32 protein-coding genes (2 of these 32 only partly in view) are annotated in these 47,272 nt (G+C 72.1%); 14 read left to right on the top strand and 18 right to left on the bottom strand.

The annotated features are described in order from the left end of the window. Positions 1-1,902, bottom strand: partial view of a glycoside hydrolase family 9 protein gene (locus tag WMF24_RS10920; RefSeq protein ID WP_437736325.1) — the 5' portion only. Its footprint begins 483 nt before the window's first position; 1,902 of the gene's 2,385 nt are visible here — the first part of the coding sequence; the start codon lies at positions 1,900-1,902; the stop codon falls past the left edge of the window. Between the two features lie 432 nt (positions 1,903-2,334). On the opposite strand from WMF24_RS10920, the gene WMF24_RS10915 reads away from it, so the two are divergent. The 4 genes from WMF24_RS10915 to WMF24_RS10900 all read left to right on the top strand — a co-directional run bounded on the left by WMF24_RS10915 (position 2,335) and on the right by WMF24_RS10900 (position 7,034). Further along, positions 2,335-2,601, top strand: a complete 267-nt coding sequence (locus WMF24_RS10915) for a hypothetical protein (RefSeq protein ID WP_437736324.1) — start codon at positions 2,335-2,337, stop codon at positions 2,599-2,601. 158 nt (positions 2,602-2,759) lie between these two features. After that, positions 2,760-2,936: a hypothetical protein gene (locus tag WMF24_RS10910; RefSeq protein WP_437736323.1), complete on the top strand. Its 177-nt coding sequence runs from the start codon at positions 2,760-2,762 to the stop codon at positions 2,934-2,936. 780 nt (positions 2,937-3,716) lie between these two features. After that, the gene (locus WMF24_RS10905; RefSeq protein ID WP_437736322.1) at positions 3,717-5,258 is read left to right on the top strand and encodes an RICIN domain-containing protein; all 1,542 of its coding nucleotides are present in this window, start codon (positions 3,717-3,719) and stop codon (positions 5,256-5,258) included. A 327-nt stretch (positions 5,259-5,585) separates the two neighbouring features. After that, positions 5,586-7,034 (top strand): RICIN domain-containing protein, encoded by a 1,449-nt coding sequence (locus WMF24_RS10900; RefSeq protein WP_437736321.1) that lies wholly within the window; start codon positions 5,586-5,588, stop codon positions 7,032-7,034. A 105-nt stretch (positions 7,035-7,139) separates the two neighbouring features. Here WMF24_RS10900 and WMF24_RS10895 read toward each other — a convergent pair whose 3' ends face one another. Then, positions 7,140-8,087 (bottom strand): hypothetical protein, encoded by a 948-nt coding sequence (locus tag WMF24_RS10895; RefSeq protein ID WP_437736320.1) that lies wholly within the window; start codon positions 8,085-8,087, stop codon positions 7,140-7,142. A gap of 508 nt (positions 8,088-8,595) precedes the next feature. Then, a complete protein-coding gene (locus WMF24_RS10890) occupies positions 8,596-9,810 on the bottom strand; it encodes a metallophosphoesterase (protein ID WP_437736319.1) in 1,215 nt (404 codons plus the stop codon). A gap of 327 nt (positions 9,811-10,137) precedes the next feature. On the opposite strand from WMF24_RS10890, the gene WMF24_RS10885 reads away from it, so the two are divergent. Together WMF24_RS10885 and WMF24_RS10880 are read left to right on the top strand one after the other, a co-directional pair. Beyond that, positions 10,138-11,040 carry a bestrophin family protein gene (locus WMF24_RS10885; RefSeq protein WP_437736318.1) on the top strand — a complete coding sequence of 301 codons (903 nt, stop codon included), beginning with the start codon at positions 10,138-10,140 and terminating at the stop codon, positions 11,038-11,040. A gap of 201 nt (positions 11,041-11,241) precedes the next feature. Then, a complete protein-coding gene (locus WMF24_RS10880) occupies positions 11,242-12,243 on the top strand; it encodes a glycoside hydrolase family 11 protein (RefSeq protein WP_437736317.1) in 1,002 nt (333 codons plus the stop codon). Positions 12,244-12,282: 39 nt separating this feature from the next. Here the strand turns inward: WMF24_RS10880 and WMF24_RS10875 are convergent, their stop codons facing one another. The 3 genes from WMF24_RS10875 to WMF24_RS10865 form a co-directional block, all read right to left on the bottom strand. Beyond that, positions 12,283-13,311 carry a cyclase family protein gene (locus WMF24_RS10875; protein ID WP_437738790.1) on the bottom strand — a complete coding sequence of 343 codons (1,029 nt, stop codon included), beginning with the start codon at positions 13,309-13,311 and terminating at the stop codon, positions 12,283-12,285. A gap of 284 nt (positions 13,312-13,595) precedes the next feature. Further along, the gene (locus WMF24_RS10870; RefSeq protein ID WP_437736316.1) at positions 13,596-14,879 is read right to left on the bottom strand and encodes a PAS domain-containing protein; all 1,284 of its coding nucleotides are present in this window, start codon (positions 14,877-14,879) and stop codon (positions 13,596-13,598) included. Positions 14,880-14,991: 112 nt separating this feature from the next. Next, the gene (locus tag WMF24_RS10865) at positions 14,992-15,567 is read right to left on the bottom strand and encodes a hypothetical protein (protein WP_437736315.1); all 576 of its coding nucleotides are present in this window, start codon (positions 15,565-15,567) and stop codon (positions 14,992-14,994) included. Between WMF24_RS10865 and WMF24_RS10860 the strand changes: the two genes are divergently transcribed. Then, positions 15,541-16,839 carry a trypsin-like serine protease gene (locus tag WMF24_RS10860; protein WP_437736314.1) on the top strand — a complete coding sequence of 433 codons (1,299 nt, stop codon included), beginning with the start codon at positions 15,541-15,543 and terminating at the stop codon, positions 16,837-16,839. The two genes, WMF24_RS10865 and WMF24_RS10860, sit on opposite strands and share 27 nt — an antisense overlap. 90 nt (positions 16,840-16,929) lie before the next feature. Here WMF24_RS10860 and WMF24_RS10855 read toward each other — a convergent pair whose 3' ends face one another. Next, the gene (locus WMF24_RS10855) at positions 16,930-20,364 is read right to left on the bottom strand and encodes a hypothetical protein (protein ID WP_437736313.1); all 3,435 of its coding nucleotides are present in this window, start codon (positions 20,362-20,364) and stop codon (positions 16,930-16,932) included. 151 nt (positions 20,365-20,515) lie between these two features. After that, positions 20,516-23,032, bottom strand: a complete 2,517-nt coding sequence (locus tag WMF24_RS10850; RefSeq protein ID WP_437736312.1) for a DUF3656 domain-containing U32 family peptidase — start codon at positions 23,030-23,032, stop codon at positions 20,516-20,518. A gap of 325 nt (positions 23,033-23,357) precedes the next feature. Between WMF24_RS10850 and WMF24_RS10845 the strand changes: the two genes are divergently transcribed. Together WMF24_RS10845 and WMF24_RS10840 are read left to right on the top strand one after the other, a co-directional pair. Further along, positions 23,358-26,123: an MXAN_6577-like cysteine-rich protein gene (locus tag WMF24_RS10845; RefSeq protein ID WP_437736311.1), complete on the top strand. Its 2,766-nt coding sequence runs from the start codon at positions 23,358-23,360 to the stop codon at positions 26,121-26,123. A 101-nt stretch (positions 26,124-26,224) separates the two neighbouring features. Then, complete coding sequence (locus tag WMF24_RS10840; protein WP_437736310.1) at positions 26,225-29,527, top strand: DNA methyltransferase; 3,303 nt, start codon at positions 26,225-26,227, stop codon at positions 29,525-29,527. A gap of 122 nt (positions 29,528-29,649) precedes the next feature. Here WMF24_RS10840 and WMF24_RS10835 read toward each other — a convergent pair whose 3' ends face one another. From WMF24_RS10835 to WMF24_RS10800, 8 genes are all read right to left on the bottom strand, one after another. Continuing rightward, a complete protein-coding gene (locus WMF24_RS10835) occupies positions 29,650-30,384 on the bottom strand; it encodes a class I SAM-dependent methyltransferase (RefSeq protein WP_437736309.1) in 735 nt (244 codons plus the stop codon). 143 nt (positions 30,385-30,527) lie between these two features. After that, positions 30,528-31,844, bottom strand: coding sequence for an L-fuconate dehydratase (locus WMF24_RS10830; protein ID WP_437736308.1), 1,317 nt, complete (start codon positions 31,842-31,844; stop codon positions 30,528-30,530). 185 nt (positions 31,845-32,029) lie between these two features. After that, positions 32,030-33,508 carry a family 43 glycosylhydrolase gene (locus WMF24_RS10825; RefSeq protein ID WP_437736307.1) on the bottom strand — a complete coding sequence of 493 codons (1,479 nt, stop codon included), beginning with the start codon at positions 33,506-33,508 and terminating at the stop codon, positions 32,030-32,032. 43 nt (positions 33,509-33,551) lie between these two features. Further along, positions 33,552-34,826 carry a hypothetical protein gene (locus WMF24_RS10820; protein WP_437736306.1) on the bottom strand — a complete coding sequence of 425 codons (1,275 nt, stop codon included), beginning with the start codon at positions 34,824-34,826 and terminating at the stop codon, positions 33,552-33,554. Positions 34,827-35,173: 347 nt separating this feature from the next. Then, a complete protein-coding gene (locus WMF24_RS10815; protein ID WP_437736305.1) occupies positions 35,174-35,818 on the bottom strand; it encodes an SCO family protein in 645 nt (214 codons plus the stop codon). 292 nt (positions 35,819-36,110) lie between these two features. After that, complete coding sequence (locus WMF24_RS10810) at positions 36,111-36,551, bottom strand: DUF3574 domain-containing protein (protein WP_437736304.1); 441 nt, start codon at positions 36,549-36,551, stop codon at positions 36,111-36,113. 48 nt (positions 36,552-36,599) lie between these two features. Continuing rightward, positions 36,600-37,232 (bottom strand): DUF6151 family protein, encoded by a 633-nt coding sequence (locus WMF24_RS10805; protein WP_437736303.1) that lies wholly within the window; start codon positions 37,230-37,232, stop codon positions 36,600-36,602. Between the two features lie 106 nt (positions 37,233-37,338). After that, positions 37,339-37,710, bottom strand: coding sequence for a DMT family transporter (locus tag WMF24_RS10800; protein WP_437736302.1), 372 nt, complete (start codon positions 37,708-37,710; stop codon positions 37,339-37,341). A gap of 189 nt (positions 37,711-37,899) precedes the next feature. On the opposite strand from WMF24_RS10800, the gene WMF24_RS10795 reads away from it, so the two are divergent. From WMF24_RS10795 to WMF24_RS10785, 3 genes are read left to right on the top strand one after another with little or no spacing between them, the layout of a single operon-like run. Then, the gene (locus WMF24_RS10795) at positions 37,900-38,997 is read left to right on the top strand and encodes a type III polyketide synthase (protein WP_437736301.1); all 1,098 of its coding nucleotides are present in this window, start codon (positions 37,900-37,902) and stop codon (positions 38,995-38,997) included. Continuing rightward, complete coding sequence (locus WMF24_RS10790; protein WP_437736300.1) at positions 38,991-39,584, top strand: isoprenylcysteine carboxyl methyltransferase family protein; 594 nt, start codon at positions 38,991-38,993, stop codon at positions 39,582-39,584. The genes WMF24_RS10795 and WMF24_RS10790 overlap by 7 nt, the downstream gene beginning before the upstream one ends. Next, positions 39,581-40,684 carry an NAD(P)/FAD-dependent oxidoreductase gene (locus tag WMF24_RS10785; protein ID WP_437736299.1) on the top strand — a complete coding sequence of 368 codons (1,104 nt, stop codon included), beginning with the start codon at positions 39,581-39,583 and terminating at the stop codon, positions 40,682-40,684. The genes WMF24_RS10790 and WMF24_RS10785 overlap by 4 nt, the downstream gene beginning before the upstream one ends. Positions 40,685-40,768: 84 nt before the next feature. Here the strand turns inward: WMF24_RS10785 and WMF24_RS10780 are convergent, their stop codons facing one another. After that, positions 40,769-42,223 (bottom strand): hydroxysqualene dehydroxylase, encoded by a 1,455-nt coding sequence (locus WMF24_RS10780; RefSeq protein WP_437736298.1) that lies wholly within the window; start codon positions 42,221-42,223, stop codon positions 40,769-40,771. 300 nt (positions 42,224-42,523) lie between these two features. Between WMF24_RS10780 and WMF24_RS10775 the strand changes: the two genes are divergently transcribed. Next, a complete protein-coding gene (locus tag WMF24_RS10775) occupies positions 42,524-44,671 on the top strand; it encodes a carotenoid oxygenase family protein (protein WP_437736297.1) in 2,148 nt (715 codons plus the stop codon). A 292-nt stretch (positions 44,672-44,963) separates the two neighbouring features. After that, on the top strand, positions 44,964-45,947 hold the full coding sequence (locus WMF24_RS10770) for an OmpA/MotB family protein (RefSeq protein ID WP_437736296.1): 984 nt from the start codon (positions 44,964-44,966) through the stop codon (positions 45,945-45,947). Between the two features lie 45 nt (positions 45,948-45,992). On the opposite strand, the gene WMF24_RS10765 is transcribed toward WMF24_RS10770, so the two are convergent. Then, positions 45,993-47,272: the 3' end of a VIT domain-containing protein gene (locus WMF24_RS10765; protein ID WP_437736295.1), read on the bottom strand. It continues 1,351 nt past the right edge of the window; 1,280 of the gene's 2,631 nt are visible here — the last part of the coding sequence; the start codon falls outside the window, past its right edge; the stop codon is at positions 45,993-45,995.

The following is a 47,272-nucleotide window of genomic DNA, read 5'->3' as shown; positions in this document are numbered from 1 at the left end:
GACGGCGAGGTACTTGTCGGCGGCCTTCACGATACGACCGCGGAGCTGCTGCTGCCACGCGGCGTCGACGTTGCCGGGCACGATCGCCATCGAGATCTGGCCGAGCGCGTCCGTGACCTTCCAGTTCATCGACGCGGGCACCCCGTCGATCTCCGCCGGGAAGCGCGCGTTGAGCGGGGAAGACTGGAGATACTGCTTGTACTCCGGCTTGCCCGTCGTGACGAAGAGCTCCGCCGCGGCCCAGTAGAGCTCGTCCTTGACGTCCGTGTCGTCGTAGGGCCCGCCGCCCTTGTCGCCCCCGGGCGGCGCGTAGAGGGCCGGGTGCTGCTTCGCCGCGGCCCAGGCGCGCTCGGCGGACTTCAGGCACCGCGCCGAGAACGCCGCGTCCACCGTCTTCCAGATGCGCGCGCACTGCGCGCCCACCGCGGCGACGTTGAGCGTGGCCGCCGTGCTCGGCTTGTGCAGCGAGCGGCTCATCTTGTCCTCGTGCGGGGCGAGCCCGAGGCCCGTCCACGCGTCGTCGTGCATCTTGTGGTGGACCATGCCGGCGAGCGGCTTGCCTTCCGGCACCTGCATGCCCATCAGGAACTCGAGCTCCCAGCGCGCCTCGTCGAGGATGTCGGGCACGCCGTTCTTGTTCTCGGGGATGCTCAGCTTGCCATCGGCGAAATCGGCGCTCGAGGTGCCGAGGTGCTTCGTGCGCTCGTACCAGTTGAGCAGCGTCCACACCGAGATGCCGCCGTTGACGACGTACTTGCCGTGATCGCCGGCGTCGTACCAGCCGCGGGACGCGTCGAGCGTATAGTCGCAGCCGCTTCCCTTCAGGCAAGGCGTGCTCTTGTCCTGGAGGTGGCCGGCCGGGCGCCCGAGCTCGGGCTTCCCCGCATACGGCATCTTGATCTCGATGCCGCTCCGGTTGTGGTAGAAATACGCGAGCGCGTCGTACTTGAGCTTCTGGTAGATGCCGGCGCCGATGTCGAACGGGAAGCTCTTCTCGTCTCCCACCTGGAGCACGTAGCCCTGGCCGGGCACGTTGATGGCGGTGAAATCGATCAGGTGGACGTGATCGCCGGACGCGCCGTCGTTGCCGAACACCCGGGTCTGGCCGCGCGCGACCGCCTTGCCGGAGCCGTCGAGCAGCTGCCACGCGAGCGGCGCGGTCGCGGCGTTGCTGACGGTGGCGACCTTGATCGCGCCCGGCAGATACCCGACCTGGTTGACGGCGATCTTCGGCGCCGCCGCGGCGGCCGCGGGCGCGCTGGCGCGGAACTCGGGGTCGTCCAGGCGGATGTCGTCGATGCAGACCTCGAACGGCTCCTTGGCGGACGCCATCTCGCCGCCGACGTGGAACGCGAGCTCCGCCGTCGGATCGTCGGCCTTCGCCATCGAGAACTTGCCGGTATAGGTCTTCGGCTCGGTCCCGAGCACCACGGTGTCCGACCAGTATTCCTCGTAAGGCGGCCCGGCCATTCCCACCTTCGGGCGCGCCTTCGTGGGCGCGGACGCCCAGGCCTTGTACGTGATCGTGTAGCTGTGACCCTTCTGGATCACCATCTCCCGGTGGCGGAACTGGGCGTCCCAGTTGTTGGCCCCCTTGTTCGTCACCGTCACGCAATAGGCGCCGTTCTTCACCTCCGCGCTGCCGGCGCCCGGCGCCGTGAACGAGGTGGTCCAGGGCAGGCTCTTGTTGTCGTCGAAGTCGGAGGCCTTGAGCAGGTTGGTCTGCGCGGGCTCGGGGCTCGCGCCCGGGGCGGCGCCGGGGCTCGCGCCGGAGGGGGCGGCTTCCGCCCCGGGGCCCTGGGACGTCGCACATCCGGCGGTCAACGCGAGCGCGCCGAGCACGAGCGCGGACGCGCGGCCCGTCCGGCGGAGGATCGACTGCTTGAGAAGGGAGTTGTCCATGAGTCCTCGGTTCACGACTGGGGGCAATCGACGCATAAAAGCGGGACGTCCACCCAGATTGTCAAGCGCAATCCTCGCCGGCGCGTCGAATCGAGACGACGCCCGCGATCGCGGGCCGGCGGCGCCGCGCGGGAGCCACGGGGAGCGCGGGGAACCTCGAGCGGCGACGGGGGGCGCTGCGCCGGTCGCCGGGGCCGCCGTGCCGGCGCACGGCGCCGGGGCCGCCGTGCCGGCCGGGAGAGCGCACGCCGCGGCGGCGTCGCGCGCCTTCGGGCGCGCCGCGGACCGTCATGATGTCTTCACCGGGAACCACGGGAGGGAGCAGCGAGCCTGCGCGTCGGTTCGCGCTGGTGCCGCTCGCAGAGTCGCATTAAGCTCCGCTCAGCCTCGCGTCGCACAAGGATGTGCGGCCGAGCACCCAAAGGAGTCGACATGGCCAAGCACAGCTTCTCAGTCCCCTTCAGCGGTCCCTCTCAAGATATCGTGTCAAAGGCCAAGGCCGCGATCGAGAAGGCCGGCGGCCAGTTCAGCGGCAACGAAGGCAAGGGCGATTTCTCGGTGCCCACGCCGGCCGGAACCGTGAAGGGAACCTATGCCATCTCCGCGCAGAGCTTCTCCGTGGACATCACGGACAAGCCGTTCCTCGTGCCCGGCAGCGCGATCGAGTCCCAGGTGCGCAAGTTCCTCGAGAAGGCCTGAGCCCTCCCGAGGCGCACGCCGGCCTCAGCGCAGCACCCGCCCCGGAATCCCTCCTTCGCGCTCCGCGCGACGGGCTCGACGAGCCCTCCTCGACAGACGAGCATCGCCACGACGAGGAGTCCCCAGCGTGGCGCGGCCACGCCTCGGACCAGCTCGCCGTGGAGGCTCGAGACCGCCACACGCACGCGGGCCAGGTCACCGTCGCGCGCCTGAACCAGCTCTCGCTCGGCGAGCTCGCCGGGCACCGGCGCCTCACGGGCTCCACGGCACGCGCAAGCGGGCAGAGCCCGGCCAGGGTGCGGTCCACGTGGACGCTGGGATCGGCGCAGCGGTGATGCCGCTGCGGCGCGGCGAGCGCGGCGAGCGCGAGCTCGCGATCGCGCCGAGTGGCGCGGGCCCACGCTGAGCGCGGAGTCAGGGGCAAGCTGGCCGCGCGCCCCGGTTCAGCTCGCCAGCGCGCTGGCTGGGTGAATTTATGAACGATCACATCATCACACATATCGATCGCCGAGCGGCGGTCTGGTCGATCGAAGTTGACATCGAACATGTGAACGCTCACAATGGCGACCGGTAGCCACGCTCTTGCTTCTCTCCGGATGGGCCGTCGTGCCCCTCCAGGAGACGGTCATGAAGTAGCGATGGGTCATGTTGTTCGCGGCTGGGATCGCGGTCCTGGCCAGCGGCGCCCCTGGTTACAGCAACGATCCAGGCGGCGGTGGGACCCCGGAAGCGACCCGGTGTATCCCGCCAGCTGAGGCATCTCCGGGGGCTGCACCATGAACATCTGGTCGTGCTGTACGGCACCGCCAGCTGCTCGACGATGGCGTGGCTACTGCTTATCGCGCCTTCATGAGGATCAGGCCCGCTCGCGATGCACAATCGGCTCGCCGGACATGCAACCCGGAACAACAAATACCGTTATCGTGCTGCCTGGCGCACGCAGAACGAACTTGTTCACTCTGCTCGCATCTCGGCATTCATCCGCAGCGGCGATGGCCAGCCGGCCAGCCGGCTCGGGCCTTGAGCGCGCGGCGAGCGACCCCGACCCGCGCGAGGGCGGCGTCGAGCAGCGAGAAGATTCCAGTTTCACTTACTTAGCAGGACGAGGAGAAGAGATGAGATCCGGAACCAAGCAGGGCCTGCTCGCGGCGGCGACGGGCGTCCTCGCCGTCTCGTGCGTCATCGGCCCCGACGGGGCGTACGACGCCGAGCTCGAGGAGAAAGGCTCGCTCGAGGGCGCCATCACGATCGATACGAGCGCGGTCTACACGATCGTCGGCGTCCAGAGTGGAAAGTGCGTGCAGGTGGCTGGAGGCAGCACCGCGGATGCGGCGGCCATGCAGATCGCCAGCTGCAACGGCTCGACGCGGCAGCAGTTCCGCATGGAATCGGCGGGCGGCGGCTACTATCGCATCCGCAACGTCAACAGCAACCGTTGCATGGACGTCACGGGCGCCTCCACCGGCGACGGCGCCGCCATCCAGCAGTACTCCTGCTGGACCGGGCAAAACCAGCAGTGGTCGTTCACGGACGTCGCCAGCGGCGTCGTGCGCATCACCGCGCGCCACAGCGGCAAGTCCCTGGACGTCTACGGCCGCGGCACCGCGGATGGCACCGCCGTGATTCAATGGGCGTCGAACGGCGGCACCAATCAGCAATTCCGACTCACACCCGTGGGCTCGGGAACCGGCGGCACCGGCGGCTCCGGCGGCACCGGCGGCTCCGGTGGCTCGGGCGGCTCCGGTGGCTCGGGCGGCTCCGGCGGCACCGGCGGCACCGGAGGCACCGGTGGCTCGGGCGGCGCCGGTGGCTCCGGCGGCGCCGGGGGCGGCACCGGCGGCACGTGCACCGCGTCGCGACCGGCTGGTCGAAACGTGTCGGGGAGCGGCCCTCATCAGGTGGTCGTCGAGACGAATTCAGACCCGGGCATCAACCAGGGCACCATCTTCCGTCCGGCGGATCTCGGTGGAGACACCAGATATCCGATCTTCGTCTGGGGGCAGGGCGGATGCTCGCGAGACGGGCTCGCGAATCAAGCGGCCATGGCCGAAATTGCCTCGCATGGCTACTTCGTGGTGGCGGACGGGACACCGGGCAACACCCAGCCCAACCGCGACCTCGGGAGCGGAGGCGACGTGCTGCGCGCCTACGTCGACTGGGTGATCGCCCAGAACGACAAGCCTTGCAGCGCCTACTACCAGAAGATCGAGACCACGAAGGTCGCCGCGAACGGCTTCTCCTGCGGCGGCTTGATGGCGGCGGGGACCGCTGCAGATCCCAGGATGACGACCTGGGGACACACGAGCAGCGGCTCCTTCTCGGCGAATCAGTCGTTCTACAACTCGATTCATACACCCGTATTGATCGTCACCGGCACCGCGGACAGCCTGGGCGCGAACGTGAACGGCGCGAGGGACTTCGCGAACATCGCCGCCCTGGGTGATATTCCGGTCATGATGTTCGCCAAGGTCGGCGCGGACCACGGGGGCGATCTGTGGGCCCGGAACGGCGGCGAGTTCACCCAGGTCAACCTGGCGTGGCTCAACTGGTGGCTCAAGGGCGACGAATCGGCCACCGGCAAGGGCATGCTCGTCGGCCCGAGCTGCCGCTTTTGCACCGACAGAACCTGGCAGGTCTCTTCCGCCAATCTGCCCTAGAACAGCGATCACGTTGAGCGAGCGAGAAATGAACCGCCAAGACGCCGAGGACGCCAAGAAGGAGACAATATCTCGGCGCCCTTGGCGCCTTGGCGGTTCGAAATTCTGCTCGTTTCAGGCGGGTTCAACCCGTTTGTCGCTCTAGCGTGGCTCGCTCTCAAGCCGCCTTGCTCCGAGGAGCAGGGCGGCTCGACCGCGGCAAGGGCCAGCGCGGCGGCCCGCTCGGGAGCCTCGAGCGCGCGGCGAGCGACCCCGACCTGCGCAAGGGCGGCGTCGAGCAGTGAGAAGATGGCAGTTTCACTCAGTTGACAGGACGAGGAGGACAAGATGAGATTCGGAACCAAGCAGGGCTTGCTCGCGGCGGCGACGGGCGTCCTCGCCGTGTCGTGCGTCATCGGCCCCGACGGGGCGTACGACGCCGAGCTCGAGGAGCAAGGCTCGCTCGAGGACGCCATCACGATCGATACGGGCGCGGTCTACACGATCGTCGGCGTCCAGAGTGGAAAGTGCGTGCAGGCGGCTGGAGGCAGCACCGCGGATGCCGCGGCCATGCAGATCGCCGGCTGCAACGGCTCGACGCGGCAGCAGTTCCGCATGGAATCGGCGGGCGGCGGCTACTATCGCATCCGCAACGTCAACAGCAACCGTTGCATGGACGTCGCGGGCGCCTCCACCAGCGACGGCGCCGTCATCCAGCAATACTCCTGCTGGACCGGGCAAAACCAGCAGTTTTCGTTCACGGACGTCGCCAGCGGCGTCGTGCGCATCACCGCGCGCAACAGCGGCAAGTCCCTGGACGTCTACGGCCACGGCACCGCGGACGGCACCGCCGTGGTTCAATGGGCGTCGCACGGCGGCACCAATCAGCAATTCCGACTCACGCCCGTGGGCTCGGGCACCGGCGGCTCGAGCAGCTCCAGCAGCTCGAGCAGCTCCAGCAGCTCCGGCGGCTCGGGCGGCTCGGGCGGCTCCGGTGGCTCCGGCGGCTCCGGCGGCTCCGGTGGCTCCGGTGGCTCCGGCGGCTCCGGTGGCGGCGGCAGCTCCGGCGGCGTGCGCAGCGCCGGCTGCGGCATTCCCACCTCCTTCACCAGCGGGAACCGCACCATCAACGTCAACGGCACCACGCGCCAGTACGTGCTCGACATTCCGGCGAACTACGACCCGAACAAGGCGTATCGGCTCATATTCGGCTGGCACTGGCGCGGCGGGTCGGCCAACGACGTCGTGAACAACGGGTACTATGGGCTCAAGGCGCTGGCGAACGGCAGCGCCATCTTCGTCTCGCCGAACGGCATCGACAACGGCTGGGCCAACACGGGCGGGCGCGACATCGCCTTCGCCCGCGCCATGGTCGACGCCCTCAAGGCCAACCTGTGCGTCGACACGAGCCGCGTCTTCTCGACCGGGTGGAGCTACGGGGGGATGATGTCGAACGCGCTCGGCTGCGATATGCCCGAGGTCTTCCGGGCCATCGCGCCGATGTCCGGCGCCCTCTACAGCGGCTGCAACCAGTCCAACACCCAGCCCGTCGCCGTCTGGATGTCGCACGGCCTGTCCGACAGCGTCGTCCCCATCTCGGCCGGGAGGTCGGCGCTCGACGTCTTCGTGCGCAAGAACGGCTGCAGCACCCAGACGAGCCCCGTGGCCCCCAACTCGTGCGTCGCCTACCAAGGGTGCCGGGAGGGCTACCCGGTGCACCGCTGCGAGTTCGCCGGTGACCACCAGACGCCGAGCTTCGCGAGCTCGGCCATCTGGAACTTCTTCACGCAGTTCTGACCTCGCGCCCCGCCGGCGCGGCGGCTCGGGCAGCGGCAGACACGCCCGCCCGAGCCGCCGCGTTGCCCCGCGTGTTCGCTCCATGTCCACCGATGGAGCGTGCTTTCATGGGGCGCCGGTCGCCGCCGAGGGAGGCACGCAGACGTTCCTGGTCATCCCGCACGCGCCACAGCCCCCCACGTCGGAAGACGACGAGGCGCCGCAGGGGTCGACGACGACCTCCTGGCAGCGCGTCCCGTCCGGACACGCCGCGTCGTCCTCGCACGTCACCCTCGGGTAGCAGCCCGCCGCGGGCAGCGCCGGGGGCCCTGGGTCGTCGGCGCAACCTGGCACAAGCCACGCACATGCCGGTGACAGGCCCGCGCAATCGCCCGAGGTGGCGGCCGCGAGGCACTCTTCCGGCTGCGGCGGCGGCGGGTTGCAGTACTCATCGCGCGTCATGACCCACGTGCCGTCGTCGCCGCAGGTCATGATGGGCGGCTCGAGGCAATCGCCGGGATCGCCATAGACGCAGTCCATTCCGATCTGCGAGCACGCGGTGCCGGTGTCCGGCATCCAGGAAGGGCAGTCCTCCTCCGGCGGCGGCGGGTTGCAGGACACCTCCGACTCCACCTGCCACGCCCCGTCCACGCACCTGGTGCCGATGGGGTTGTCGCAGCCGTCGACATAGGCGCAGGCCAGGTCGACCGCGTTGCAGCGCGATCCCCTCTTCGGCATCTCGTCGGGGCACGCCGGCGGAGGCGGCGGCGGGTTGCAGACGGGCCCGGGGCACTCCTCCTCCGGCGGCGGCGGGTTGCAGGAGACCTCCGACTCCACCTGCCACGCGCCGTCCACGCACGTGTAGCCGATGGGATTGTCGCAGCCGTCGACATAGGCGCAGGAGAGATCGACCGCGTCGCAGCTCGATTCCCGTTCCGGCATCTGCTCGGGACAGCCTCCGCCTTGCACGACGGTGATGTCGCACCCCGGCAGGGCCACGGCGCCGGCGACCGAGGCCGCGGCGGCGACGGTCACGATGAACGGAGCCCTGAGCGCCCTTCGCTTCTTCTGCATGGCCATGACTCGCTATGTCCTCTCTCTGGCACAACACGGCGCAAGCTCCGGGCTTGCGCGCTCTGCGGCTGGACCAAGCAAGCGAGGCGCCAGGCCGATCGGCTGGCGGCGCTGTCTCTGGCCGCCGCCGGGGCCCCGCGGCGGTCGAACCGCCCCGGGGAGCCGATCTCGGCCGTGGAGGGGCGGTCGAACCGGCCCCGGAGCGTCGATCTCGGGCGTGGGAGGGCGCTCGAACCGCCCCCGGAGCGTCGATCTCGGTCGTGGGAGGGCGCTCGAACCGGCCCCGGAGCATCGATCTCGGTCGTGGGAGGGCGCTCGAACCGCCCCCGGAGCGTCGATCTCGGTCGTGGAGGGCGCTCGAACCGCCCCCGGAGCGTTGATCTCGGTCGTCGAGGGCGCTCGAACCGCCCCGGGGAGCCGAGCTCGGTCGTGGAGGGCGCTCAAACCGCCCCGGGGCGCCGAGCTCGGGATGGCCCAGGCGGCGACGCTCCGTCTTCACGCCCTGTCCTCACGCGCCGTCGGCGGCGAGGTGGACCTTGAGGACGCTCTCCTCCGCGGGCACGCCGAGCCGGAGCGGAAAGCCGTAGTGGCCCGTCCCGCGGTGCACGTAGAGCCGGTCCGGGCCGCGCGCCCACAGGCCGTGATCGGGCATCGTCACGAAGAGCCGCATCGCGGTCCAGGTGCCGCCGAGGCTGACGATGCCGACCTGCCCGCCGTGGGTGTGGCCCGACAGCACGAGATCGCCCTCCCCCTCGGGGAGGTGGCGGAACGCGCCCGGATCGTGGAGCAGCACGAGCCGGAGCGCCCCCGCCACGCGCGGGTGCCGGGCGCAGACCTCGGCCATGATCCGCGCGCGGTCGCGGTAGTGGAAGTCCATCCCGAGGATCTGCACCGGCCCCGCGGCGGTCTCGACGAGCGCCGCGTCGTCCACGAGCAGGCGCGCGCCCGCCCGGGCGAGCGCCGTCGCGACGTGGCGGGGCGACTCGTGATCATGGTTGCCGTGGCACGCGAAGACGCGGCCCTCGAGGGCGCGCAGCGGGGAGAGCGCCTCGGCGAGGTGCTCCGCGGTGTCCTGCGACTCCATGGTCAGGTAATCGCCGGTGAGCACCACGAGATCGGGGTCGCGCGCGACAGCGCGCTCGCAGATGCCGCGGAGCCGCGCGACCGACATGAACGGGCCGAGGTGAGGGTCGGTGATCTGGACGATGCGGAGCGGGCGGCGCGCGCCGGGCGCCTCCTCGCGCGGGAGGGGGTGGCGGCGCAGCCCCTCGACGCGGGCGCGGTCGACGACGAGCTCGACCTCCTCGCGGCGCGCGGTGAGCGACTGGAGGATGCCGATCGCCGCGAGGGCGAAGGGCACCCAGAGGCCGTACGGCGTCGCCCCGAGCCCGGCCGCGATCGCCCACGGGAACGACAGGAAGGTCGCCGCGACGAAGTAGGAAGCGGGGATGCTCACCAGGGCGCGGTAGGCGACCGGGCGCATGCGCGGGCGCGAGAGCAGGAGGAAGTGCAGGTACACCGCGCCGTGGAGGTACGCGAACGCCGGCGCGAGCGGGCCGACGTGGCGGAAGAGCGCGCACGCGATCAGCGTGTGGATGCCGAGCAGCACGCCGACGAACCGCGCGTAGAACCGGCCGCGGCGGCGCCTCGCCGCCGCCACGACGACGAGCCAGGCGAGGATCGAGGCCACCCAGAAGAGGACGATGGGGGATGGGAGACGCAAGCGACAGCTCCAGGCGACGCAGGCGTACAGAGCCACCGCGGTCCGCGCCGCCTGGTCGGACGCCGAGTCTCCCGCGTCCCGCGCGTCCGCGCCAGGCGGCCGGGGGTGCCGGGCGGCTGCTCGCGGGCAGGCCGATCGATCGATGAGCCGGAGATGAGCCGGCTCGGGCGGGCCGGCCGCGCCGCCCGGCGCGCGTTGCGGCACACGCACCTCGCTGGTACCGAGGTCTTCGCGGCGGTCGCCGCGATCGCCGCGCGCGGACGGGTACCTCCCACGAGGTGCTGAGGCCTCTCTCCACCATGGCTCCCGCAACGAGGGTCGCGCCCGATGATCCCCTACCCGAGAAGCGATTGGCTTCACCTGCTGGTCTCCCCGCGCGGCTCCTTCTCGCCGGGCGTGATGCGGCGCGTGCTGGGCTTCGGGGCCATCGCCGCGGCGCTGTGGCTCGCGAACAGGTACATCCCGCGCGTGGGCCTCTCGATCGGCCTGTACGAGGTCGCCGGCGCGGTGATCGCGCTCATCCTCGCGTTCCGAACGAACACGGCCTACAACCGCTTCTGGGAAGGCCGGACGCTCTGGGGCTCGATCGTGAACGCGAGCCGCAACATCACGCGCATCGTGAACGCGCACGCGGCGGTGGCCCCGGCGGCGGCGCGCGAGCTCGCCGTGTGGGTGGTGGTCTTCGTCCACGCCTCACGGCGCTCGCTCCGCGGGCAGGCCGAGCGCCCGGAGATCGAGCGGCTCCTGTCCGCGGAGCAGGCCGCGGCGATGGCGGCGCACGCCCACCCGCCGCTCCACGCAGCGCAGCAGGTCTCCGAGCGGCTCGCGGCCTTCGTGCGGGCCGGGAGCCTCGAGCGCAACATGGCCGTGTGCGCCGAGGAGGAGCTGAACACCCTCGTCAACTGCCTCGGCGGCTGCGAGCGCATCCTCAAGACGCCGACGCCGCTCGGCTACGTGCTGCTCTTGCAGCGCGGCGTGGTGCTTTATCTCGCCACGCTGCCCCTCGCCCTCATCGACGCGATCGGCGCCATGACGCCCCTCGTGACGATGATGGTCGCCTACCCCGTCCTCATGATCGAGGCGCTCGGCGGGGAGCTCGACGACCCGTTCGGCCACGAGCCGAACGATCTGCCGCTCACGCGCATCTGCGACACCATCGAGCGCAACCTCCTCGGCTCGTCGTCGCTCGCCCTCGTGATGGCCTCGAAGGCCGAGAGCTACGTGGACTGAGCGCCGCACGCTGCAAAATTCGCCGCTGGTTGCGCTGCCGGCTCGTTGTCGGCACGGGCATGCAGGCGAATACGATGAAGCGAGTCGGACGTTCGCGCGCGTCTGGAAACTTCTGACCGACGCGGCAAGCCGGCGACCCGCCATTCTTCAAACGGTTCGCCTCGCTTGACCACAATGTGCGGACCCGGGCATGCTCCATCCATGAACGTCCTCGCTTCGTCCCATTGGTCGCTGGGGCCCCTCGTCGCTTGCCTGGCTGCCGCGGCATTCATGGGATGTACCGGCTCCGGGGAGGTGAAGGACGACGAAGGGAGCGGCGGATCGATCGCCGGATCCACCGGTGCGAGCGGGAGCGGTGGTCGACCGGGCGCCGGGGGCGCGAGCGCCACCTCCTCGACCGGAAGCGACACGGGGAGCGGCGGCGCGAGCAGCAGCAGCGGTGGGCTCCCCGGTGCGGGCGGAGCGACGGGTGAAGGTGGCTCCACCGGCGACGGCGGCGGCGGGTCCACGGGCGGCGACCCGATCACCTGCCCGCCGGCGACACCCCTGACCGGGGGCATGAAGTACTGCTCGAACAGCCGAGGCAATGCGGGCAGAGGGTACGGTTATGAGCTCTGGGCGGAAGGGGGCGGAACGGGCTGCATGACCGTGCACGGCGTCGACGCCACGTTCAGCGCCGAATGGAACAACGTCGAGGATTTCCTGGCGCGCGTCGGGCTCGACTTCAACCAGACCCAGAAGCACACCCAGATCGGCGTCATCTCGGCGGAGTTCGCGCACACGAAGACGGAGGAGGACGGCGGCTTGACGTACATCGGCATTTACGGCTGGACCGTCAACCCGCTGCGCGAGTTCTACATCCTCGACGACTGGGGGAGCGAGAAGCCGGGTGGCTTCTCTTCCGACGGGACGCCGCGTGACGAGGTGGGCACGCTGACCGCCGATGGCGAGACCTATGACGTGTGGAAGAAGACCCGCGTGAACAAGCCGGCCATCACGGGCCCGAGCGAGACGTTCGATCAGTATTTCAGCATCCGGCGGACGCCGCGCACGTGCGGCACCATCTCCGTCTCCGAGCACTTCACCGCGTGGGAAGGGTTCGGCCTTCGCCTGGGGAACCTGCACGAGATCAAGCTCCTGGTCGAGGCCCAGTTCAACAGCGGGACGGTCAAGTTCACGACGGCGAACTTCGTCGTGAGATGAGGCGATGAGCCCGGGGCCGCTGCCCCGGGCCCCCTCCGCTCACCGGATCGCGAGCGGGATCCCGGGCGATCCGGACGCGCCCCGGAGGGGCAGCGGGCTGTAGACGTAGAAGAACTCGTACGGGCTCCTGTGGCCGCGCGGCCGCTCCTCGAGCTCTGCGGCCAGATCCGCGGCGAGCTCCGAGAGCACCATCGCCTCCTGCATGAAGATCCCGCTCTTCACAAGGAGGTGATGGTGCACCGGGAAGACCACCCCCGGCGCGACAGGGGGCTTCGGCGGGGTGACCTCGATGCCGAAGTTGTCCGACCCGACGCAGGCGATGCCCTTCGACGAGAGCCACTGTGCGACCTCGAGCCCGATCCCCGGCTGCGCCATCCCCACGCCCGGCTGCGTGTAAAACCCCTCGGTGCCGAGCTCCCAGTTCTCCTCCCAGCCCGTGAAGATCAGCACGACGTCGCCGGCGCCGATGTCGCGCGCGTCCATCTTCTGCGCGCGCAGCGTCTTCATCACCATGGACAGCGTGATCTCCTGGCCCCACGCGAGCGTCTCCCCGCCGTTCGCGTGGCGCTTGACGTCGAGGAGCACGCCGCGCGTGACGAGGGGCTTCACGTGCTCGACGCCGAGGTGCGCGAGCCCGTCTTCGGTGATGACCTCGGCGCCCGTGAACTGGTTGTAGAACAGCGCGTCGGCGGGGTCCGAGCTCCCTGGCGGGATGTAGCCGAAATGCCCCAGCGCGTCGAACTGCGTCCCCATCTGGCCGAACTCCCCGTGCATCACCTCGGAGTTCGTGACCTGCTGCGCTATCAGCGAGACCGGCCCGGCCTCCACGGAGAGCCCCTGATTGCCGGGGAACGTCGCCATACCCGGCTCGTAGACGTGGCCGAGGCGATAGACCTTTCCCTCCTTGATCAGGCGCTTGCCGTCGAGGACCTTGTCGGGCGTCTGCGTGTTGGAGGCGCCCGCCTCGTCGTCAGGGCCCCACGGCGAGGGACCAGGCACCGGATCGTACGCCTCCAGCATCGGCACGCCGCGGGCCAGCGCCGCGCCAGCAATCAGGCTGACGGCCATTGTCACGATCGCGCCACGTAACGGCATCACTCCAGGTTTCATCGACAACCTCCTGGGCTACATCGCACGTTGTACCGACAGCGCCCCGCGCGCCCGTCACGGGCGCGGACGCATGTCATCACCATTGTACACCGAAACGGGCGCCAGAGCACCGCTATCCAGCGGCGCGCGCGTCTCCGCCGATCCCGTGGAGCCCTTGTGCACACGCGCGTACATCCGCGTCGCGCGGTGGGGGCGCGCGCGGTTCGCAGCGGCTATCGGGGGCTATCGGGGGCTATCGGGGGCTACCAGCGGCGCCGGTCTCCGAGCGCATAGGCAATGCCGCTCTGCAGGGTCCCTTTGGTCACGATGCCGCTCAGATCGGCGCCCACCGTCGTGAGCGTCTGCGCGATCTGCGGCTTGATCCCGGTGAGCACGACCCGGGTGCCGAGCAGCCCCGCGGCCCGGGCGGCGTCGACGAGCGACCGCGCCACCCGCGCGTCCACGTCCTTCACCCCGGTGATGTCGAGGATCGCGATCCTGGCTTTCTGGGAGGCGATCCCTTCGAGGAGCGTCGTCAGGATCTGCTCGGCGCGCGCGGGGTCGACGCTCCCGACGATCGGCATCGCGACGACGCCGCGCGCCAGGGGCAAGAGCGGCGTGATGAGCTCCTGGATCGTCGCCTGCTGCATCTCGATGAGCTGCCGCTGCATCTCCGCGCGCTCGGCCTCGGCCTGCTTGGTCCGGCTGATGTCCACCGAGACCGTCCCGACCGCGTAGAGCTTCCCCTCGGCGTCGCGGATGGGGAACTTCGTCGACAGGTACGTCCGCGGACCGTCGGGATAGACGAGCACGTGCTCGGAAGCGCCTGGCCGCCCGGCGGCCGCGACCTCCTCGTTGGCCTTCTTTATCGAGGCGGACGCCGGCGGCGGGAGGAGCTCGTAGACGACCTTCCCGAGCAACTCCTCGCGGCTCATCCCGTAATAGGACTCGATCTCGCGGTTCACGAGCAGGAGCCGGCCCTCGGCGTCCACAGCGACCATCATGGCCGGCGTGTATTCGAGGAATGCGTGCAGCAGGCTCTCGCTCCTCTCGAGCATCTGCTCCGTATGCTTTCGCGCCGTGATGTCGTGCGCCGATCCCAGCATCCGGCGCCCCGGTCCCTCCGGTCCGCGACCGAGCGCGACGCCTCGCTCGAGGAGCCAGCGCCAGCCGCCGTCGCGGCCGCGCGCGCGGTACTCCACCGTCGCCTGCTCCCCGCGCTCCCCGGCGGCCACGCGAGCCCGGTACGCCTCGATGCGGTCGATATCGTCCGGATGGACCATCGAGGGTGCGCCGTCGCCGCGGAGCGGGCCCGCCGCCCCGCCGCCGCCCCCTGCGGCGAGCTCGCCGAACTCCCGGTTCCAGTAGATGTACCGCCGCTCGTCGAGATCGAGGACGTAAACGAGGCTGGGCAGCGCGTCGAGCAAGCGCTCCGGGAGGCTGCGGTCGGCCTCCAGCTCGGCGTTGCGGGAGCGCAGGCGCTGCACTTCCTTGCGCAACGCATGCACCTCCGCCTCGAGCGCCACGGTCTTCTGCTGCTCGTCCATCGCTTGCTGGGGGATTTTTATCCCAGATTCGGGGCAGGGGGATCACAATTCTCCCTGTGCTACAGGCTTTCGCGGACGGCCCTGGCCCGCTTGGCGCACAGTCTGGGGAAATTCATTCGCTTTGGAGACGTCGGTCCCCAGCTGCGTGACCGTGCCCCGGGTCGGAAGAGCCTTGTTTCGGATCGAGGGAGTCGCGCGCGGTGAGATTGCGCCCGTGGGTCCAGCGCGAATAGCCCCGGATCGTGCCGCCGCGCTTGCCGTCGCTGGCCAGATCAGCGCGCCCATCATAAAGATGCAGCGCGATGCGAACAGCGGGACGCCGCTTGTTCCACGCCTCGAACGCGGCCGTTCCAGATCGCCGCCTGGCGCCGCTCCGGGTAACGCGACACACTCCGGACGTGATTCTTGAGCGGTCGCGGGCGGGCTTCGTACGCCCGCCTCCGGGCATCCCGCTCCGGCGGTCCATGCACCGCAGTCGGCCCGGTGGGCCCATGGGTCTGCTCGAAGGCGCGGTGGCCTGGCCGGACATGCCGAGATCACGGGCCCCGTCGATCGGCTCGCTGACGAGCGCCGGCGCGACCTCGACGGCGCCGGCAGCCGCCTGGCGGGGGCCGACCCGCTCGGCGCGGACGATCGTTTGAACAGAAGGATATGTGGAGGAATGATGAAGAAGAGAGAGCTTGGCCATCAGCTTCGTCTCGTCGTGTGCGCGGGCGCCGCGCTCGGCCTGTCCGCGGGCTGCTCGATCGAAGGCGCGTCGGACGAGCCGCTCGAGGCGCTCGGGTCGCACGCGTCCGAGATCGTCGGCGGCGAGATCGCCGAGGCGAGCCCCTGGGCCGTGCAGGTCTTCGACGTGCGCGGGAGCTCGGGCGACTTCTACCAGTGCACGGGCACCCTCGTCGCGCCGCGCTGGGTGCTCACCGCGCAGCACTGCATCGCGGACGAGGGCGAGACGTCGGCCGTGCGCGTCGGCAGCAACACGTACCTCCAAGGCCAGCGCATCGCGGTCGACGCCGTCGAGGTGCCCTCGGCCGTGGCCGACATCGCGCTGCTCCACCTGGCCGAGGACGCCGATGGACCGTTCGTCCAGCTCGCCGAGGCGACGTCGACCTGGATCGGCAGGGACGCGACGGCCTACGGCTGGGGGAGCGAGGGCACGCCGCTGGTCATGGCGCCGTCGCTGAAGAAGGCGACCATCCACATCAATGGCTGGCACTCCGACGAGGAGCTCAAGGCGAACGGCGTGACGGGCGCGGGCTGGAGCGGCGACTCCGGCGGCCCGTGGTTCGTCGACGGGCGTCAGGTCGCCGTGTTCTCGGCCTCGAACGGACAGAACGGTACGAACCTGCACGCGACGGTCACCGGCGTCGACGTGGCGCGCCACCGCGCCTGGATCGACGCCACGATCGCCGGCGGCCCCACCGTCCACCCCAGCAACAAGGTCGTTCTCCACGATCTGTCGAACTTCTCCGGCATCTCGCAGGGCTTCGGGCTCGGCCACCACAACCTCTCGAACTTGACGATCATCGGCGACAACCGCGCGAGCGCCATCAGGGTCCCCGCCGGGCTCCGGGTCACGGCCTTCATCCACCACAACTTCGGGGGCGAGGTGCGCATCTTCACCTCGGACACGGATCTCGTGGCCGCGGGCTTCAACGACGCGCTCTCGAGCATCGTCGTCTCGAACGCCTCGGACCCGCAGCTGGACGTCGTCACCTTCTACAAGCACGCCAACTTCTCGGGTGAATCGTTGATGTACGGCGTCGGCTCCAGCTACTTTTTCAGCAGCCCATGGGACCAGACGGTCAGCTCCGTCCGCGTCCCCCCCGGCTTCAAGGTGACGCTCTACGACGGGCTCTGGCAATACTCGGCCCAGTCGCGCGTCATCACGAGCGACGCGAACCTCACCGCCCACAGCTTCGACGAAAAGGCCCGAAGCTTCCTCATCGAGCGCTTGTAGGAGCGCAGGCCGCACAGGGCCGCTCGATCTGCCGTCGCCGCCCGTCCCCGGGGGGTGCCCGAGCAGGCGTGAGGCCCGCAAGCGTGGGCCTCACGGCGAGAGCTTCGCCACGAAGCCGTCGCTCTTGCCCGCCGGCGACAGGGCGCCGCCGCCGAGATCGAGCGCCCCGGAGAAGCTGCCGGCGCAGATCGCGTTCCCCGAGCCGTCGACCGCGAGCGCGTGCACCGCCTGATCCTCGGTGTCGCCGAACCGCTTGCTCCAGAGGTGAGCGCCGCCTGGATCGACCTTCACCACGAAGATGTCGTAGTCCGTCGAGGGAGCAGGGCGCGGGCCGACCAGGGGACCGCCGCCGAAGTCGACCGTACCGTCGACATCGCCCGCGAACAGGATGTTGCCCGCGGCGTCGAGCACAGGCCCGGCCCGCAACGCCGCGCCGCGCGAGCCGTCGAACCGCTTGCTCCAGAGGTGATTCCCCTCCCCGTCGAGCTTCGCCGTGAAGACGCCTCCTCCAGGGATCACACCGCCACCGAGATCGATGGCGCCGCCCGCGTTGCCCACGAGGACCAGATCGTCGGCGCCGTCGATCGCCAGGGCGATCGACACGCCGCCGAATCGCTTGCGCCAGAGGTGATCGCCGGCGGGGCTGAACTTCGCGAGGAAAGCATTGCTGTCGCCCGCGGCGACGAGAGGGACGCCGCCGAGGTCGAGGGTCGCGGTGAATGTGCCGGTCACGACGATGTTGCCGGCTCCATCGATCGCGACCTGGCGGGGGGTCTCGCTGCCGATCTTCGTCGTGGCCTCGCTGAGGCGCCGGCTGAAGAGGTGATTGCCGGCTCCGTCGAGCCGGACGAGGTACCCGTTGTGGCTCTCGCCCGACGGGTCTCCGGGCGTCTCGGCCAGCCAACCCCCTCCGAAATCGATCGTCCGATTGTACGTACCGACGAGGATCACGTCGCCCGGGGGGGTGAAGACGGCGTCCTCCACCGAGTTCACCACATAGTCCGCGTCGTTTCCGCCGAGCAGCTTGCTCCACAGGTAGTTCCCGGCGGCGTCGAGCTTCAGGAGGAAGATGTGACCGCCGTTGGCTACCGTGATGGGCCCGCCGCCGAGGTCGATGGTGCCGTAGAACGTGCCGGCGACAAGGACATCGCCCGACGCGCTCACAGCGACCTTGCGGATCCTCTGGCCCAGGTGGGGGCTGAGCGTCGGGGTCGCGAGGCGATGCTGCCAGAGGGGATCGCCGGACGGGTCGAGCTTGACGACGAGCGAGGGGCCGTCGACCGGGCCGAGCCCGAACTCTGCCGAGGTCGCGTCGAGACCGACGACGACGTTGCCCGACGCGTCGACCGCGACGGAGCGCGCCGCTGCGGACACGAAATCATCGCCGAAGCGCTTGCCCCACACCGGGGCGGACGAGGCGTCGAGCTTCAGCGCGAACGCGTCGACACCGGCGCTGGCGAGCACGTCCCCCCCGACGAGCATGTCGCCTTCGAGCTCGCCGACCACGAGCACGGCGCCGGCGGGGTCCCGCGCCAGGGACGCCGCGCGCTCGGCGCCCCCTCCCCCGACGCTCCGGCTCCAGGCAGGGTTGCCCAGCGGGTCGAGCCGCGCGGCAAACACGTCGGTCGAGCCCGCGCTCGCGAGGACCTCGTCCCCGAACATCACGGTGTCAGCGAAGGATCCGGTGATGATCGACGTGCCGCCGCCGTCGACGGTGATCGCCTCCACCTGCTGATCGTGCGCGCTGTCCCTCGCGTCGCCGAACCGCCTGCTCCAGACGTGGCCTCCCGAGGCGTCGAGCTGCGCCACGAAGATGTCCTTCCCGCCCGCGCTCGAGAGCGGCCCGCCGCCGAGGTCGATCGCCTCGTCGAAATCGCCGGTCACGACGACGGATCCCGCGGCGCCGAAGGCGCCGATCGCCTTGCCCCGCTCTTCTCCCGTGCCGCCGAAGCGCTGGCTCCACAGGTGGTCTCCTCCCGCGCTCAGCCTGGCGATGAAGACGTCTGTCCCGCCCGCGCTCGTGCGCAGGCCGCCGCCGAAATCGGCGCTCCCCTTCAGATCGCCGGTCAACACGACGTTGCCCGCGGCGTCCACGGCCACGCCTCCGGCGCGCTGATCCTCCGCGTCGCCGAAGCGCCGGGTCCAGAGGACGTTCCCGGCAGCGTCGAGCTTCGCCACGAAGACGTCGGCGCCGCCCGCGCTCGCCAGCGGGGCGGCCTCCACGTCGAGGGTGCCGTCGAAGTCGCCGGCGACGATGACGCTTAGGTCGGCGTCCACGGCGACGCTCGCGGCGCGCTGATCGCCGGCGCCGCCGAGGCGCCTGCTCCACACGGGCGACCCCGACGCGTCGAGCTTGACGACGAAGACGTCCGTCCCCCCCGCGCTCGTCAGCGGGGCGAGGAAGGGGAGCTCCAGCGTGCCCTCGAACGTCCCGACGATCAGCACGTCGCCGAGGCTGTCGACCGCCACGGCGGACGCGCGCTGATCGCCGGCGCCGCCGAAGGTCTTGCTCCACCGGCGCGCCCCTGAACGTTCGAACCCCGCCACGAAGAGATCGTCGCCGCCAGCGCTCGTGAACAAGTCGGGTGGGAACGAGGGGTGTTCGATACCGATGCTCCCCGCGTAATGGCCGACGACGACGGCCTGCCCGGCCGCGTCGACGGCGACGCCGGTCGCGCGCTGGGGGACATCGGCGCCGAAGCGCTTGCTCCAGCGGTGCTCCCCGTTCCCGCAGGCGGCGATCACGCCGTTGCAGTCCTCGTCCGCCGCCGTGCGGCAGTCATCCGGGGTCGGGAGCACTTCACCGCTGCAGAGCCCGTAGCCGGTCCCACGGGCGTCGCAGATCTTCGCGCCCGTCCTGCAGACGCCGACGCCCTCCGTCCCGGCGGGCCCCAGGTAGCACGGGGCAGCGTCGCCGGGGACACAGATGCAGCCTGGGCCCTCCTCGTTGGCCTGGCCATCACAGTCTTCGTCCGCCGGATCGAGGCATGTCTCGGGCGCTGGCGTGACCTCACCGACGCAGGCGCCGAGCTCCGAGCCATCGTCGCTGCAGGTCGCGACGCCGCGCCGGCAAAGCCCGCGATCGGCGGTGATCGGCGGCCCCGTGTAACACGGGACGTGAGCCCCGGGCTCGCACACGGGTCCTCCGGCGCTCCCGCCCCCGCCGTCTCCGGCGCCCCCGCCCCCGCCGTCTCCGGCGCCCCCGCCCCCGCCGTCTCCGGCGCCCCCGCCCCCGCCATCTCCAGCGCTCCCGCCTCCGCCGTCTCCGGCGCTGCCGCCTCCGCCGTCTCCGGCGCCCCCGCCCCCGCCGTCTCCGGCGCCCCCGCCCCCACCTCCGCCGGGTCCCGCTGTGGCGCCCCCCTCGCCGGCTCCGCCGGCGGCTCCGGCCGTCCCCGCGCCCCCGCTGGGCTCACCGCCTGCCGCGCCCTGACCGCCGCCGCCCTCGCCGTCGTCGCAGGCGGCAAGCAGGCAGACAACGAGCCAGGGCAACGCGAGCCAGGGCCATCGACGAGACGTCGGCATCATCCGTGTACCTCCCCAAACGAGGCGCGAGATGGCCTCCAGGCGGCCGACGCTCGTTCGATGGCCGCTTGGATGCGGCCAGCAGCGACCGCATTCACCGCGCCACGCAGGGCCCACCGCGACCGGGACCGCCGCCGCCGTCAGCGTCCCCCGCTCACGCCTGCAGCACGCGCAGCGACCCCCTCACGACTCCATAGCTCCCCTCGGCCCGCAGCCCGCGCGCGACCTCCGCCGGCGGCACCTCCCCGGCGAGCAGCCGCCGGTAGGCCTCCACCACCCGCCGCGCCCCCTCGGCGTCCTCGCGCACGAGCTCGATCCGGAACCGCCGCACGCCGCCCTTCGCCAGCCTCGGCACGAGGTGCGCCGCGCTCTGCGGCGCCGCGTGAAACACCGTGTTGCGACACCCGACGTCCGCCTCGAGCGGGTGATCCATCCCCGCCCGGTCCCGCAGCGACAGCGCGTGCTCCTCGCACGGCCGGCCGCAGGTGCGGTGATCCTTGCCCTCCGAGAGCGTCGCCGCGATCACGCAGTGCTCCATGTGGAAGAGCGGCATCGGGTTGTGAACGACCACCTCGGCGAACGGCGCGAACGGCGAGTCGAGGAGCGACACGAGCTGCGCGGCGTCGAGATCGAACGACGGCGTGAAGGCGGCGAGCCCCCGCGAGAGGACCTCGCGCGCGGACAGCTTGTTCGTGACGTTCAGCGAGAAATCGCCGATCCGGGGCACGCCCGACGACGCGTCGAGCAGCGCGCCGAGGCTGCGGACGAGGATCGCCGCCGGCTCGAGCGACAGCAGGTACCTGTCGATCTTCTCCTCGCCCGGCTTGCGGATCCGCGGCGGCGCGACCGCCACCCACGCCCCGGCCGCGATGAGCTCGCGCGCCGCGGCGCCGAGGCCGACCATCTCCAGGAAGTCGAGGTAGACGCCGCTCGCGCCCGCGTCGAGCGCCGCGCGCGCCTGGGCCACGTTGCGGCACAGCACGAAGAGGCCCGGCGGCGGCGGCTCAAGCGCCGGGGCGACGGCCGCGGCGACGAGGTCCTCCGCCGACACGGGAGCGCACGCGTGCGCCCCGTGCGACGCCTCGAGCAGCGCCGCCACGAGCGCCCGGCGGGCGCGGTTCAGCGCCGACGGCGGCACGACGGCCGGCCCGTCGAGCGAGAGCGCCACGCCGCGCAGCGCGAACGGCGTGTCTCCGAGCCGGTCGAGCTGCCGCCGCAGCGTGGCCTCGTCGAGCGGCGACCTGTCGGCGCGGCCGAGCGGGGCGTCGACCTCGACAGCGGCCGCCGCGCCGCCCTCGGCCACCGCCGAGAGCCGCGGGCGCTCGCCGAGGCGGCCCTCGAGGCGGACGTCGATCGCCACGCGGCGCGGGGCGCGCTCGAGCGCGTCGCGGACCTCGCGCGCCGCCGCGGGGTCGCTCGTGCGGAAGACGCGGCGCCCGCGCAGCGACCGCGCCCCGCGCAGCACGTCGTCCGGCAGGCGCCGGTCGGGGCCGAGCCAGACCTCGACGTCGCCGCCCGCCGGCGCGCGCTCGACCTCGCGGCCGTCCACCCACAGGCCCCAGATGCGGCCGCCGATCTCGCCCTCGCCGGCGAAGCCGCCCTCGACGAGGATGCCCTCGCCGCGCGCGAGCGGCCGGGCGGCGCGCACGACGACGACCTCGTGGCCGCGCCGGCGCCCGGCGCCGCGCGCCTCGCCCACCTCGAGGCCGCGGTGGTCGCAGGTGCGGCCGTCGACGAGGCGCTGGTGGTCGACGCCGCGCAGGAAGCCGGGGCCCGAGCCGCGCGAGAACGCCTGGAGCGCCGCCTCGCGATCCGCGGGCCCCGGGCCGGCCCCCTCGCCGAGCGCCGCGTCGATCGCGGCCCGGTAGAGCCGCGCCGTCGCGCCGACGTACTCGGGGCCCTTCAGGCGACCCTCGATCTTCACCGAGGCGACGCCGAGGGCGATGAGGTCGGGGATGACGTCCGTCGCGTCGAGGTCCTCCGGCGACAGCAGGTAGGCGGCGTCGCCGAGGTCGCGGAGCGCGCCGTCCACGACGAGGCGGTACGGCAGGCGGCAGGCCTGGGCGCACGCGCCGCGGTTGGCGCTGCGGCCGCCGATGGCCTCGCTCGTCAGGCACTGCCCCGAGTAGGCGATGCAGAGCGCGCCGTGCACGAAGACCTCGAGCTCGACGTCGGTCGCCCGGCGGATGGCCGCGATGTCGTCGAGCGAGAGCTCCCGGGCGAGGATGACGCGCGCGGCGCCGAGCGACCGGGCGAGCTCGACGCTGGCCGCGTCGGTGCACGTCATCTGCGTCGAGGCGTGGATCGGGAGCCCGGGCGCGATCGCCCGCGCGAGGCGCATCACCCCGAGGTCCTGGACGATGATCGCGTCGGCGCCGGCCGCGGCGCACGCCTCGACCGCGGCGCGGACGGACGGGAGCTCGTCGTCGAACACGAGCGTGTTCAGCGTGACGTAGCCCTTCACGCCGTGGGCGTGGAGGAAGCGCATCGTCTCCGCGAGCTCTGCCGCGTCGAAGTTCGCGGCCCGGGCGCGGGCGTTGAAGGGCGAGGGCGCCGGGCCGCCGCCCCGGAGCCCGAAGTAGACGGCGTCGGCGCCGCCGCGCACGGCCGCTTCGAGGGCGGCGCGGTCGCCGGCCGGGGCGAGGACTTCAGGGCGCGCAGGGCGCAGCATGCGCGCGGTTCTAGCAAGCCGCGGCGCGGTTGTCCGCGCGCGGCGAGCAAGAAAGCGCCTCGCCCGGCCGCGCTCCGCCGCGCCGGTGCGCCTTGACCTCGCTTCCCGAGGTGGGGCACGATCCCGCAATAGCCCACCCGACCGAAGCGCCGTCCGGCGCTCCGCGGCCGGCGCGGCGAGGCCTCGATGGCCGGGTCGGGTGCGCGGCCGTGACGACCTTCCCCACCAACAACCAGCGCGGAGCCCGGGAGCTGAACGTCGGAGAGGCGCTCGCAGGTCCCGCCCGCCCATGCGCCTCGACGGCGCATGCCGCAGAGGGATGCCGATGATGAGAGACGGATTTCGCTTCAGGTACGCGCTCTCACCGTCCCTGCCCTGGCTGCCCGCCGCGCTCCTGGCGGCGACGTCCGCGTGCTCCAGCGAGGTGTCGTCCCAGGAGCCGCTGTGCAACGCCCCCTACTCGGACTGCGGCGGCGTCTGCGTGGCGCTGCGCGCCGATCGCGACAACTGCGGCGCCTGCGGCAACGCGTGCGCGTCCGACGAGGAGTGCACCGCCGGCAGCTGCGAGGCGCGCGAGCCGGACGGCGGCGAGGGCGGCGGGGACGGCGAGGGCGGCGAGGGCGGCGGCGATCCGATGAGCTGCGGCCAGGACCGCTACATGCAGCGGTGCGACGGCGTCTGCGTCGACACGCGCGTCGACCCGAACCATTGCGGCAAGTGCGGCCAGCAGTGCGAGCCGGGCCGCGCGTGCGCCGGCGCGCTGTGCCTGCGGGCCTGCGTGGAGGGCCTCACCGAGTGCGGCGACGCCTGCGTCGACCTCGACGCGGATCCGCAGCACTGCGGTCGCTGCGGGAACGCCTGCGATCCCGGGCAGCCCTGCGAGGCCGGATCCTGCGCGTGCAGCACGGAGCCCTCCGAGGCCCTCGAGTCCGCGGTCCCCCTGCGCGTGAACGGCACGACGCGCGGCGCCGAGGACAGCCGCTTGCCGAGCTGCTCGTGGTCGGGCGCGCCCGACCAGACGTTCCTGTTCACCGCCCCCGGCACGGGGACGTACTTCTTCGACACCTTCGAGTCCGACTACGACACGACGCTCGCCGCGCTGTCCGCGGACACCTGCGCCGAGCTGGCCTGCAACGACGACGACACGGGCATCCAGTCGCTGATCACCCTCGATCTCAACGAGGGCGAGTCGATCCTCCTCGTGGTGAGCGGCGCGAGCGGCGCCGAGGGCGACTTCATCCTCCGCGTGACCCAGCCCGCGCCGCCGCTGTGCGCGCCGACCGTCCTCGAGCCCGTCCTCTCGCAGACGCTGACGGGCACGACCGAGGGGCGCGTGGACGCGGTGGGCTCCGACTGCGACGGTGGATCGAGCCCGAGCCCCGACGACCTTTACTCGTTCACAGCGCCCGAGGCAGGCGCCTACATCTTCAGCGCGAGCGCCTCGGACGATGTCATCGTCGCCGTCATCGAGGGCGGCGCCTGCCACGGCGACGTGCTCGGCTGCGAGGACGGCGAGAAACAGGCGACCCTGACGAAGGCTCTCGAGGCCGGGCAAACGGTGCTCGTCGCCGTGTCGAGCCCGGGCACCACGCTGCCCAGCTTCACGCTGGACGTCTTCCGCACCCCTCCGTGCCCGGCCGAGGATCTCGGCTCGACGGTCCCGCAGACGGTGACCGGGAGCAACGAGGGGCTCCGCAACGTGCTGACGGCCTGCTACTCCACCGCGATCGGCGGCGAGGCGACCTACAGCTTCACCGCGCCGCACGACGGCGTGTACATGTTCGACACCGAGGGCTCGGGCGTCCCCGTCGTGATGGCGGTGCGCCGCGGCACCTGCTCCGGCGAGCTCGTCGCGTGCGAGGACAGCGCGGACTCCCCTGCCCAGCTCACGGCCCCCCTGAGGGCCGGCGAGACCGCTGTCATCGTGCTGGACACGTACGGCGCGACGGGCGATTACCAGCTCGAGATCAGCGAGCTGCCGTGCCCGCTCCTCGATCTCGGCTCGACGGCCCCCCAGACGGTCACGGGCACCACCGCAGACCTCATCGACGCGCTCGAGCCGCACTGCGGCTCGTTCGGGGGGCCCGAGGTGACCTACCGCTTCACCGCGCCGGCGGACGGCCTCTACACCTTCGACACCGTGGGGTCGACGTTCGACACGATCGTGGACGTGCGGGACGGCTCGTGCGCGGGCGCCTCGCTCCGGTGCAACGACGACGCGGACCCCGCGGGAGACAGCGACCACTCGCGGGTGAGCGTGGTCCTCTCCGCCGATCAGACCGTGGTCGTCTCCGTGGACAGCGAGAGCGGCAGTGAGAGCGGCGAGTTCACGCTCAACGTCACCCAGCAGGAGGCGCCGCCGTGCCCGCTCGGCGACCTCGGCAGCACGGTCCCGCAGTCGGTGACGGGCAACAACGAGGGCTATCCCGATCTGACGACCCCCACCTGCGGCCGGGGCGTCGGCGGCGAGGCGACGTATGGATTCGTCGCCCCGGCGGAGGGATACTACCTCTTCGACACCGAGGGCTCCGACATCGAGACGGTGGTGTCCGTGCGCAACGCCACCTGCGGAGGCACCGAGCTGGCCTGCTCGAACGAGGGTGAGGACTCTCGGGCGCTCGTGCGGCTCGAGGCCGACCAGGCCGTCGTCGTCAACGTCGACACCAACGGCGCGCAGGGCGAGTACGTGCTCAACGTGAGCGAATTCGACAGCTCGGGGACGTGCGTCGCGCCGATCGATCTCGGGTCCGCCGTCCCGGTGAACGTGACGGGGACGACCCGCGGGCGCCTGGCCGAGCGGGAGACGGAGTGCGACGGTGAGGGGCCCGAGGTCCTCTATCTGTTCACCGCGCCGGAGGACGGGTTCTACACGATCGACACGCTCGGCTCCGACTACGACACGGTCCTCGGCGTCTTCGCCGGGGATTGCGAGGGCGAGGAGCTCGCTTGCAACGACGACAATCCCTGGGAAGACGAGTCGTACCCGGTCGCGTCGGGCGTCACGGTGTCGCTCGACGCGGGGCAGACCATCCTCATCCAGGTCGACGGCTACGGGGGCGCCGGCGACTACGAGCTCAACATCTCGCGTTGACGGTCGCTCGACCGTCGAGTGACCGTCGAGCAGCGCCGCGCCCCTCCCCGGACGGGACCGGAGCGGACCGCGCGGCGCTCGGGTACACTCCCGGGCTCGGCATGGATCAGCCCGTCCTCCTGGACAGCCGGGCGCGGCAGGCGGACGTCGCGGGCGCGCTCGCGGAGCAAGCCTTCGACGCGCTCGGCGCGCTGCTGCGCGGCTTCGAGGACGCGGCCCGGCGCGGCGGGGCGGGCGCGCTCGAGGACGCCCTCGCCCGCGGCCCGGAGCACCTGCACGGCGGCCTGCTCACCGCGCTGCTCCGGATCGTGTTCCTGCTCCACGCCGAGGATCGCGGGCTCCTGCCCGCCGCCGGCGTGGTCCCGCTCTTCCGGGAGCTCGCGGCGGAGCGCGCCGCGCGCCCGGCCGCGCTGCCGCGGCGCTCCGGGGCGTGGGCGCGGCTCCTCGCGCTGTTCCGCGCCGTGTACGGCGGGGAGCGCGGCCCCGAGCTCCCCCTGCCGGCGCGCGGGGGGGAGCTCTTCGACCCGGAGCGCTACCCGTTCCTGGAGCGCGCGCCGCCCGTGGACGACGCCACGATCCACGCGGTGCTCGAGAAGCTGCTCGTCGTCGACGGGCGGCCGCTGTCGTACCGGGCGCTCGAGGTCGAGCAGCTCGGCGGGCTCTACGAGGCGCTCATGGGCTACCGGGTCGAGCGCGCCGCCGGGACGGCGGTGTGCCTCCGGCCGGCGATGGTCTGGGTGAGCGCGGCCGAGGCGCTCGCGCAGCCGAGGGCGCGGCGCGCGCCGTGGCTCGCCGAGCGGGCGGGGCTCTCGCGGCGGGAGGCGCGGAGCCTCGGCGAGGCGCTCGCCGCCGCGACGACCGAGGGCGATGTCCTCGAGGCGCTCGAGCCGCTGCGCGCGAGGGACGCCGGGGTGCTCGAGGCGGGGCGGCTGTTCCTGCAGCCGGGCGCCGAGCGGCGGCGGACGAGCTCCCATTATACCCCGAGGAGCCTGTCGGCGCCGATCGTCGCGCGCGCGATCGAGCCCCTCGTGCGGCAGATGGGGGACGAGCCGCCGTCGGAGCGGCTCCTCGGGCTCGCGATCTGCGATCCCGCGATGGGGTCCGGCGCCTTTCTCCTGGAGGCGTGCCGGCACCTGGCCGACCGGGTGGTGGCCGCGTGGGCCCGCGAGGCCGCGCGCGGGGACGCGGCGGCCGCGGCGCAACGTCTCGCGGACGCCGGCGCCGGCGCCGGCGCGGGGGGCGACGCCGTGAGCCTGGCGCGGCGGCTCGTGGCGCAGCGCTGCCTGTACGGCGCCGACAAGAACCCGTTCGCGGTGAGCCTGGCGCGGCTGTCGCTCTGGCTCGTGGCGGGCGCCGCGGAGGCGCCGTTCACGTTCGTCGATCACGCCCTCCGCCACGGCGACTCGCTGGTGGGGCTCGACCTCGTCCAGCTCCGCGCCTTCCACTGGGCGCCCGCCGCGCCGGCGTCGCCGTTCCGCGAGGCGGTCGACGCGGCGGTCGGCGCGGCGCTGCGGCTCCGGGAGCAGCTCGCGGCGGGCATGGGCGGCGCGGGCGGCGGCGCGGGCGGCGCGGGCGACGGCGCGGCGATGCGGCGGGCGCGGCTCGTGCGCGAGGCGGACGAGGCGCTCGACCGGGCGCGGCTCCTCGGCGACCTCGTGGTGGGGGCGTTCTTCGCGCACGCGAAGGACCGCGACCGCCAGCGGGAGCGCGACCGCCGGGCGCGGCTCGCGGCCGCGTGGCTCGACAGCGGGGGGCCGCCGCCGGAGGAGCTCCTGGCGATGCAGCGGGCGCTGCGCGAGGGGACGCCCGGCGGGTCGCCGCCGGTGCCGGCATTCCACTGGGCGCTGGAGTTCCCCGAGGTGTTCCTGGAGGAGCGCGCGGGCGACGACGGGCGGCCGGGCGGCGCGCGGGCGCCGACCACGGGCGACCGGCGGCCGGGCGGCGCGCGGGCGCCGACCACGGGCGACCGGCGGCCGGGCGGCGCGCGGGCGCCGCGCTCGGGGCGGCTCGACGCGTTCGTGGGGAATCCGCCGTTCCTCGGGGGCAAGCGGATCTCGACGGATCACGGCGACGTCTACGCCGCGTGGCTCGAGGCGCTGCACGGCGCCACGCGGAACACCGACCTTGCCGCCCACTTCTTCCGCCGCGCGGCCTCGCTGCTCGGGCGCCGCGGGACGGTGGGGCTCATCGCCACGAACACGATCGCGCAGGGCGACACCCGGCGATCGGGGCTCCAGCCGCTCGTCGAGGGCGGGCGGGCGGTCATCTACCACGCGACCCGCAGCGCCCCCTGGCCCGGGGACGCCGCGGTCCACGTCGCCGTCGTCCACCTCGCCCTGGGCATGTCGCCGCGCGACGGGGTGCCGCCGCCCCGCCTCGACGGCCGCCCCGTTCGCCACATCAACTCCCACCTGCGCGCCATGCCCGAGCGGCCCGACCCGCGCCCGCTGCGGGCCAGCCGGGATCTGTGCTTCATCGGCTGCTTCCTGCGCGGCGGGGGCTTCGTCCTCGCCGAGGGCGAGGGGCGGGCGCTCCGCGCGGCCGATCCGGCGGCGGGCGAGGTGCTCCGGCCGTTCCTCGGCGGCGAGGAGGTCAACTCCTCCCCTTCGCACAGCCCGCACCGCTACGTGATCGACTTCGGCGAGCGCGGGCTCGAGGAGGCCGGCCGGTGGCCCGCGCTGCTCTCGATCGTCCGGAGCCGGGTGAAGCCCGAGCGCGATCGCCTGAGGAGCACCGGGGTCGACGCGGGCCACAAGGCGCGGTGGTGGCAGTTCGCGAACCCGCGCCCGGAGCTCCGGCGCAGGATCGCGCCGCTCCGGCGGTGCCTCGTCGCGGCGCGGGTGACGAAGCACCTCTGCTTCGCGTTCCAGCCCGTGGACCGGACGTTCTCGGACCAGCTCTGCGTCTTCGCCATCGAGGACCACGCGCGCTTCGCGGTGCTCCAGTCGCGCGCGCACGAGGCGTGGGCGCGCCTGCTCTCCTCGACGATGGGCGAGGGCCTCCGGTACGCGCCGTCGGACTGCGTCGAGACGTTCCCCTTCCCTCGCCCGGAGCACCTCGGCCCGGGCGGCCCCCTCGAGGCCGCGGGCGAGCGCCTCTACGCGGCGCGCGCCCGGCTGATGGCCGAGCTCGGAGAGGGCCTGACCGCGATGTACAACCTCCTCAAGGATGATGCCTGCGCGCGCCCTGGGGTCGTCGAGCTCCGCCGCCTCCACGAGGAGATGGACCGCGCCGTCCTCGCCGCGTACGGGTTCGACGACGTCGAGGTCCCGCCCTACGCCGCGCCGGCCACGCCCGGCGGGCGGCAGGCGGCGGGCGCGTTCGAGGACCAGGTGATCGACCGGCTCTTCGCGCTGAACGAGGCGCGCGCCGCGGAGGAAGAGCGGCAGAGCGGAGAGGGGTAGTCCCCCGTCGCGGCTCCTGCCCCGGGTCCGGACGTCGAGGCGCTCCTCAGGCCAGCGATGCAGCACACACGCAAGAGCAACGGGGCCGCCCAGGGCGCGTGGCCGGGCCGCGCGTGTCGAGACTAGGTTTCGTTGCTCCAGACAACGAGCCGATATCCGAGATCCATCGAGTCCTTTTCCGCCAGGTGACCATGCCGCCGATGCCAGCGCCCGCTCTCGATGTCGGCGGCGAGCCGATGCAGGCCTGAGTCGACGTCGTTCAGCCGGCTGAACGAGGAGATCGCGCCTCGCACGCCCGCGTCGAGGTAGGCATGCGGGCGGCTCCAGTACGCGCCGAGGAAGCCGTCCGTGCAGTCACTCGGGATCGGCACGGGCTCGATCCTCGCGTCGCCCAGCGCGTCGCGGAGAGCGTCCAGGGGCGGGAAGAGCGGGCGGTCGTTCGACAGCAGCTCGGGGAAATAGTCTTGCGTCAGCCAGAAACCCTCGCTGGTCGGGTCCCACGTAAGGACGACGATCCGGCGCGCGACCCGACGCATCTCTCGGCATCCCTGGCGCCAGTCAGACCAGTGATGCACCGTGAGGATCGCCATCGCAGCATCGAAGGAGTCGTCGGGGAACGGGAGGCTCTCCGCGCTGGCCTGGACGACCTCTACGCCAGGCGTTCGGCGCTGCGCGATCATGGTGGCGGACGGCTCCACCGCGACCACGCGTCGATCCGTGGGCTCGTACGCCCCGGTCCCAGCGCCAACGTTGACCACGCTCGCGGCTGGCCCGAGCCCCCGGCGGATGCAGGCGGCGATCCTCGGATCCGGGACCCGGTACGTGCCATAGGTTCGTCCGATCCGATCGTACTCCATGACATCCTTCTCTCGCGCATCCGCGCAACAACCAGGTACTCAGCGGTAGCGCGAAGCGCCGTCGCCGATGTGCCACGCAGCTTACGGAATGTCGCCTTAACCTGTCCAGGCTAGCCGCCAGCGCAGCCGACCCGCTCGCGCGCTCAAGGCGCCCGCCCTTGCGGCGCCCATGCCGCGCCGGTGGGAAACTCGTACCGCTGGAGCGACTCGGGTCGCAGCGTGATGCTGAACCCCGGCGCCGTGGGCGGCATGTAGCGGCCGTCCTTCAGGACGACCGGGTCGACGAAGTGCTCGTGGAGGTGGTCGATGTACTCCAGGATGCGGTCCTCGAGCGACGCGCTCACGCAGATGTAGTCGAAGAGCGAGATGTGCTGCATCATCTCCGACAGGCCGACCCCGCCTGTGTGAGGGCAGACCGGGACACCGAACCTGGCCGCCATCAGCAGCACGGCGAGCGCCTCGTTGACGCCGCCCAGCCGGGCGCCGTCCACCTGGCAGAAGCGGATCGCGTCCGCCTGGAAGAGCTGCTTGAACATGACGCGGTTGTGCGTGTGCTCCCCCGTCGCCACGCCGATCGGCGCGATGGCCCGGGCTATCGCGGCGTGGCCGAGGATGTCGTCCGGGCTCGTGGGCTCCTCGATCCACCACGGATCGAACGCGGCGAGCCGCTGCATGCTCGCGATGGCCTGGCCCACGTCCCACACCTGGTTGGCATCCATCATGAGCCGGCGCTGCGGCCCGATCTCCTCCCGGATGATCTGCGCGCGGCGGATGTCGTCGTCGATGTTCGCGCCGACCTTGATCTTGAAATGCGAGAAGCCGCGCGCGAGCGCCTCGCGGCAGAGCTGGCGCAGCTTGTCGTCGGAATAGCCGATCCACCCCGCCGACGTCGTGTAGGCGGGAAAGCCGTGCTGCCGCATCTCGTCCTCCCGCGCGGCGCGGGTGGGCGCGTTCCGGCGGAGGATCTCCAGCGCCTCCTCGGGGCTCAGCACATCGGTGATGTAACGGAAGCTGACGCAGCGCACGAGCTCCTCCGGGGTCATGTCCACGAGCAGCTTCCAGAGGGGTTTGCCCGCGGTCTTCGCCCACAGATCCCAGGCGGCGTTGACGACGGCGGCCGTCGCCAGGTGGAGGATCCCCTTCTCCGGGCCGACCCAGCGGAGCTGGCTGTCGCCGGTGATCTCGTCCCAGAACGCGCCCATGTCCGCCGTGATGGCGTCGACGCGCTTGCCAACGACCAGGGGGCGCAGCGCGTCGACGGCCGCGACGCAGAGCTCGTTTCCGCGGCCGATGGTGAAGGTCAGGCCGTGGCCCTCCAGCCGGTCCGGGCCGTCGGTCCTGAGCACCACGTAGGCCGCCGAGTAGTCCGGCCTCGGGTTCATGGCGTCCGATCCCGCGAGAGAGCGCGAGGTCGGAAAGCGGATGTCACGGGCGATGACGTCGGTGATGCGCACGGACATGGGTCCCCCTTCGTGGGCTGCGCCGTACGGCGCGCGTGGCGTTGGGGGTCAGATGCCGGTCGAGGCCCGCGGATCACGACAGCGCAGCGGCAAGGGACGCCTGCCACGCAAGGCTCGCGCTCACAACGGACGGGGCGCGAGCGGTCGCGATCCTGAGCCCCGCGGCGGGGCGGCGCCGCCTTCGCTCAAGGGCCGCCGGAGACGGGCCAGCCGGCGCTGTCCCATGCGAGCTCGGAGACGCGCAGCTTGGGGGCGCCGCCATCGCTCGCGTCGTAGGCGTGGAAGACGTTGTACGCGGATTTGCCGCGGAACAGCACCGCGTTGTGGCCCGGGCCGCGCCACCGCGCGTTGCCTTGCAGCACGAGGGTGCCGCCGCCGTTCAGCATCGGCGTGCCGTTCCTGTCGACGTACGGTCCGAGCACGTTCTGCGAGCGTCCGACCCGGATGTTGTAGGTGCTGTCGGTGCCGCTGCAGCACCTGTCGAACGAGACGAACAGATAGTAATATCCGCAGCGCCGGACGACGAAGGGGGCCTCGATCGCGCCGCCCCCGCGCGAGGCGAGCGCGTGCACCTCGGTGCCCACCCGGGCGCCGTCCTGGTCGAGCTGGACGGCCCGGATGCCGTCCCAGAAGCTGCCGAACACGAGCCAGGGCGTGCCCGCCTGATCGACGATGACGTTGGGATCGATCGCGTTGTACCGATCCCCCCGGCGCGAGCAGATCACCGATCCGCGATCGGTCCAGTTGCCCGATGTCATGGACGCCCGGGTGGCGTGACCGATGCACGAGTCCTGGCTCCCGAACGTGGAGGCCGAGTAGTACAGGTGGTACTGGCCGCCGAAGTACGAGAGATCAGGCGCCCACAGGTCGGTGGCGCCAGGGACTTGCCGCGCGACCCAGCCCGGGTTCGTCGCCCCGAACGCGCTCGGGGTGCCGCTCCAGGAGAGCAGATCCGCCGACCGCTTGCCGGGGAGCCGTGGGCCGGTTTGCGTGATGTAGAACGTACCGTCCTGCGCGAGGATGGCGGGGTCGTGGGTGCCGAGGTTGCCGGTGACGTTCAGCGACGTCGGCGGGTCGCTCGGATCGAGCACGCCGACGTCGCAGCGGTCCTCCGAGCCGCCGCCACCGCCACCGCCACCACCGCTGCCGCTGGAGCCGCCCTCCACCGGGATGAGCTCGATGTTGTCGATCTTCAGGTCATGACCCGCCGACGAGGCGTTCTTCCCCTTGCACTCCAGCGTGAACTCGACGCTGCCGGAGAGCGACGCCTGCCCGAGCGTCGCCGTCGTCCAGCGATCCCCCGTCGTGGCGCCATACGCATCGAGGGTCGCCACCGGGGAGCCGCCCACCTTCAGCTCGTACCGGCCGTACACGTTCCGCGTGGCGTGGCGGAGGGCGATCCTGTACGCGCCCGGCGCGACCGACGTCGTGAACCTGAACGTGTCGCCGGCCTGGTTCGCGCGGAGCTTCACGTCGCTCGCGTTGTCGTCGATCCGGTCGCCGGGCGAGATCGACCAGGACTGGTCCTCGGCCTCGATCCGGATGACGCTCAGCGCGCCGCGGAGCGAGTCCACCTCCACGGGGGCCTCGTCGGCCGCGACGCAGCCCACGAGACCGGACGACAGCAGCGCGCCCAGGGCATGTACACATCGAATCCTCATCATGAATCCCTCCTCATCTCGTGCTCCGCGCGGCCCGGTCCGGGGGCTAACGGCAGGTGTTGTCGCGCGCGTTCACCAGCGTGAGGTTGCGGAACGTGCTGTTCGTGGCGCAGGGGCTCTCCCGGACGGACGTGTTCGCGATCGTGAGGTTCTGGATCGTGATGTCGGAGGAGTTCGCGAACTGGGCGCGCGCCGCGAGCCGGACCTCGCCGCCGCCGGTGATCGTCCCCGATTCGGCGGCGATGTTCACGTTGTGGCAGTTCTCGATCAGGATCGCGTTGTTTCCCGTGCCCTCGAGGTCGATGCGGTCGATCGTCGCGCCGCCGCTCTCCGACACGCAGAAGATCCCGCGCCCGCCGCCGCTGGCGATGACCTCGCCGACGTGGATGTTGGTGGGGTAGCTGTCGCCGATGCGCCCCGCGCGGTTGGCGAGCCGGAAGGCAGCGTAGCCGGTGCCCGTGCCCGCGTTCACGGCGTCGATCGTCCCGATCTCGGCGTTCGTCGTGTCGTTCAGGAGGAGGCCGCATTCCCCGGTGTCGCGGGCGACGACGGCGCCGATGCGGAGGTCGTCGACGCCGTAGGTTTCGACGGCGTGAGAGCTCGTCCCCTGGGCGTTCACGTGCTCGATCTCGATGTTCGTCACCTTGTCGGCGCGATTCGAGCGCCCATGGTTGTCGATGCGGACGCCGAGGCCCTTCGAGACGCGCAGCTCGACGCGGCCGAGGCGCAGGTTCTCCACGTCGCGGAAGAACATGCCGTAGACCGGGGAGCCGGTGATCGTGACGTTCGGTATCTCGATGTCGGTCCGGCCGCGCGCATAGATGGGCGCCATGTCGCCCGAGCCGCTGCCCGTGACGTCGATGGTGCCGCAGACGTTGAGCACGGTGTAGCTGGGCACGCTGATCCGCGTGTTCGCGGCCACGGTCCCCGAGCCCTGCACCAGCACGCTCTCCTTGCTCGTGCGGCCGCGGCGGAGGCTATCGAGCGCCGCCTGCACCGCCGCCCGCATGTCGCCGCCGCTGTAGACGCTGCGGGCGCCGTTGCGCGCGACCCATGTGGATCCGGACCGGGTCACCACCGCGTTGTAGCCGCTCGCATCTCCGTTGCAGGGATACGCCGCGCTGCTCCAGGCGCCATCCGAGCCGCCCACGAGCGCGAGCCCGTCGTCCGCGCCGGAGCCGCCGCTCGTGGGCGCGCCCCCCGCGACCTCGATGTCAGCGCCGTCCTCCGGCGCACCGCCGGCGTCCGAGAGGCAGCCTGCCGCCATGAGCAGTCCGACCCACGCGGCCGACATCACACAACCTGCGTACGTTCTCTTCATCTTAAGCTCCGAACGGTAAGTGACTGCATAGGTGCAGCCCTCAGCAAGGTATCGGCGCGGGGTCAGAACCAATCATCGATCTCGACGAGCGACGGTATCTTCGCCTGCGAGCGAACGATTCCAGTATCACGCCCCGTCGTGGCGACGACGCACGCTGAGCCCGCGGGCTGCGGAGAAAGTGCCTGTTCGGTATGCGGGTAAAATTCGATGGATCGCCGCTGTCCCAGGACAGGACGGCGCGCGGAGCGAGCGAGCTGCCGAGCCCGGTCGGAGCGACCTCGGCCGGGCGCGCTGCGAGGTGTGATGTTCCCGCCCGCTCGGTCCGCGGGCGACCGGCGGCGTCGAGGCTAACCGCCGCTGGCCCGCTGCGCCGCCGGCCCTCGCGCCAGGAAGGACCGGACCTCCTCGGCGAGGCGCGCCGGGGGTGCGATGCCGTCCACGCGCGTCCAGCGCCCCTCCGCCTCGCGTCCGATGAGCGTCACGGGCGTGTGCTGCTCCTTGATGGGGGCGCGCCCGCCGAGCGCGTCGAGCACCCGGCCCACGCGCTCGCGGCTGCCCGTCAGGAAGACCCAGCCCGGCCGCCGGCCGAACTTCTCCGCGTAGCGCTTCAGCCGCTCCGGCGTGTCCGTCATCGGGTCGAGCGAGATGGAGACGAGCCGCACGTCCCGCTCCAGCGCGTCGCCGAGCTCCGCCTGGAGCCGACCGAAGATCGCCGTCATCGGCGAGCAGATCGTCGTGCACGTCGTGAAGATGAAGTTGACGACGAGCACGCGGCCCTTCGCGAGCTCGCGCAGGCGCACCGGCGCGCCGTCCTGATCCACGAGCTCCTCGTCCGGCACCGCGACGCCCGGCGCCGGCGCCGCGCGCACCGCCGCGGCGCCGCCCGGCCCGGGCGGCGGCGTCGCCGCGCGGCCGTCGCCGCGCGGCGGCTCGCTCCCGCGGCTGCACGAGGCGACGGCGAGCGCGCCGGCGAGGAGCAAGGCGTTCGACACGGAAGACGAGAGAGAGCGCATATCGGCCTCACCGCAGATCCCTGCCCGGCCGCGCCGAACGGCTGCCGCCCGAGCGCCACCCTGAAGCCCACCGGAGGGCGACCGCCGCGCGCGGGCGATGCCCCATGCCGGGACTGGCCAGCAGGCATGGAGCTTTGTCTGCGCGTTCCTTTCAGGTCAAGAATCTTCGCGTCGAGGACCTTCGCGCGTGCGCCGGAGATTCTGTGTCAGGACACAGGCGCGCGTCCCGGGCGGGTCGACGTCGGTCGACGTCGGCCGACGTCAATGGCCGTCAGAAATCGATGCAGACGGGCTCGTCGATCCGCAGCACGGACTCCTGGTTGAACCGCCGCTTGTACTCCTCGCGGATGGCCTCGATGCTGTCCGAGGCGGCCTGACCGCCGTCGTGAAGCAGCATGATCAGCCTGCTGTCCTCCCGGATCAGCTCATCCGTCGTCGCGAGGTACTGGCCGCCGACGTCGAACTGCGTCAGCCCGTCCCGGAAGCGCGGGGTCACCTCGGTATCGACGAACGCCTGCCATTCCTCCTGGGTGACAGGCGGCTCGTCGAACCGGTCGAGGCCGAAGAAGAGCTCGGTCCGGATCATCAGGTCCCCTGTGTCGCAGGTGAGGTCGGCGCCCGGCGCGGGCCCCTCGCCGTCCGCGGCGCTGTCGCACGCGGCGGCCGCGAGGATCACGGCGAGCAGGGAACACGCGAGCGATCGGCTGGGCATGGTGGCTCTCTCCGGGTTCGGGTCGTCAGGGCTGCCGTCCAGCGCTCGTCAGGCGCGCGCGGGGCGCGGGCCGCACAGCGGGCGCAGCGCGTCGCGCTCGGCCGTTGACAGCACCGTGACCGGGTATTTCGGCTCGCCGCTCGCGCGATCGAAGAACGGGTGCGGCCACGCGGCGCCGCGGAGCTTCCAGCCGAGCAGCTTTCCGATCGTGCGCGCCAGGAGGCGCACGCCCGGCCTCACCGATCCGGGCGGCGGCTCGCCGACCGCGAACTTGCCGAAGACCCGGCCGCGCGGCGCGCCGAAGACCTCGTCGCACGGGCGCGCGCCCGGCGCTCGCTGGAACAGCTCGGTGACGATGCCGACGAACGGCAGCGCCGGCGCCGCCGTGTTGCCGAGCGGCGTCTTGCAGCAGCTCGCGTACCAGCGGTAGATGGCCTTCGGCGTGAGGCGCACGGCGGCGATCTGCTCGCTGCCGCGATCGAACGAGATCGTCGACGGAGCGACCTGCACGATGTCCGAGCCGCCGCGCTCGTCGAGCAGGTCGGCGCGGCCGAGGTGGTGGAGGAAGGCCTGGCAGTCGTCGCAGTAGCAGACGACGCGGTTCACCGCGGCCGGCGACGCGTCGCGCAGCCATCCGTGGACATTTCCGCAACGACACTGGAGCTCTACGTCTCGGGTCATGGCGCCCGCGTACCACGTCTCGACGCGCGACGCGCGCGCTTCTCGCCGCGCGCGGCGTCGAGGGAGTCTTCGGGCAGCCTTGAGCTCGCCCTCCGCTCCGCCGGTCCTAGCTCATGTTGTACGCGACCATCGCGATCCCGGCCGCGATCATGACGATGCCGCCGATCTGCAGCGCCGTGAGCGTCTCGCGCAGGTAGTAGACCGAGAAGACCGAGATGATCAGGAACCCGCCCGACGACATGATCGGATAGGCGATCGACAGGTTGATGCGCTTCAGGGCGAGCACGTAGAACAGGATGTTCGAGGCGAAGAGCACGAGCCCGAGCACGAGGTGGTAGTTCGTCGCGAGCGCGAGCCCCTTCTGGACGAGCGACAGCCCCTCCATCGCAGGGACGCGCCGAGACGCCAGCTTCATGAGGATGTTCGCGGTCGCGTTGAAGAGCAGGGCGATGATGAGGAAGAGGTAACCTTGAGCCATGTCCGCTGTGCGGCGAGCGCCCGCGCTCGGGGCTCGCCGTTCCGGGGAGACCTCTGGCGCAGCGGGCGGCACGGATCAACCGTGAAGCGCGCGCGCCTTCCTCGCGCGTGATCCGGTGAGACTCGGGGGGTTCCTGACGCCGAAATCGTCGTGGTCGGTCGCCTGCCGCGTGCGAGACTGCCGCCCGCCATGAGCGCCGAAGTCCTGGAGATGCCCTTCGCGCCCACGATCACCGCGGTGGGGACGGCGCTGCCGCCGCACTACGCGACACAGGACGAGACGTGCGCGGGTCTGCGCCGGCTCTGGGCCGGCAAGGGCGACGCGCTCGCGCTCGTCGAGCGGGTCCGGCGCGCGATCGAGGTGCGTGGGCGCCACCTCGCGCTGCCGATCGAGGAATACTACGCCCCCTCGACGTTCGCCGAGCAGAACCGCCGCTGGAGCGCGTGCGCGATGGAGCTCGGCGAGCGCGCCTGCCGCGACGCGCTCGAGCGCGCGGGCATCGGGCCCGAGGACGTCGACCACATCGTCTTCGTCTCGGTCACCGGCATCTCGGCGCCCAGCCTCGACGCGCGGCTCGTCAACCGGCTCGGCTTCCGGCGCGACATCAAGCGCACGCCCGTCTTCGGCCTCGGGTGCGTGGCCGGCGTGGCCGGGGTCGGGCGCATCACCGACACGCTGCGCGCCTTCCCGGGGCACACGTCGCTCCTGCTCTCGGTCGAGCTCTGCTCGCTCACGCTCCAGCGCGACGACACCTCGGCGGCGAACGTCATCGCCGCGCAGCTCTTCGCCGACGGCGCCGCCGCCGTCGTGGCGCGCGGCGCGCAGGCCGCCCGCAGGAGCGGCCGGGCGGGCGGCGCCGCGGTGCTCGACGCGCAGGCCGTCTTCTACCCCGACACCGAGCACATCATGGGGTGGGACGTCGTGGACACCGGCTTCCGCGTCATCCTCTCCGCCGGCGTCCCGGCGCTCGTGCGCGACAACGTGCGGCGCGACGTCGACGCGTTCCTCGCGCGCCACGGCCTGACGCGCGGCGACATCCGCCACTGGATCGTCCACACCGGCGGGCCGAAGGTGCTCGAGGCGATCACGGAGACGCTCGAGCTGCCCGAGGAGGCGCTCGCCCGCTCGTGGCGCTCGCTGCGCGAGATCGGCAACGTGTCGTCCGCGTCGGTGCTGTTCGTGCTGCGCGACTTCCTCGACGAGGCGAGCGCCAGGCCCGGGGACTTCGGCGTGATGATGGCGTTCGGCCCGGGCTTCTGCGCGGAGATCGCGCTGCTCCGATGGTGACCTCGGCGCTGCTCTACCTCGCCTTCCTCGGCGCCGTCTCGATCGAGCGGCTGGCCGAGCTCGTCATCTCGCGCCGCAACGCGCGCCGCGCCTTCGCGAGGGGCGGCGTCGAGGTCGGGCAGCGCCACTTCCGGGTGATGGCGCTGATGCACAGCGCCTTCCTCGCCGCGTGCGCGCTCGAGGTCGTGCTGCTCGAGCGGCCGTTCCCCGGGCTGCTCGGCTTCGCGTCGCTCGCCGTCGCGCTGCTCGCGCAGGGGCTCCGCTACTGGGTCATCACCACGCTCGGGGAGCAGTGGAACGTGCGCATCATCGTCGTGCCCGGGGCGACCCCGGTCTCCGGCGGGCCTTATCGCTACCTGCGCCACCCGAACTATGCGGCCGTGATCGCCGAGATGGCCGCGCTCCCGCTGATTCACGGCGCGTGGCTCACGGCGCTCGTGTTCAGCGCCCTCAACGCGCTCGTCCTCTCGGTGCGCATCCGCGCCGAGGAGGAGGCGCTCGGCCCCTCGTACGCCGCGCGGATGGGCGGCCTGCCGCGGCTCGTGCCGGGCCGCCGCGCCGCGCCGGAGCGGCCGTCGTCGCCGTGAGCGCGCGGTGCGACGTCGCCGTCGTCGGCGGCGGGCCCGCCGGCCTGGCTGTCGCGATCGGCTGCGCGCTGCGGGGCCACGACGTGCTCGTCCTGGATCAGGCGTCGTGGCCCATCGACAAGGCGTGCGGCGAGGGCGTGATGCCCGAGGGCTGCCGCGCGCTCGCGGAGCTCGGCGCGCTCTCCGAGCTCGACCCGGCCGAGCGGGCGCCGATCGAGGGCATCCGGTACGTCCGCGCGGACGGCCTGCGCGTCGAGGCGCCGCTGCCGGCGCCCGGCGGGCTCGGCGTGCGCCGCACGGCGCTCTCCGCGGCGCTCTCGGCGCGGGCGCTGGCGGCCGGCGCGCGGCTCGCGGCGGGCGAGCCGCTTTTGCGGGTCGAGCGGACGGACGGCGGCGCGCGGCTCGTCACGCGGCGCCGCGTCGTCGAGGCGCGCTACGTGGTCGGCGCGGACGGGCTCGGCTCCCGCGTGCGCCGCGCGCTCGGCTGGGACGCGCCGCCGTCGGGGCCGCGCCGGCTCGGCCTGCGCCAGCACTTCCGGTGCGCCCCCTGGTCGACGTTCGTCGAGGTGCACCTCGCCGACGGCGTCGAGGCGTACGTCACGCCCGCGGGGCCCGAGCGCGTCGGCGTCGCGTTCCTCTGGGACGGCGATCGGCTCGACGGCCGCGCGTCGGCCGAGCGGCTCGCGCGCCGCTTCCCGTCGCTGGCCGAGCGGCTCGCCGGGGTGCCAGCCGACTCGACGCCGCGCGGCAGCGGCCCGCTCGAGCGGGCGTCCTCGCGGCTCCACGACGACCGCTTCGCGCTGGTCGGCGACGCGGCCGGCTACATCGACGCGATCACCGGCGAGGGGATCTCGCTCGCGCTCGTCGGCGCGGCGGCGCTGTCGACCGCCCTCGACGCGGCCCTCCGCGGCGGCGGCGCGGCCCCGCTCGCCGCGTACGCGCGCGTGTTCCGGCGGGCGTTCCTGCGCTACGCGGTCGCGACGCGCGCGGTGCTGTTCATCGCGCGGCGTCCGCGCCTCCGCGACGGCGTCCTGTCCGGGCTCGCGCTGGCTCCGTGGCTCTTCCGCGGCGCGGTCGGCGCGGTGCTCGGCCCGCGCTGAGGCTGGCGCACCGGATACCGCGCCGCCCGAGGACGACGCTGCCGTGGCGAGCAGGCCTCTGCGGGTGGCGCCGAGGTCCGCCCGTCAGGCGTCGGGCATCAGGCCCGCGAGCAGGCCGCGGCGCGGCACCGACCGGAGGGGCTCGCTCTCGACGCCGGAGCGCGCGAGAATTGTGTTCGCCGCGAGGATGCCCGAGCTCGCGGCGCGCTCCATGAGCGCGGCGGGGAAGGGCAGGCGGACGAAATCGCCGGCCACGACGACGCCGGGCGAGGGCGTCTCGACGCCGGGCCGCTCGGCGCTCGACCCCGGCGCGAAGGCGGGACAATCCTGCCGCCACAGCCAGCGCTCGTGCAGCATGCGCGCGCCGCTCAGCTCCGGGCAGAGCGCGTGCAGCCCGGCGAGCATGCCGGCGCGCAGCGCTGCCTCGTCGATTCCCGGCGGAACCGCATAGGCGTGGAGCTCCACCACGGAGCCGCGCGTGCGCTCCGCCCAGCGGCGACATTCGTTCTGGAAGAGGTGGAACAACGAAATGTTTTCGAGCAGCCCGAAGCCGGCCGTGCCCGCGAACGGGTACCGTCCCGGCGCGGTCTGTCGATCGAGCCAGAGACGCCAGACGACGAACGGGCGGGTCACCGCGAGCCGGGCGACGCGCGCGCGCCATGCGGCGTCGCCGAGCGCCGGCGAGCTGGCGACGATCGCCTGCAGGGCGGGCACCGTCACGGCCAGCACCACCGCGTCCGCGAGCATTGGCGCGCGGTCCCCTCCGAGGTGCACCTCCCAGCCGCCGGCGCCGGGCAGGATGCGCGTCGCCTCCGTACGGACCAGCACGCGCGCGCCGAGCGCCTCGAGGCGGCGCTCGAACTGCTCCCAGAGGGCGACCGAGAACGGCTCGCTCAGCACGTCGAAGAGCAGCCCCTCCGGGTTGCCAAGAAAATAGAAATGGAACATGGCGAGGAGCTCGGCGGCCGACATCTCGTCCTCGGGGTTGAAGAACGAGTGTGCGAAGACCTCGAAGAGCATCCGGCGCGCCGTGGGCGGCAGGCGGAGCCCGTCGAGAAACGCCCTCGCCGATTGCCCGTCGAACGCGCGGTAGGTGCGTTCGCCGTCGAAGGCCAGCATCTCCAGGCCCCTGCGGAAGTCCACGCGAAGGAGGTCCCGGAGCCTGACCGAGCGCGAGCGCGCGAGCAGGGCGAGGACGTTCAGCGGCGTCTGGCGGGGCAGCCCTGCGATGGATTCCCGCGCGCCTCCGGGGCCGAGCAGCGGATAGTCGGAGAGCGGCGTGAGCAGGCGCCCCGCGGGGTCGATCCGCGCGAGCAGCGATCGCAGGTTGTAATACTGGCGGAAGAACGCGTGAAAGCCGCGCTCCATCTGAAACGCGGTGCCGTCCGGGAGGTGCTCTGTCCAGGCGCTGATCCGGCCTCCCAGCACGGGTTCGCGCTCTATCAGGGTAACGGACGCGCCGCGCTCGGCGAGCACGGTCGCGGCAGACACGCCGGCGATGCCGCCGCCGACGATCACCGCCCGGAGGGGCGCTGGCACGCGCGGAAGGCCTCGGGGGACGAGCGGCGCGACGCGCTCGCCCCCGCGCGAAAACGGCCAGGTCCTCAGCCCCTCAGGGGCGCTCCCCGCACGTCGTATCCGCATGATTTGCTGCAGCGTACCACGATTCGCGCGGAGCAAGAGCAAACAGACGGAGCCGAGATCTGTGGGTTTCTTGCTTTGCCCACACGCCGATGGAAAACCAACCTGGGGAAGTGTTTGGTAACACGGAGCGGTTGCGCTCCGCGGTTTGCGCGTCGACGACCGGATCCGTTCTCGCACCACAGAGAGGAGATAGGCGTGAAGCCATCGTTCCCCCGCGCTGCCACAGAGATACACCGTAAAGAATTTCAGGGTAAGCTGCTCTGCGTCGAGGGGTGTATCCCCGACGGGCTGCTCGGTCACCTGTTCATCGTCGCTCCCGTGGGGAACCACGGCGACACGGAGGGCGAACCGCGCCGGAACACGCTGCTGAACGGTGACGGGATGGTTTACCGGGTCGACTTCTACCCCGGCAGCCAGCTCGCGCGCGTGAAGAGCCGCCTGGTGAAGCCGCCCTGTTTCTACGCCGACAAGGTGACCAGGGAGTCGAAAGACTGGTCAACCCTCGCCTTCAGGAATTGCGGCATCGCGCGCATGTCGCTGCTGGGCGTGCGCAATTTCGGCAACACGGCGCTCGTCCCGATGCCTGCCAGAGACGGGACGCGTCTGCTCGTCACGTATGACGTCGGTCGCCCCATCGAGATCGACCCCGTGACGCTCGAGACCATCACCCCGGTCGGCAAGAACGAAGAGTGGATGGGCGAGTTCAGCGATCGCTTCGCGCAGCCATTCAAGCTCGTTCTCACGACGGCCCATCCGGTGTGGGACATGAAGACCGGTCACCTCTTCGCGGTCAACTACACGCGCGACATCAGCAGCATTCTTGTCGGGAGAACGCCAACATCTCAGCACCCATCGAAGAAGAATCAGCGCTCATCGGTGAAGGCGGCATCAGGGGCCGACGATACGGAGAAGGAGCTGAAAACGAGGTTCATCGACGGCCTGGAGAAGCTTGCCGAGCGGCTCCAGCGGGCCATACCCGCGGCGAATGCGTTCGTGAGGTCGCTCGATCAGGACGCGAGCTGGCTGGAAGCGGCGCAGGGGACCGTCTCGGCCCTCTGGTCGCTCGTCGCGCTCCTGGCGAGGCCGCTCATCAATGAGAGCGGCCTCCGGCTCGTGCGCTGGGACGGTCACGGGGGCGTCGAGAGCTGGAGCGTCGTGCTACCTGACGGCGGTCCGGTTCATATCGCAAACAGCATGCACCAGCTCGCCGTCACGCAAGACTACATCATCCTCGCTGATACCAGCTTCAAGGTCGCGCTGAACCAGTTTTACCATCAAATCTGTCAGGAGCCGGGGTTCGACCGTCTGCTGCGCCTGATCCACTCACGGCGCGCTCTGCCGGACATGCCGCTCTACATCATCCGCCGTGCCCACCTCGAGGAAGCCAGAAAAGACAAATCGTGGAAGGTGACGGCGACGCCGGCGCGGCTGCCGTACAGCGCGGTCCACTTCCTGGCCGACTATGACAATCCCGGGGATCGAATCACGCTGCACGTAGGGCACGGCTCGGCCGTCGACATTGCGGAGTGGGTGCGCCCGTACGACGTCTTGCCATGGACACAAGAACCCGTGAAGGGGTACCTTTCTGGCATGGTGACGGGCGCGGCCGACGTGGGCCGCCTCGGGCGCTATGTCATCGACGGCACGACTGGCAAGGTGCTGGATGCACGGCAACTCGCAGACGCTGACGCGATGTGGACCCTCGCGCTCTGTACCGCCCATGGCGTCCCCGCGTGGGACGAGCTCCCGGGCCGGCTCGACAAGCTCTACTGGTTCTCGAATGGCTTCTGGCCCGAGCTGCTCACGGAGTTCGTGTTCAACCTCTATGCAGGCGCGGACGATCGGGTCATGAAGGTCGAGGAGGTCCGGAGCGTGAGCGAGAGGGCCCCGCCGTCCCCCTGTCTGTTCAGCGTCGATACGAGGACGATGACGATCGTGGATCGTTATCATCTCGAGCGCAATCTGATGATGTCCTCGCCCCAGTTCGTGCCGCACCCGAGCGGCGCGAAGGACAAGGGCTGGATCGTCGCCCTCGTGGTCGGCGAAGCGGAGGGGCGTGCGGTGCGCCAGTTGTGGGTCTTCGACGCTGACGGTCTCGGCAGGGGTCCTGTGGCCAAGCTCGAGAGCCCGGACTTCAAGTTCGGTTTCACGCTGCACACCGCCTGGATGCCGCGGATCGAGAGATCAAACGCGAGCTATCATGTAGATCCGAAGGACGACCACGGGATCGACGATGCGCTTCATGATTTGAAGAGGCTCTTCGCCGAGGAGATCTTCCCGGCGTATATCCAACAGCGTTCTGCCGCGCCGGACGGGCTGGGCGCGGCGGAGCCGGGGGGCTGATCCAGCCCACGTCACCGGTGCCGCACAGGTGCGTGAGAACGCAGCGCCCCTCGGCTTCGGCCCGCTCGCGAGCGACGCGAGGATGGGGCTCGCGCGCCAGCTCGCCTGAGCGCTCGCGCGGCGCGTGACGTCCCGCGATCGGCCGACGTCGAGCGAGTTCGTTCGACCCGGCGTCCATCGCCGGGCGCGTGCGCCTTGTGGGACCAGGGCCGCTCGGATAGGCTCCCGCCCGCTCAGCGCACGGGCGCGAGGAGGATGGATCCGGATGATCCGGCGAGAAGGAGCCTGCCAAGTGCAATTGCCTGTCATGGGTGTCGCAGCGAGCGAGAGAGGAAGCGCCGAGGTCGCTCCTTCTCTCCCCCACCCTGCCCTCTCCCGGGCCGCGGGCGTCGGACGCCGCCTGGCCGCGCTGCTCGCGCCCGCGCTCCTCGTCGGGTGCGGGTACACCGAGTTCGAGTGGCAGGCCCAGCTCGACAGGTCCGAGCGCCTCCAGCGCGACCTCCAGACGAGCCAGCAGCGCATCCGCCAGCTCGAGGAGGAGGTCGCGCGCGGGGGCGCGGCGGCGCCCCCGCGTGAGGATCCGCTGGGCGCGGAGGGGCTCGACGTCAGCACCGGGCTTCCGCGCGGCGACGCGGCCGTGGCGCGCCCGTCGCCCGAGCGCGACAGCGGCGTCCTGCGGGCGTTCCTCCCGGTCGCCGCCGGGGAGCTCGCTGTCGCGCCGCGCGACGGGCGCGTGGTCATCTCGATCCCGACGCGCGTCCTGTTCAAGGGCAACCGCGACGCGTTCTCCCCGGCGGGCGAGAAGACGCTGCGGGACATCGCCGCGATCATCCGCGCCAACGAGCCGCTGAAGGGCCTCAGCTACCAGGTCGTCGGCCACACGACGAGCGGCGGCGCGCCCGGCGTGGCGTGGCGCAACGGCTGGGACGTGACGGTCGCCCAGGCGCGCGCCGTCCTGCTCTTCCTTGCGCAGCCCAAGGAGGCCGGCCTGCCCGTCGCGCGCCTGAGCCTCGCGGCCTTCGCCGATCTGGCGCCCGCCGACGCGGGCGGCGGCGGTGCGCCCGCGCAAGCGCCGGATCCGCGGCTGGAGATCGTGATCGAGGGGACGGCGCAGCTCGTGGAAGGCCCGAGCGGCGGCGCCGCCCCGGCAGGCGAAGCGCGCCCGGCTGGCGACGCACGCCCCGCCGGCGACGCGCGCCCGGCTGGCGATGCGCGTCCGGCGGGAGACGCCCGTCCGGGAGCCCGCGTGCCGAGCGGCGACGACACGTACCCCTGAGGCCGACCCGAGCCATGCCGCGGCTGCCCGGCCGCGGCGATCCCCTCATGCGCCGCGGAGCACCTCGACCCTCCTCCTGAGCGCCCCGGCGTCCCCGAGCTCGCCCACGAGCGCGCGCGCCTCCTCCGACGCCGCGGCCGCCGCCACGTCGCGGACCCGCGCCCGCAGCCGCCGCCCGCTCGCCGCGAGGTAGGCCGCCGAGAGCGCCGCGGCCACCTCCCTGTCCGCGCCGCCCGCCTGCAGCAGCGTCGCAGCCAGCGCGCAGAGCGCCTCGACCGCCTTGGCCACCTGCGCGCCGTAGATCGGGTGGGCCGAGTCGACCCCCTGCTCGTGGCACGTCGCGAGGCACAGCGCCGTGCTGGTGAGCCGCCCGAGATCTGTCGGCTCCCCGCGCTCCCAGAGCCCGGACGCGAGCTGCTCCTCGAAGACGCGCTCCAGGCCGCCCCCCTGGCTCCCCGCGCCCTGGTTCGCCGCGGGCGCAGCGCTCGGCGCCGGCGCCGCGGCCGTCATCAGTCCGGCAGAGCGCTGCGGCCCAGCGGGTCCGCCCGGCGCCGCGCCGCCCCTCGGCGCGGCGGCGCCCGCCGCCCCGGCCGAGCCCTCCGCGGACGTCGCCCCCGCGCTCGGCTGGAAGAGCTGCTTCGCGCGCGACAAGAGGCCACCAGCGGCCGACGGCGACCTGGGCGCGGGCGCGGCCGCGACGGGCGTCGCGGGAGCCAAGCTCTTCACCGGGTGCGCGGACGAGAGAGAAAACCGCTGCGGCGCATACGCCGGCCCTGCCACGACCCCCCTCGGCGCCGCCATCGCGGCGAACGCCGTCATCCGTGCCGCCGGCCGGCCCGACATCCCCCACCCCGCCGGCGCGCTCACCGGCACCGGCCTCGCCTCGGGCTGCCCGTGCGCCCGCCGGTCGCCCGTGCGCCGCTCGATCACGACGAACGACGCGTGCCTCGACGCGACCCGGTGCCGCACCGCGAGATCCACGATGCGCTTCCGCATCGCCTCCGCGCGCTTCCCGGACAGCCCTCGCTCCGCCTCCTCGAGCTCCCGGACCCGCGCGCCCGCCCACAGCGCCTCGAGCCCGGGCCGCGACGCCTCCGCCTCCAGCTCGACCGGCACCTCCAGGTAGAAGCTCTCCCCGCGCAGGCGCCCGCGGATCTGGAGGCGCCCCACCCCCGGCGCCGCGTAGCGGCCGTGGAGCACCCACGGCTCGCCGTCCACGAGCGCCGGCGGCTCGGCCGGCGCGAGCTCGCCCACGTCGACCCCCTCGAAGCGCGCCGTGACCCCCGCCACCCGGACCGCCGTCGCCCGCGCGAACTGCGCCGTCA

Source organism: Sorangium sp. So ce1335 (genome assembly GCF_051521615.1).
GTDB lineage: Bacteria > Myxococcota_A > Polyangia > Polyangiales > Polyangiaceae > Sorangium.
This window is presented reverse-complemented; position numbering and strand designations above follow the sequence as displayed.

What these genes read in the sequence shown, in the direction of transcription:
- WMF24_RS10880 (WP_437736317.1), top strand. Translation starts at nt 11,242, where the DNA reads ATGAACGTCCTCGCTTCGTCCCATTGGTCGCTGGGGCCCCTCGTCGCT.
- WMF24_RS10805 (WP_437736303.1), bottom strand. Translation starts at nt 37,232, where the DNA reads ATGACCCGAGACGTAGAGCTCCAGTGTCGTTGCGGAAATGTCCACGGA.
- WMF24_RS10820 (WP_437736306.1), bottom strand. Translation starts at nt 34,826, where the DNA reads ATGAAGAGAACGTACGCAGGTTGTGTGATGTCGGCCGCGTGGGTCGGA.
- WMF24_RS10855 (WP_437736313.1), bottom strand. Translation starts at nt 20,364, where the DNA reads ATGATGCCGACGTCTCGTCGATGGCCCTGGCTCGCGTTGCCCTGGCTC.
- WMF24_RS10835 (WP_437736309.1), bottom strand. Translation starts at nt 30,384, where the DNA reads ATGGAGTACGATCGGATCGGACGAACCTATGGCACGTACCGGGTCCCG.
- WMF24_RS10900 (WP_437736321.1), top strand. Translation starts at nt 5,586, where the DNA reads ATGAGATTCGGAACCAAGCAGGGCTTGCTCGCGGCGGCGACGGGCGTC.
- WMF24_RS10860 (WP_437736314.1), top strand. Translation starts at nt 15,541, where the DNA reads ATGATGAAGAAGAGAGAGCTTGGCCATCAGCTTCGTCTCGTCGTGTGC.
- WMF24_RS10850 (WP_437736312.1), bottom strand. Translation starts at nt 23,032, where the DNA reads ATGCTGCGCCCTGCGCGCCCTGAAGTCCTCGCCCCGGCCGGCGACCGC.
- WMF24_RS10905 (WP_437736322.1), top strand. Translation starts at nt 3,717, where the DNA reads ATGAGATCCGGAACCAAGCAGGGCCTGCTCGCGGCGGCGACGGGCGTC.
- WMF24_RS10795 (WP_437736301.1), top strand. Translation starts at nt 37,900, where the DNA reads ATGAGCGCCGAAGTCCTGGAGATGCCCTTCGCGCCCACGATCACCGCG.
- WMF24_RS10810 (WP_437736304.1), bottom strand. Translation starts at nt 36,551, where the DNA reads ATGCCCAGCCGATCGCTCGCGTGTTCCCTGCTCGCCGTGATCCTCGCG.
- WMF24_RS10790 (WP_437736300.1), top strand. Translation starts at nt 38,991, where the DNA reads ATGGTGACCTCGGCGCTGCTCTACCTCGCCTTCCTCGGCGCCGTCTCG.
- WMF24_RS10830 (WP_437736308.1), bottom strand. Translation starts at nt 31,844, where the DNA reads ATGTCCGTGCGCATCACCGACGTCATCGCCCGTGACATCCGCTTTCCG.
- WMF24_RS10800 (WP_437736302.1), bottom strand. Translation starts at nt 37,710, where the DNA reads ATGGCTCAAGGTTACCTCTTCCTCATCATCGCCCTGCTCTTCAACGCG.
- WMF24_RS10870 (WP_437736316.1), bottom strand. Translation starts at nt 14,879, where the DNA reads ATGGACGAGCAGCAGAAGACCGTGGCGCTCGAGGCGGAGGTGCATGCG.
- WMF24_RS10915 (WP_437736324.1), top strand. Translation starts at nt 2,335, where the DNA reads ATGGCCAAGCACAGCTTCTCAGTCCCCTTCAGCGGTCCCTCTCAAGAT.
- WMF24_RS10885 (WP_437736318.1), top strand. Translation starts at nt 10,138, where the DNA reads ATGATCCCCTACCCGAGAAGCGATTGGCTTCACCTGCTGGTCTCCCCG.
- WMF24_RS10840 (WP_437736310.1), top strand. Translation starts at nt 26,225, where the DNA reads ATGGATCAGCCCGTCCTCCTGGACAGCCGGGCGCGGCAGGCGGACGTC.
- WMF24_RS10895 (WP_437736320.1), bottom strand. Translation starts at nt 8,087, where the DNA reads ATGCAGAAGAAGCGAAGGGCGCTCAGGGCTCCGTTCATCGTGACCGTC.
- WMF24_RS10865 (WP_437736315.1), bottom strand. Translation starts at nt 15,567, where the DNA reads ATGGCCAAGCTCTCTCTTCTTCATCATTCCTCCACATATCCTTCTGTT.
- WMF24_RS10845 (WP_437736311.1), top strand. Translation starts at nt 23,358, where the DNA reads ATGATGAGAGACGGATTTCGCTTCAGGTACGCGCTCTCACCGTCCCTG.
- WMF24_RS10875 (WP_437738790.1), bottom strand. Translation starts at nt 13,311, where the DNA reads ATGGCCGTCAGCCTGATTGCTGGCGCGGCGCTGGCCCGCGGCGTGCCG.
- WMF24_RS10825 (WP_437736307.1), bottom strand. Translation starts at nt 33,508, where the DNA reads ATGATGAGGATTCGATGTGTACATGCCCTGGGCGCGCTGCTGTCGTCC.